This is a genomic window from Nocardia terrae, assembly GCF_009760405.1.
Classification (GTDB): domain Bacteria; phylum Actinomycetota; class Actinomycetes; order Mycobacteriales; family Mycobacteriaceae; genus Nocardia; species Nocardia terrae.
The window spans coordinates 689387-746481 of the sequence record NZ_WRPP01000004.1; the positions used below are offsets into that span (position 1 = coordinate 689387).

Annotated in this window: 54 protein-coding genes (2 of these 54 running past the window's edge); 32 read left to right on the plus strand and 22 right to left on the minus strand. The window is 68.3% G+C overall.

Going from position 1 to position 57095, the window contains the following annotated elements; translation table 11 throughout:
• Both GPX89_RS23230 and GPX89_RS23235 read left to right on the plus strand, forming a co-directional pair.
• A protein-coding gene (locus GPX89_RS23230) for a dynamin family protein (RefSeq protein WP_407939472.1) crosses the window boundary here: on the plus strand, positions 1 to 932 show its final stretch. The gene continues 961 nt to the left of window position 1, outside the view; 932 of the gene's 1893 nt are visible here — the last part of the coding sequence; its start codon lies beyond the left edge, outside the window; it ends in the stop codon at positions 930 to 932.
• A gap of 158 nt (positions 933 to 1090) precedes the next feature.
• Positions 1091 to 2689, plus strand: coding sequence for a dynamin family protein (locus GPX89_RS23235; RefSeq protein ID WP_157389664.1), 1599 nt, complete (start codon positions 1091 to 1093; stop codon positions 2687 to 2689).
• A gap of 17 nt (positions 2690 to 2706) precedes the next feature.
• Here the strand turns inward: GPX89_RS23235 and GPX89_RS23240 are convergent, their stop codons facing one another.
• Together GPX89_RS23240 and GPX89_RS23245 are read right to left on the minus strand one after the other, a co-directional pair.
• Positions 2707 to 3867 (minus strand): zinc-binding dehydrogenase, encoded by a 1161-nt coding sequence (locus GPX89_RS23240; protein WP_157389665.1) that lies wholly within the window; start codon positions 3865 to 3867, stop codon positions 2707 to 2709.
• A 108-nt stretch (positions 3868 to 3975) separates the two neighbouring features.
• Positions 3976 to 5664 (minus strand): MFS transporter, encoded by a 1689-nt coding sequence (locus tag GPX89_RS23245; protein WP_157389666.1) that lies wholly within the window; start codon positions 5662 to 5664, stop codon positions 3976 to 3978.
• Between the two features lie 113 nt (positions 5665 to 5777).
• Between GPX89_RS23245 and GPX89_RS23250 the strand changes: the two genes are divergently transcribed.
• From GPX89_RS23250 to GPX89_RS23260, 3 genes are all read left to right on the plus strand, one after another.
• The gene (locus tag GPX89_RS23250) at positions 5778 to 6278 is read left to right on the plus strand and encodes a MarR family winged helix-turn-helix transcriptional regulator (RefSeq protein WP_328602206.1); all 501 of its coding nucleotides are present in this window, start codon (positions 5778 to 5780) and stop codon (positions 6276 to 6278) included.
• 34 nt (positions 6279 to 6312) lie between these two features.
• Complete coding sequence (locus GPX89_RS23255; RefSeq protein ID WP_328602207.1) at positions 6313 to 7236, plus strand: haloalkane dehalogenase; 924 nt, start codon at positions 6313 to 6315, stop codon at positions 7234 to 7236.
• A 192-nt stretch (positions 7237 to 7428) separates the two neighbouring features.
• Positions 7429 to 8325, plus strand: a complete 897-nt coding sequence (locus GPX89_RS23260; RefSeq protein ID WP_157389668.1) for an RNA polymerase sigma factor — start codon at positions 7429 to 7431, stop codon at positions 8323 to 8325.
• Here GPX89_RS23260 and GPX89_RS23265 read toward each other — a convergent pair.
• Positions 8314 to 8790, minus strand: coding sequence for a winged helix-turn-helix transcriptional regulator (locus tag GPX89_RS23265; RefSeq protein ID WP_157389669.1), 477 nt, complete (start codon positions 8788 to 8790; stop codon positions 8314 to 8316). The two genes, GPX89_RS23260 and GPX89_RS23265, sit on opposite strands and share 12 nt — an antisense overlap.
• A gap of 134 nt (positions 8791 to 8924) precedes the next feature.
• On the opposite strand from GPX89_RS23265, the gene GPX89_RS23270 reads away from it, so the two are divergent.
• Positions 8925 to 9410, plus strand: a complete 486-nt coding sequence (locus GPX89_RS23270; RefSeq protein WP_157389670.1) for an SRPBCC family protein — start codon at positions 8925 to 8927, stop codon at positions 9408 to 9410.
• A gap of 12 nt (positions 9411 to 9422) precedes the next feature.
• On the opposite strand, the gene GPX89_RS23275 is transcribed toward GPX89_RS23270, so the two are convergent.
• Complete coding sequence (locus GPX89_RS23275) at positions 9423 to 10316, minus strand: LLM class flavin-dependent oxidoreductase (protein ID WP_157389671.1); 894 nt, start codon at positions 10314 to 10316, stop codon at positions 9423 to 9425.
• Positions 10317 to 10447: 131 nt separating this feature from the next.
• Between GPX89_RS23275 and GPX89_RS23280 the strand changes: the two genes are divergently transcribed.
• The 8 genes from GPX89_RS23280 (at position 10448) to GPX89_RS23315 (ending at position 19015) form a co-directional block, all read left to right on the plus strand.
• Complete coding sequence (locus tag GPX89_RS23280; RefSeq protein ID WP_157389672.1) at positions 10448 to 11101, plus strand: endonuclease; 654 nt, start codon at positions 10448 to 10450, stop codon at positions 11099 to 11101.
• 97 nt (positions 11102 to 11198) lie between these two features.
• Entirely contained in the window at positions 11199 to 12266 is a 1068-nt protein-coding gene (locus GPX89_RS23285; RefSeq protein WP_328602208.1) for a DUF1707 SHOCT-like domain-containing protein, read from the plus strand.
• Between the two features lie 8 nt (positions 12267 to 12274).
• Positions 12275 to 13045, plus strand: a complete 771-nt coding sequence (locus tag GPX89_RS23290; RefSeq protein ID WP_157389673.1) for a DUF1707 SHOCT-like domain-containing protein — start codon at positions 12275 to 12277, stop codon at positions 13043 to 13045.
• Between the two features lie 210 nt (positions 13046 to 13255).
• Positions 13256 to 15094, plus strand: coding sequence for a molecular chaperone DnaK (gene dnaK / locus GPX89_RS23295; RefSeq protein WP_157389674.1), 1839 nt, complete (start codon positions 13256 to 13258; stop codon positions 15092 to 15094).
• Complete coding sequence (gene grpE, locus GPX89_RS23300; protein ID WP_328602209.1) at positions 15091 to 15723, plus strand: nucleotide exchange factor GrpE; 633 nt, start codon at positions 15091 to 15093, stop codon at positions 15721 to 15723. Before dnaK ends, grpE begins: the two co-directional genes overlap by 4 nt.
• Before the next feature lie 51 nt (positions 15724 to 15774).
• Positions 15775 to 16950 (plus strand): molecular chaperone DnaJ, encoded by a 1176-nt coding sequence (dnaJ, locus tag GPX89_RS23305; RefSeq protein ID WP_328602210.1) that lies wholly within the window; start codon positions 15775 to 15777, stop codon positions 16948 to 16950.
• Positions 16950 to 17342: a heat shock protein transcriptional repressor HspR gene (locus tag GPX89_RS23310; protein ID WP_157389675.1), complete on the plus strand. Its 393-nt coding sequence runs from the start codon at positions 16950 to 16952 to the stop codon at positions 17340 to 17342. The genes dnaJ and GPX89_RS23310 overlap by 1 nt, the downstream gene beginning before the upstream one ends.
• Before the next feature lie 503 nt (positions 17343 to 17845).
• On the plus strand, positions 17846 to 19015 hold the full coding sequence (locus GPX89_RS23315) for a globin domain-containing protein (protein WP_157389676.1): 1170 nt from the start codon (positions 17846 to 17848) through the stop codon (positions 19013 to 19015).
• 93 nt (positions 19016 to 19108) lie between these two features.
• Here the strand turns inward: GPX89_RS23315 and GPX89_RS23320 are convergent, their stop codons facing one another.
• The 3 genes from GPX89_RS23320 to GPX89_RS23330 all read right to left on the minus strand — a co-directional run bounded on the left by GPX89_RS23320 (position 19109) and on the right by GPX89_RS23330 (position 22251).
• On the minus strand, positions 19109 to 19894 hold the full coding sequence (locus GPX89_RS23320) for an FAD-binding oxidoreductase (RefSeq protein WP_157389677.1): 786 nt from the start codon (positions 19892 to 19894) through the stop codon (positions 19109 to 19111).
• A gap of 65 nt (positions 19895 to 19959) precedes the next feature.
• Positions 19960 to 21120 (minus strand): FAD-binding oxidoreductase, encoded by a 1161-nt coding sequence (locus GPX89_RS23325; RefSeq protein ID WP_328602211.1) that lies wholly within the window; start codon positions 21118 to 21120, stop codon positions 19960 to 19962.
• Positions 21121 to 21273: 153 nt separating this feature from the next.
• The gene (locus GPX89_RS23330) at positions 21274 to 22251 is read right to left on the minus strand and encodes an NADP-dependent oxidoreductase (protein WP_157389678.1); all 978 of its coding nucleotides are present in this window, start codon (positions 22249 to 22251) and stop codon (positions 21274 to 21276) included.
• Positions 22252 to 22486: 235 nt separating this feature from the next.
• Between GPX89_RS23330 and clpB the strand changes: the two genes are divergently transcribed.
• From clpB to GPX89_RS23365, 7 genes are all read left to right on the plus strand, one after another.
• Positions 22487 to 25042: an ATP-dependent chaperone ClpB gene (gene clpB, locus GPX89_RS23335; RefSeq protein ID WP_328602212.1), complete on the plus strand. Its 2556-nt coding sequence runs from the start codon at positions 22487 to 22489 to the stop codon at positions 25040 to 25042.
• Between the two features lie 115 nt (positions 25043 to 25157).
• Positions 25158 to 25988, plus strand: coding sequence for a DUF5666 domain-containing protein (locus tag GPX89_RS23340; RefSeq protein ID WP_157389679.1), 831 nt, complete (start codon positions 25158 to 25160; stop codon positions 25986 to 25988).
• Between the two features lie 180 nt (positions 25989 to 26168).
• A complete protein-coding gene (locus GPX89_RS23345) occupies positions 26169 to 27254 on the plus strand; it encodes a hypothetical protein (RefSeq protein WP_456237935.1) in 1086 nt (361 codons plus the stop codon).
• Positions 27255 to 27414: 160 nt separating this feature from the next.
• A complete protein-coding gene (locus GPX89_RS23350; protein ID WP_157389681.1) occupies positions 27415 to 28227 on the plus strand; it encodes an SDR family NAD(P)-dependent oxidoreductase in 813 nt (270 codons plus the stop codon).
• Positions 28228 to 28235: 8 nt separating this feature from the next.
• Positions 28236 to 28781, plus strand: coding sequence for an orotate phosphoribosyltransferase (gene pyrE, locus GPX89_RS23355; protein WP_157389682.1), 546 nt, complete (start codon positions 28236 to 28238; stop codon positions 28779 to 28781).
• 122 nt (positions 28782 to 28903) lie between these two features.
• Complete coding sequence (locus GPX89_RS23360; protein ID WP_328602213.1) at positions 28904 to 29962, plus strand: beta-ketoacyl-ACP synthase 3; 1059 nt, start codon at positions 28904 to 28906, stop codon at positions 29960 to 29962.
• The gene (locus GPX89_RS23365; protein ID WP_157389684.1) at positions 29962 to 30648 is read left to right on the plus strand and encodes a lysoplasmalogenase; all 687 of its coding nucleotides are present in this window, start codon (positions 29962 to 29964) and stop codon (positions 30646 to 30648) included. Before GPX89_RS23360 ends, GPX89_RS23365 begins: the two co-directional genes overlap by 1 nt.
• A gap of 109 nt (positions 30649 to 30757) precedes the next feature.
• Here the strand turns inward: GPX89_RS23365 and GPX89_RS23370 are convergent, their stop codons facing one another.
• From GPX89_RS23370 to GPX89_RS23395, 6 genes are all read right to left on the minus strand, one after another.
• Complete coding sequence (locus tag GPX89_RS23370) at positions 30758 to 31858, minus strand: phosphotransferase enzyme family protein (RefSeq protein WP_157389685.1); 1101 nt, start codon at positions 31856 to 31858, stop codon at positions 30758 to 30760.
• Positions 31855 to 33177: a purine-cytosine permease family protein gene (locus GPX89_RS23375; protein ID WP_157389686.1), complete on the minus strand. Its 1323-nt coding sequence runs from the start codon at positions 33175 to 33177 to the stop codon at positions 31855 to 31857. The genes GPX89_RS23370 and GPX89_RS23375 overlap by 4 nt, the downstream gene beginning before the upstream one ends.
• Before the next feature lie 129 nt (positions 33178 to 33306).
• Positions 33307 to 33726 (minus strand): hypothetical protein, encoded by a 420-nt coding sequence (locus GPX89_RS23380; RefSeq protein ID WP_456237934.1) that lies wholly within the window; start codon positions 33724 to 33726, stop codon positions 33307 to 33309.
• A 118-nt stretch (positions 33727 to 33844) separates the two neighbouring features.
• Positions 33845 to 34456 (minus strand): Uma2 family endonuclease, encoded by a 612-nt coding sequence (locus tag GPX89_RS23385; protein ID WP_157389688.1) that lies wholly within the window; start codon positions 34454 to 34456, stop codon positions 33845 to 33847.
• A 40-nt stretch (positions 34457 to 34496) separates the two neighbouring features.
• Positions 34497 to 35159, minus strand: a complete 663-nt coding sequence (locus tag GPX89_RS23390) for a response regulator transcription factor (protein WP_157389689.1) — start codon at positions 35157 to 35159, stop codon at positions 34497 to 34499.
• 8 nt (positions 35160 to 35167) lie between these two features.
• Positions 35168 to 36556, minus strand: coding sequence for a sensor histidine kinase (locus GPX89_RS23395; RefSeq protein WP_235947776.1), 1389 nt, complete (start codon positions 36554 to 36556; stop codon positions 35168 to 35170).
• Between the two features lie 93 nt (positions 36557 to 36649).
• Between GPX89_RS23395 and GPX89_RS44760 the strand changes: the two genes are divergently transcribed.
• The 3 genes from GPX89_RS44760 to GPX89_RS23410 all read left to right on the plus strand — a co-directional run bounded on the left by GPX89_RS44760 (position 36650) and on the right by GPX89_RS23410 (position 39022).
• Complete coding sequence (locus tag GPX89_RS44760; protein WP_235947780.1) at positions 36650 to 37114, plus strand: DUF4190 domain-containing protein; 465 nt, start codon at positions 36650 to 36652, stop codon at positions 37112 to 37114.
• A gap of 19 nt (positions 37115 to 37133) precedes the next feature.
• Positions 37134 to 37817: a TrmH family RNA methyltransferase gene (locus GPX89_RS23405; RefSeq protein WP_328602214.1), complete on the plus strand. Its 684-nt coding sequence runs from the start codon at positions 37134 to 37136 to the stop codon at positions 37815 to 37817.
• Between the two features lie 62 nt (positions 37818 to 37879).
• Positions 37880 to 39022 (plus strand): glycoside hydrolase family 76 protein, encoded by a 1143-nt coding sequence (locus GPX89_RS23410; RefSeq protein WP_157389691.1) that lies wholly within the window; start codon positions 37880 to 37882, stop codon positions 39020 to 39022.
• 10 nt (positions 39023 to 39032) lie between these two features.
• Here GPX89_RS23410 and GPX89_RS23415 read toward each other — a convergent pair whose 3' ends face one another.
• Positions 39033 to 39752, minus strand: coding sequence for a DedA family protein (locus GPX89_RS23415; RefSeq protein ID WP_328602215.1), 720 nt, complete (start codon positions 39750 to 39752; stop codon positions 39033 to 39035).
• Between the two features lie 7 nt (positions 39753 to 39759).
• The gene (locus GPX89_RS23420) at positions 39760 to 40413 is read right to left on the minus strand and encodes a DedA family protein (RefSeq protein ID WP_157389944.1); all 654 of its coding nucleotides are present in this window, start codon (positions 40411 to 40413) and stop codon (positions 39760 to 39762) included.
• A gap of 226 nt (positions 40414 to 40639) precedes the next feature.
• Between GPX89_RS23420 and fbaA the strand changes: the two genes are divergently transcribed.
• The 3 genes from fbaA (at position 40640) to GPX89_RS23435 (ending at position 44469) form a co-directional block, all read left to right on the plus strand.
• Positions 40640 to 41677 (plus strand): class II fructose-bisphosphate aldolase, encoded by a 1038-nt coding sequence (gene fbaA, locus GPX89_RS23425; RefSeq protein WP_328602216.1) that lies wholly within the window; start codon positions 40640 to 40642, stop codon positions 41675 to 41677.
• A gap of 90 nt (positions 41678 to 41767) precedes the next feature.
• Entirely contained in the window at positions 41768 to 42886 is a 1119-nt protein-coding gene (locus tag GPX89_RS23430) for a BTAD domain-containing putative transcriptional regulator (protein WP_157389692.1), read from the plus strand.
• A gap of 113 nt (positions 42887 to 42999) precedes the next feature.
• The gene (locus GPX89_RS23435) at positions 43000 to 44469 is read left to right on the plus strand and encodes a DUF4185 domain-containing protein (RefSeq protein ID WP_157389693.1); all 1470 of its coding nucleotides are present in this window, start codon (positions 43000 to 43002) and stop codon (positions 44467 to 44469) included.
• Between the two features lie 100 nt (positions 44470 to 44569).
• On the opposite strand, the gene GPX89_RS23440 is transcribed toward GPX89_RS23435, so the two are convergent.
• Both GPX89_RS23440 and GPX89_RS23445 read right to left on the minus strand, forming a co-directional pair.
• Complete coding sequence (locus tag GPX89_RS23440; RefSeq protein ID WP_157389694.1) at positions 44570 to 45619, minus strand: fused (3R)-hydroxyacyl-ACP dehydratase subunits HadA/HadB; 1050 nt, start codon at positions 45617 to 45619, stop codon at positions 44570 to 44572.
• A gap of 237 nt (positions 45620 to 45856) precedes the next feature.
• The gene (locus GPX89_RS23445) at positions 45857 to 48334 is read right to left on the minus strand and encodes an Rv0361 family membrane protein (RefSeq protein ID WP_157389695.1); all 2478 of its coding nucleotides are present in this window, start codon (positions 48332 to 48334) and stop codon (positions 45857 to 45859) included.
• A 148-nt stretch (positions 48335 to 48482) separates the two neighbouring features.
• Between GPX89_RS23445 and GPX89_RS23450 the strand changes: the two genes are divergently transcribed.
• Positions 48483 to 48926 (plus strand): DUF3151 domain-containing protein, encoded by a 444-nt coding sequence (locus GPX89_RS23450; RefSeq protein WP_157389696.1) that lies wholly within the window; start codon positions 48483 to 48485, stop codon positions 48924 to 48926.
• A 58-nt stretch (positions 48927 to 48984) separates the two neighbouring features.
• On the plus strand, positions 48985 to 50079 hold the full coding sequence (locus GPX89_RS23455) for an FUSC family protein (protein WP_157389697.1): 1095 nt from the start codon (positions 48985 to 48987) through the stop codon (positions 50077 to 50079).
• Between the two features lie 262 nt (positions 50080 to 50341).
• Here GPX89_RS23455 and GPX89_RS23460 read toward each other — a convergent pair whose 3' ends face one another.
• Both GPX89_RS23460 and GPX89_RS23465 read right to left on the minus strand, forming a co-directional pair.
• Entirely contained in the window at positions 50342 to 51124 is a 783-nt protein-coding gene (locus tag GPX89_RS23460; RefSeq protein WP_328602217.1) for a site-2 protease family protein, read from the minus strand.
• Between the two features lie 58 nt (positions 51125 to 51182).
• Positions 51183 to 51842, minus strand: a complete 660-nt coding sequence (locus GPX89_RS23465) for a hypothetical protein (protein ID WP_157389698.1) — start codon at positions 51840 to 51842, stop codon at positions 51183 to 51185.
• A 274-nt stretch (positions 51843 to 52116) separates the two neighbouring features.
• Here GPX89_RS23465 and GPX89_RS23470 point away from each other — a divergent pair, with 274 nt between their 5' ends.
• A complete protein-coding gene (locus tag GPX89_RS23470) occupies positions 52117 to 53406 on the plus strand; it encodes an adenylosuccinate synthase (protein WP_157389699.1) in 1290 nt (429 codons plus the stop codon).
• Between the two features lie 254 nt (positions 53407 to 53660).
• On the opposite strand, the gene yczR is transcribed toward GPX89_RS23470, so the two are convergent.
• Positions 53661 to 55154 carry a MocR-like transcription factor YczR gene (gene yczR / locus GPX89_RS23475; RefSeq protein WP_157389700.1) on the minus strand — a complete coding sequence of 498 codons (1494 nt, stop codon included), beginning with the start codon at positions 55152 to 55154 and terminating at the stop codon, positions 53661 to 53663.
• Positions 55155 to 55216: 62 nt separating this feature from the next.
• Here yczR and GPX89_RS23480 point away from each other — a divergent pair, with 62 nt between their 5' ends.
• The gene (locus tag GPX89_RS23480; protein WP_157389701.1) at positions 55217 to 55519 is read left to right on the plus strand and encodes a hypothetical protein; all 303 of its coding nucleotides are present in this window, start codon (positions 55217 to 55219) and stop codon (positions 55517 to 55519) included.
• A gap of 52 nt (positions 55520 to 55571) precedes the next feature.
• Complete coding sequence (locus tag GPX89_RS23485) at positions 55572 to 56132, plus strand: methylated-DNA--[protein]-cysteine S-methyltransferase (protein WP_157389702.1); 561 nt, start codon at positions 55572 to 55574, stop codon at positions 56130 to 56132.
• On the opposite strand, the gene GPX89_RS23490 is transcribed toward GPX89_RS23485, so the two are convergent.
• Positions 56133 to 56561: a hypothetical protein gene (locus GPX89_RS23490; protein WP_157389703.1), complete on the minus strand. Its 429-nt coding sequence runs from the start codon at positions 56559 to 56561 to the stop codon at positions 56133 to 56135.
• Positions 56558 to 57095, minus strand: partial view of a hypothetical protein gene (locus GPX89_RS23495; RefSeq protein WP_207710599.1) — the 3' portion only. 8 nt of this gene lie beyond the right edge of the window; only the last 538 of its 546 coding nucleotides appear in the window; its start codon lies beyond the right edge, outside the window — the gene reads right to left on this strand; its stop codon occupies positions 56558 to 56560. Before GPX89_RS23495 ends, GPX89_RS23490 begins: the two co-directional genes overlap by 4 nt.

Sequence of the window (57095 nt, forward strand, 5' to 3'; positions counted from 1 at the left end):
CGGCGGCCATTCGCGAATTGCACTCCGCCAAGGCCGAGGCCGAGAAGCTGCACCGCCACACCGCCGCCTGGCAACAGACCCTCGGCGACGGCATCACCGATCTGGCCGGCGACATCGACCATGACCTGCGCGATCGCCTGCGCGATATCGCCCGCACCGCCGAGGACTGGATCGACGAGCACGATCCGGGCCGGCACTGGGACAGCATGGACGAATGGCTCACCGCCACCGTCGGTTCGGCGGTCGGTGACAATCTGGTGTGGACCGGCACCCGCGCGGTGCGGCTGGCGGAGAAGGTGGCCGGTCACTTCACCGACCTGGGCGCGGTGGACCTGCCCGAGGTTCGCGACACCCTCGACGGTGCGTCGCGCACGAAGGCCTGCACCCTGGCCGATCTGGAACCCGATCTGGGGTTGAGCCACAAACTGCTGGTCGGTGTGCGCGGCTCCTACGGCGGCGTGATCATGGCGGGGATGGTCGGCACCATGGCGGGGATGGCGCTGATCAATCCGCTCTCGCTGGGCGCGGGAGTCCTGCTGGGCGGCAAGGCCTTCAGTGACGACAAGAAGGCCCGGCTGGCCAAACGCCGCGCCGACGCCAAGCTGGCGGTGCGCCGCTATCTCGACGACATAGCCTTCCACACCGGCAAGGAGACCAAGGACCGCCTGCACCGCATCCACCGTCTGCTGCGCGACCACTTCACCGCCATCGCCGACCGCACGTTGCGCTCGATCGACGAATCCCTGCGCGCCGCCCAGGAGGCCGCCAACCTCGAAGCCGCCCGCCGCACCGAACGCGCCACCGAACTCGACCGCCGCCTCCGCGTGGTGGCCCAACTTCGCCACCACGCCAACACCCTCCTCGGCCCCGAGCCCCCTCCCACCCTGGCCCCGAACACTTTGCCTCAGCTCCCACCCGCCGCCGACCGCTGAGCGTGCCGCGCGACGGAGTGCGGCCATAGTGGCCGCGGTCGGCGTGTCCGAACTGGGAATCGGCTGTGAGAGGCGCCCGGATCTGATAACGATTCGGCGCGTCCGGGCGAATGCCAGGCGATGCGTGGAGGTGCGGTGTGCTTCGGAATCGGGAGCCTATGAAGGACGACGCGAGCGGTGTCGGCTACGGGGTGGTGCCGGAGACGCGCGGGCTGGTGGCCGCGGCGCGGCGGGCGCTGGGTGAGCGGCCGCGGGTGCGCGGGCAGCTGGAGGAATGCGCGCGCCGGCTGGACGAGCCGTTGCGGGTGGCGTTGGCCGGCCAGCTCAAGGCGGGCAAGTCGACGTTGTTGAACGCGTTGGTCGGGCAGGACATCGCGCCCACCGACGCGACCGAGTGCACCCGGCTGGTCACCTGGTATCGGAACGGGACCGCGCCGCGGGTGACCGCCTACAGCCCGGACGGGGCGCGCGCCGATGTGGTGGTGCGGCGCGGCCGTGACGCCGAGGGGCTGCCGGGCGCGCACGGGCTCACCTTCGACCTGTCCGCGCTGCGCTGGAATTCGGGGACGCCTCGCGAGGTCGACCATCTCGCGGTGGAGTGGCCGTCGGCCGAGCTGGCGCAGACCACCATCATCGATACGCCCGGCATCTCCTCGCTGTCGCGGGAGGTGTCGGCCCGCACGTCACGGCTGCTCACGCCGGGCGGTCAGGGGCCGGCGCTGCCGCCCGCGGATGCCGTCCTCTATCTGCTGCGCCGTCTCGATACCGCCGACGTCGATTTCCTGGAACGCATCGGGGGCGGTGCGAGCGGGAGTGCCATTGTGCCGCAGGGTTTCTCGGGACCTCTCGGCGTGATCGGTGTGGTGTCGCGGGCCGACGAGATCGGGGCCGGTCGCATCGACGCCCTGCACTCCGCCCGCGATGTGGCCGCCCGCTTCGCGACCGAGCTGGAGCGAACCGGCCTGTGCCAGTCCGTGATTCCGGTGGCGGGCCTGCTCGCCTTCGCGGCCGCGACCCTGCGTCAGCGCGAATACGACGCCTTCGAAGCCCTGGCCGCGATCCCCACCGACGAGTTGACCGCGGCCCTGCTGTCCGCCGACCGCTTCGCCCACCCCGACCTGCCGCTCCCGGTCCCCGCCGAATTGCGCGCCCACCTGGCCGCCCGCTTCGGCCTGTTCGGAATCCGGCTGGCCGTCACCCTGATCCGCCTGGGCGTGCGCGGCTCCCAAGCCCTGGCCGCCGAACTCTCCGACCGCAGCGGCCTGGACGAGCTCCGCACCGTCCTCGATGTCCAATTCGCCCAGCGCGCCGACGAATTGAAGGCCCATTCCGCCCTCACCGCCCTGGCCCGCATCCTCACCGCCAACCCCGGTTCGGCGGCCGACGCCCTGCTCCCACGCGTGCGCACCCTGCTCGCGGACGTCCACGGCTTCGCCGAGCTGCGCCTGCTCGCGCATCTACGATCCGACGAATTACCCCTCCCGCCAGAGGATCTCGCCGAACTCCACCGCCTCATCGGCGGCAGCGGAGTCGCCCCCACCCTCCGGCTGGGCCTGTCCGCCCACACCGATCTGGCGACCCAGCGCGAAACGGCCCTGGCCGCCGTCCAGAAATGGCGCGCCCGATCCCGCCACCCCCTGGCCGACCAGTTCTTCGCCAACGCCTGCCTCACCGCCGCCCGCAGCGCCGAGGGCCTCCTCGCGATCCTCCACGAACCCCCGACCACCCCGTTCGCCCGCGTCCAGCCGCGGGACTGAAGCGGGCGCGGGCCGGGTCACGGTGTGAGTCGGTTGCTGTGGGGGTCTATGAGGATCTTGGCGTGGTGGTCCGGGGAGGTGAGGGTGGTGAAGGCGGTTTCGATGCCGAAGAGGCCGACGGTGCCGGTGATCAAGGGGGAGGGATCGACCTTGCCGTCGGCGATCATGTGGAGGGTGTCGCGGAATTCGCCGGGGTCGTAGCCGAGGACGAAGCGGAGTTCGATCTCCTTGTTGATGGCGGTGGCGGGGTGGAAGGCGTCCTGTTGCATGCAGACGCCGACGACCATCACACGGGTCAACGGCGGTGCGGCGGTGAGGATCTGGTCGATGATGCCGGGGACGCCGACGCATTCGAAGACGATCGGGCCGGAGGGGCCGCGGTCGAGGCTGTGCATGACGCGGAACAGATACCACCACGGGAAGTTCGGGATGCGGCGCAGGCGTTCCATGGCGTCGAATCCGAGATTCAGAACGTCGGAGGCGCCGGTGATGCGCGGCTTCTTCGGCGTTGCCGCCCAGGGCGATTCGACGCTCGGATCGACGACCACGTCCGCTCCGCAGCGGCCCGCGAGTTCCCGGCGGCGCGGGGAGAAATCGCTGGCGATGACGGTGTGCACGCCCGCGGCCTTCAGCATGGCGATGACGGCCAGCCCGATCGGGCCGCAGCCGATCACGAAGGCGGTCTGCCCCTTGGTGATCCGGCTCTTGCGGACCGCGTGCCAGGCCACGGCCATGGGTTCGGTGAGGGCGGCGTGCTCGGGGGACAGGCCGTTGGGGACCGGGAACGTCATGGACTCCTGCACCACGACCTGTTCGGCGTAGCCGCCGGGCGCCTCGGCGGAGAGGCCGGTGAGTTCGGGTTGATGCCGGGAGCGCAGGATGGGCAGCGCCACCACCGGCGTGCCGGGCTTCCAGCGGCGGCGGGTGGCGGGGCCGTATTCGACGATCTCGCCGGTGAATTCGTGCCCCATGACGATCCGCTGGTCGGAGCGCATGAACCGGTCGTAGCCGGTGGCGGCGGCCAGATCCGCCATCTCGTCGCAGTGCAGGCGGGCGTGCAGGTCGGAGCCGCAGATGCCGCAGCGGGTGACATCGATCAGCACTTGGCCTGGCCCGGGGACGAGGTTCGGCAGGTCCTCGACAGTGAATTCGCCCTTGCTGACCACGGCTGCGCGCATGACCGACTCCTCGAAAGCTGGTGACGGTTCGGATTCTTCACCGACGTCGGCCGCGGGTTCAATGAATTCACCGAACCCGCGGCCGTTCTGTCCGATTACCGCCTGGGGTCAGACGGTGACGAGCTCGTCCTCGTCGGCTTCGATCTCGTGCTGCTCGAGCCGGGTTTCGCGCGGCAGCGCCAGGAACCCGACGCAGACCAGCGCCATCAGGCCGATGCCCCACATCATCGTGTAGTCGAAGGTGTGCGCGAAGTTGACGGCATTGGCCTGCGCGCCCGCGTGCCCGAGGACCTGTCCGACACCGGCGTTCATGGCCGGGGTCGACTGGCAGCTGGCCGGCACCACCGACGGATCGACTTCGGCGGACCGATCCCGCACACACGCCCGGAAGCCCGCGAGGATCTGATCCTGCGCCGGACCCGGCACCCCGGTCGTCGACAGCTCGGTACGTGTCTGCGCCGCAACGGAATCCACGCCCCGCGCCGAATCATGGTCCAGCTGTGCGAAGAACAGGATCCCGACCAGCGCCACGCCCAAGGCCATCCCCAGCTGCTGCCCGGTATTGAGCAGCCCCGACGCCGCCCCGGCCTCGCGGTCGGGAATCTGCCCGAGCAGCATGTCGATGGTCGGCGCGACCACGATCCCGAACCCGATGCCGGTCACGATGAGCGGCAGCACCATTTGCCAAGAGGCGAAATCGGATTCGTAGTGCGCGGCCATCGCGCCGTAGAGCCCGAACCCGGCCATGGTCACCAGCCCGCCGCCCAGCAGCACCCATTTGCCGAACCTGGGCGCCAGCACGCTCACCGAGACGCCCGCCCCGATGCCCGCGCCGACCGCGAAGAACACCGAGGTGAGTCCGGCCCGCATGGGCGACCAGCCCAGCCCGGCCTGCATGAACAACGTCCAGATCAGGAAGAAGCCACCGAAGCCGATCCAGAACAGCAGCCAGCTCGCCAGTCCCACGGTGAACGGCCGGGACCGGAACAGCGCCGGGTCGACGAGCGGCGACCCGGTGGTCCGCGACCGCCACCGCTCGTAGACGCCGAAGGCCACGAAGGCCAGCGCGGACGCGCCGATCATGACGAAAGTCCAGGCGGGCCAGTCCAACCGGCGTCCCTCGGTGAGCGGGTACACCAGCAGCAGCACGGCGGACACGGCCAGCACCATGCCGACGATGTCCAGCTTCGGCGCGTGCGCGGACCGCGAGTCCCGCATCACCACCGCGGCCGCGGCCAGCGCCGCGATGCCGATCGGCACGTTCACCAGGAAGATGGGCCGCCAGCCCAGATCGAACAGATTCCATTGCACGAGCAGCCCGCCCAGCGACAGCCCGACCGCGGACGCCGACCCGCCGACACCGCTGTAGACGGCGATCGCCTTGGCGCGCTCCTCCTTCGGGAAGGTGACGCGAATGATGGCCAGAATCTGCGGCACCATGAGCCCGGCCATCGCGCCCTGCACGAAGCGGGACCCGATCAGCAGTGCGGGCGAGGAGGCGACGCCGCAGGCCAGCGAGGCCGCGGTGAATCCGGCGATGCCGACCAGGAACAGGCGTTTGCGGCCGTAGATGTCGCCGAGCCGGCCGCCGGTGATCAGGACCGCGGCGAAGCTCAGCACGTAGGCGGCGATGATCCATTCGATCTCGGAGTAGGCCGCGCCCAGGTCCTTCTGAATGCTGGGCACGGCCACGTTGACGATGGTGACGTCGAGCAGATCCATGAATCCTGCGGCCAGCACGACGGCGAAGGCGATCCAGCGGCGTGGATCGAGGGTGGGGGTGATGTCGGTATCCATTGCGGGCTCTCTTCAGGAATCGGGAGTATCGGATCGACTCCCAAACTATGCACCTGAAGTGATTATCAAGCAATAGGGCAATCATATTTGGGGCATTGATGTAGGCTGGGCGGGTGACCGATGTCGATCCCAAGTACCCGGCGCTGTATCAGAGCCCCGCATTCCTGTTCGGTCAGTTGGGGTCTCGCGCCACCTATCGCTTCACCGAGCTGCTCGCTCCGCTGGGGGTCAAGCCCGCGCATCACGGCACGCTGCGGATCCTCGAGGTCAATGACGGTCAATCCCAGCAGCAGCTCTGCGAGGCGCTTGGCATCCACCGCAATGTGATGGTCGGGCTCGTCGACGAGCTGGAGAAGCGTGGCCTGGTGGAGCGCCGCCGGCATCCGGTCGACCGGCGCGCCCACGCCGTGCACCTGCTGCCCGCCGGACGTGAAATGCTCTCCCGCACGAGCGAGATCGCGCGCGGGCTGGACGCCGAGATGCTGGCGGCGCTCGATCCGGCGGAGCGAACCGTCATGCTCGCGCTGTTGCAGCGCACCGCGGACGGTAATGGCCTGACACCCGGAATACATCCGGGTCTGATGGGCGATCAGGGCCCGGAGTGTGTGACATAGCTCACCGACCGCTTCGGTCACAGCCGGTCGGGGCGTGTGTCCAACCAGGTGTAGGCAATTCACCCGGAAGGACACCACGATGGCCACCATCGACGTTCTGGACTCGTTCATCAACTACATCGACACCGACCCCGGCCGCGCCGGGATCCCCGTCGTCTTCCTGCACGGCAACCCCACCTCGTCCTACCTGTGGCGCAATGTGATTCCGCAGGTGAGCGGTGAAACCCGCGTCCTGGCACCGGATCTCATCGGCATGGGCGGCTCCGGCAAGCCCGAGAGCGACTACCGCTTCGTCGACCACGCCCGCTACCTGGACGCCTGGTTCGACGCCCTGGGCCTGGACCAGGTCGTGCTCGTCGGCCACGACTGGGGTGGCGCACTCGGCATGGGTTGGGCCGCACGGCATCCCGGGCGGGTGCGCGGCATCGCCGTCGTGGAGACCTTCCTGCGCCCGTTGCACTGGTCGGACCTGCCGCCGCAGGGCGAGCAGCTGTTCCGCCGGTTCTGGTCGCCGGAGGGGGAGAAGATGGTGCTCGAGGACAATCTGTTCATCGAATTCAACCTGCCCACCGCCATTCCCACCCTGACCGCCGAGGCGCACGACGCCTACCGGGCGCCGTACCCGACCCCGGAGTCGCGCAAGCCGATGCTGGCGTGGCCGCGGGAATTCCCGATCATCGGCGAGCCCGGGGAGACCGTCGCGATCGTCGAGAACTACGACCGCTGGATGGCGTCCACCCCCGGCGTGCCCAAGCTGATCATGCACGTCGACCAGGGCGTCGGCCTGGGCTCGCCGGAGGTGGTGCGCTGGGCCGCCGAGACCTTCGCGTCGGCGGAGACCGTGAACATCGGCCCGGCGGGTCACCACTGCCCGGAGGAGCAGCCGGACGCGATCGGACAGGCGGTGGCGGACTGGGCTCGCCGCCACGCGCTGCTCACCACCCCGGCCGTCGCCTGAACGGCCGGATCGCACGCCGGGGAGGTTCGACCGGTTAGCCTGGATTCGCCGTGGCAGGGCTGATCGCGGGGCGAGAGACACCTCGCCCCGCGATCCCTATCCGCCCCGATGTGCCCGGGGTTGCGCCGTTTCCCGATTTCGCGCCGGGCGTATCCGATTGCGCATGCGGCGGTTCCGGCCCAAGCTGGCTCAATGCACAGCGAATCGGGCAGCGCCGGAGACGAGTTCGACACCCTCGCGGGCTCGGACACGCCTCCTGACGACGGGGACCGTGAGCTGGTGGCCCGCGCTGTCGCCGGCGACCGCGACGCGGTCTCGGCAATCGTCCGGCTGCTGCAGGATCCGATCTACCGGCTGGCGTTGCGGATGGTCTGGCGGCCCGCCGACGCCGAGGACGCCACCCAGGAGATTCTGCTGCGGGCGGTCGGCCATCTCGACAGCTTCCGGGGTGAGGCCCGGCTGACCACGTGGGCCTACCGGATCGGCGTCAACTACCTGCTGAACCTCGAGCGCCGGACGCCGCAGGAGGCGCGGCAGCTCAGCCTCGACGAGTACGGCGAGGGCTTGAAAGACGGTCTGGCGGAGGAGGATTACCGCGGACCGGAGGCCGCGCTGCTCACCCGTGAAACGCGCTTGAACTGCACACAGGCCATGCTGCAGTGCCTGAGCCGCGACGAGCGGGTCGCCTATGTGCTCTCGGATGTGTTCGAGGTGAGTTCGGACGAGGCCGCCTGGATCGTCGGCGCGACGTCCGCCGCGTATCGAAAGCGCGTGGAGCGGGCCAAGAAGCGGCTCGGCAGTTTTCTGCAATCGACCTGCGGCCTGGCCAATCCCGAGGCGTTCTGCCGCTGCTCGCGGCGGGTCGGGAAGGCCATCGAACTCGGCCGGGTGGATCCGCGGCGTCCGGCCTTCGCGAAACACCCGGTCACCCCGGGCGGGCGCGGTGTCGAGGAGGCCGAGCGGCAGATGGTCCGGCTCCACGATGCCGCCGCCGTGCTCGGCGCGCACCCGGATTACGCTGCGCCGCAGGCGAAAATGGAGGCCATCGCGGGTCTGCTGCGGTCGGGCCGGTTCCCGCTACTGGAGTGACGCGGGCGCCCCGTACTTCTTCTCGTAGGCCCAGGGCGCGAGTTCGGCCGTCACCTCGGTCACGTCCGGAGTGTCCGTGCAGTTCGAACAGTCCAGTCGCACACCGACTTCCCCGCCGCAGCCGGTGTGCCGGTAGGTGACCGGCGGCCCGTCCGGCGCGGCCCAGCGGTCGCCCCACGCGGTGAGCGCGACGATGACCGGCTTCAGGTCGAGTCCCTTGGCGGTGAGCAGGTATTCGGTGTGGCCGGTGTCGGTGCGCTGCTCGAACAGGCCGGCCTCCACGAATTCGGCCAGCCGTTTGGTGAGGATGTTCGGCGCGATGCCGAGGCCGCGCTGGAACTCGGTGAACCGGGTCGTGCCCGCGAACATGGCATTGCGGATGATCAGCAGGCTCCAGCGTTCGCCCACGATCTCGAGCGTGCGCGCGGCCGAGCAGACCTCCCCCTCGTACATGCGTCCCAACATGACTCCAGATTGGCGGAATCGCTTGTGTGATGCAAGCAAGGCCGCTATCGTCATGCAAGTAGAAAAGGCAGGCAAATACCTGCCTGACAATCCGCATCGATCCTGAGAATCGATCCTGAGAAACGGGAACCGTCATGAACGATCAGAACTTCACCGTCAGCGTCACCATCGACCGCGGCCCCGCCGAGGTCTTCGCCGCCGTTCTCGACCCCCGTGGCTGGTGGGGAGCCGACATCGAGGGCGATACCGAGAAGGCGGGCGACATCTTCGACTACGAGGTCCCCGGCGTGCACCGCTGCCGGATCGAGTTGACCGAAGTGGCGCCCGACCGGAAGGTCGTCTGGCTGGTCCGGGAGAACCGCATGTCCTTCATCTCGGACCAGACCGAATGGGTGAACAACGAGATCCACTTCGACATCGCCGAAACCGACGGTGGCACCGAACTCCGCTTCACTCAGATCGGTCTGGTGCCCGCCAACGAGTGCTACGAGGCCTGCAGCCCGGCGTGGACCTACTACGTCACCCAGAGCTTGCGCGATCTGGCCACTACCGGTATCGGCCGGCCCAACCAGCTCCCCGGCCAGGACGCGGCCATCGCGGCCGTCCAGGGCACGTGGTGACCCGGGGTCGTTTCAGTCCTCGCCCAGCAGGTTTCGCGCGATGGGCACCACCTGTCGCGCGAAACGCTGCACCTGGTCCACGTCGAAGCCGGGCGGCCAATAGATGAAGGTGTCGAATCCGGCGTTGCGGGCCAGGCCGAAAATGATCTCCGCCCATTCCTCCGGTGAGCCGTGAATCGGGTCGGAGCCATGGGGATTCGGGTGCAACGGCCGATCGCTCACGACTCCCGGGAGCGCGGCCAGGCGGGTGATGGTGCGCGGGTCGCGGCCCACCGACCGGGCCACCGCGTCGATCCGCGCATTGGCGTCGGGCCATTGCTCCCAAGGCATCCAGTTCGGCAGTGGCGCCACCCATCCGTCGGCCGCCGAGCCGATCAGATCCAGCGCGTGCGGGCCCATGCCGCCCAGCCAGATGGCGATATCGTGCGCGGGGGCGGGCCCGCCCTCGATGCCCTGCACGGTGTACTCGGTCCCCACCACCGAAACCAGCTGTCCCGGACGCCATTCCGCCCGGATGATCGCGATCCCCTCCGCGAGCGCCATGAGCGCGGCCCGGCCCTTGCGCACCGGCCCGCCCATGGCGATCACGCCGCTCTCGAAAGCCCCTGAGCCCAAACCCAATTCGAATCGACCGCCGCTGAGCAGGTCGAAGGTGGCGGCCTGCTTGGCGATCATGGCGGGGGTGCGCAGCGGCAGGTTCGCGACGCCGGGATAGAGGCTGACCCGCTCGGTGGCCGCCAGGCACGCGCCGATCACCGCGAAGGTGTCGCCGAACTGGGCGTTGTAGGGGTGGTCCTGGATGGCGACCAGATCCAGCCCGTCGGCGTCGGCGGCCACGGCCATGTCGATGACGTCCGGCAGCGCGGCCGCGACGGGCGGGATCGAGATACCGAACCTTGCCTTCATCGAGCCTCCTCACCAGCGGGAATCGACGAGTCGATCATCAGGGGCGACCGGGCCGGTACCCGGCATTTCGGACTTCCGCCCCGCGCCCGGGCGTGTCTGTGGACCTCCCGGGTGGAGGACAATGAACACGTATGAACCAGCGCGAGAACCGGAACACCGTGCGCGCCCTCCTGGAGCGGGCCGGAACCAGCTACGCCACCCAGGCCGGAATCCACCTGTCCGACAAACCCGCACCCCTGTACCAGCTGCTCATGCTGGCCCAGCTGCTCAGTCACCGCATCTCCGCCGACATCGCGGTGAACGCGGCGCGGGAACTCCTCGCCGCCGGATACACCACGCCGCGGCACGTGGCCGACGCCGAATGGGCCGACCTGGTCGCGACCCTCGGCCGCGCCCACTTCGTCCGCTACGACGAGTCCACCGCGACCCGGCTGATCGCCAATGCGGCCGATCTCCTCGCCCACCGATCCGGCGACATGCGCGCACTGGCAACCGAATCCGGCCACGACCCGGCCCGGCTGGCCGCCCTGCTCCAGCAGTTCGAAGGCATCGGCCCGGTCGGGGCCGACATCTATCTCCGCGAGGTCCAGGACACCTGGACCTGGATCCGCCCCCACTTCGACGAGCGTGCCCGCCGCGGCGCGGCCGAACTGTCCCTGCCGACCGACCCCGCCGCCCTCGACCGCCTCAATCCCACCCGCCGCGACGCCGACCTCGCGGCCGCCCTGGTGCGCGTCACCCTCGATCACAGCCTGCTCGACGAGGTGCTCGCCGCGATCGGCTGATTCGGCCGCGTGCCACCGGCTTCGGGCCGATCGGGGCATCTTCACCGGTGTCGATCGAAGGCGCGCGAGGCCGCCCGATTCCGTTTACGATCCCCGCGTGAGCTCCAGATCGTCCGGATCGGCCGGGGATTCGGCCGCGTCCGGACGCATGCGGGCGCGCGACATCGACCGCGTCAACGCGCGGGCGCTGCTGGACGCCGCCTACGAGGAGGGCGAGCTCGGGGTCGACGAATACCACCAGCGCTCCGACCGGGCGCAGCGGGCACAGACTCTTGCCGAACTGCAGCGGCTCATCGGCGACCTGCAGCCGAGCACCAAGACCGTGGATCTCACCTCCTCCGCCAAGCGGCCGCGTCGGCAGTCCGGCGGCTACCCGCCGCGCACCCGGGCGCGCGACACCGACCGCCAGGCCACCTGCGCGCTGCTCGACGCCGCCCTCGCGGACGGGCAGTTGAATGCCGCCGACCACCGCACCCTCACCGAACTCGCCGGTGAGGCACGGACTTTGGGAGATCTCGCCCAGCTCACCGACGATCTGCAGCGTCCCGACCACGCCCCGCCGGATCCCCTGCCGCCCACCTCGCGGCGCGAGAACTGGTTCGCGGCAGGCGTGGCCGCCCTCAGCATCGCGGTGGCCGTCGGTACCTTCGTGGCGGTCGACCAGCCGCCGTCCCACAAAGCCGGGCCGCCCGCGGTGGATATCGGCGTGATCAAACCGCTGGTGCTGCCGCGGCCCAGACTCACCACGGCCGAGGGCCTCACCTACCTGCGGGACGCCTATCGCGCCAAGTTCGGCGACAGCACCGTCGACACCGCCGTCATCTACCCCGACTACGCCGTGATAACCCGTGGGACGCAGGCGAATCGGCAGGTCAACTACACCTATCGCGGCGGTTTCGACACCGGCACCGACCCGCAGACGCGGCCGCCGCAAACCCCCACCGCCGACCTGGCGGCTCTCGACGTGCAGGCCGTCACGGCCCTGGCGGCGCAGGCTCCCGCGCTGACCAAGGTGGACCAGGGCTCGATCGACTACTTCTATGTCGAAGGCGAGAGCGCCGGTCCGATCATCCGGATATACGTGAGCAACAAGGCCAAAGAGAACGGCTACATCGAGGCGACCCTCGACGGCCGTATCGTGCGGACCTCGGTATTCGGGGGATAGGCGAGACCATGGCTGATGCACGCAATCAGGAGCTGCGAGCGCGCGACACCGATCGTGTCGACGCCTGCTCCATGCTCGATGCCGCGCGGGAGTCCGGTGAACTGACCTCGGACGAGCATGCCGAGCGAACCGCGAAGGCCATGGCCGCCAAGACTTTCGGGGAAATCGACGCGATTCTGTCCGATCTGCAGATACCCCGCAATCTGGTGAATTCGCCTGTGGTGCGGGCGAATCGGCGCGGTCCGTCCACGCGGATGCGGGTCGCCGCCGCGATCGTGGTGGCCGCCGCCCTGCTGGGCGCGTTCGCGGGTTGCGTATCCCGCACCACCGCACCGGAACCGCCGCTGCCCGACCCGACCACGGGAGCCGGGCTCGCCAGTTTCGTCGAGGCGTACAAGGAGCACTTCGGCGATACGCGGGTCGACCAGGTGCTGCTCTATCCCTCGTATGTGGTGATCGAGCGCCGCGAAGACCCGACCTCGGGCAGCGATACGTCCATCCACTACGACGGCAGTTTCCGCGCCGGCGGCGATGCCGCGCGCCCGAAGGGCCCGGACACCTTCGACCTCTCGACCCTCGACATTCCGACCTTGGCCGGACTGTTCGCGGGTGCCCCGCGGACCTTGGGTATGCCCAACGGCCGGATCGCCCACGTCGAGATCTCGCACGGTGCCGACGGCAATCCGGAGGTCAGCATCCATGTCGAAGACGGCACCAAGAGCGGCTACCTGACGGTCACCGCGAAGGGTGAACCCAGGTCGATCAACCCGCCCGCCTGATCTCATACTTTTTTTGTGGTGCACGGAATAGATGACGTGCGCCTCCGGTTGTGACTGGTCAGCAAGGTTGAGCGAGTTGGACTCAAGTTCAGGTTGCGCATCGCGGAAAGCGGGTGCAGGATTGAGCCGACCACGCTCAGTGTTACTGGGATGAAGCGTCCGGGGCCTCGCGCCCCGAGTGCTCAAGTACGTCAAACAGGAGGAATCACCATGGCTCGTGCGGTCGGTATCGACCTCGGGACCACGAACTCTGTCATCGCCGTTCTCGAAGGCGGCGAGCCGGTCGTCGTGGCCAACTCGGAAGGATCGCGCACTACGCCGTCGATCGTCGCGTTCGCGAAGAACGGCGAGGTGCTCGTCGGTCAGCCCGCCAAGAACCAGGCGGTCACCAACGTCGACCGCACCATCCGGTCCGTCAAGCGCCACATGGGCGAGGACTGGTCCGTCGAGATCGACGGCAAGGCCTACACCCCGCAGGAGATCTCCGCGCGCACGCTGATGAAGCTGAAGCGCGACGCCGAGGCCTACCTCGGTGAGGAGATCACCGACGCGGTCATCACCGTCCCCGCCTACTTCGAGGACGCGCAGCGCCAGGCCACCAAGGAGGCCGGCCAGATCGCGGGCCTGAACGTCCTGCGCATCGTCAACGAGCCCACCGCGGCCGCGCTGGCGTACGGCCTGGACAAGGGCGACAAGGAACAGACCATCCTGGTGTTCGACCTCGGTGGTGGCACCTTCGACGTCTCCCTGCTGGAGATCGGCGAGGGCGTCGTCGAGGTCCGCGCCACCTCCGGTGACAACCACCTCGGTGGCGACGACTGGGACGAGCGCATCGTCGGCTGGCTGGTCGACAAGTTCAAGGGCACCTCGGGCATCGACCTGACCAAGGACAAGATGGCCATGCAGCGCCTGCGCGAGGCCGCCGAGAAGGCCAAGATCGAGCTGTCGTCCTCGCAGTCGACCTCGATCAACCTGCCCTACATCACGGTCGACGCGGACAAGAACCCGCTGTTCCTCGACGAGCAGCTGACCCGCGCCGAGTTCCAGAAGATCACCTCCGATCTGCTGGACCGCACCCGCAAGCCGTTCCAGTCGGTCATCAAGGACGCCGGCATCTCCGTCGGCGATATCGATCACGTGGTGCTCGTCGGTGGTTCGACCCGTATGCCCGCGGTCTCCGACCTGGTCAAGGAGCTGACCGGCGGCAAGGAGCCCAACAAGGGCGTGAACCCGGACGAGGTCGTCGCCGTCGGCGCCGCCCTGCAGGCCGGTGTGCTCAAGGGTGAGGTCAAGGACGTCCTGCTGCTCGATGTCACCCCGCTGTCGCTGGGCATCGAGACCAAGGGCGGCGTGATGACCAAGCTCATCGAGCGCAACACCACCATCCCGACCAAGCGCTCGGAGACCTTCACCACGGCCGACGACAACCAGCCGTCCGTGCAGATCCAGGTCTTCCAGGGTGAGCGTGAGATCGCCTCGCACAACAAGCTGCTCGGATCGTTCGAGCTGACCGGCATCCCGCCGGCCCCGCGCGGCGTGCCGCAGATCGAGGTCACCTTCGACATCGACGCCAACGGCATCGTCCACGTGACGGCCAAGGACAAGGGCACCGGCAAGGAGAACACGATCAAGATCCAGGACGGCTCCGGCCTGTCCAAGGAGGAGATCGACCGGATGGTGAAGGACGCCGAGGCGCACGCCGCCGAGGACAAGGCGCGTCGCGAGGAGGCGGAGACCCGCAACCAGGCCGAGTCGCTGGTGCACCAGACCGAGAAGTTCATCAAGGACAACGAGGACAAGGTCCCGGCCGACGTCAAGACCAAGGTCGAGGCGGCCATCGCCGAGGCGAACGAGGCTCTGAAGGGCACCGACATCTCGGTCATCAAGACCGCGGTGGAGAAGCTCGCCACCGAGTCGCAGGCGCTGGGTCAGGCCATCTACGAGGCCAGCGCCGCCGACCAGGCCGCGCAGGGCAACGGTGCTTCCGCGCCGCAGTCCGATGACACCGTGGTGGACGCCGAGGTCGTCGAGGAGCCGGAGAAGAAGTGACGAACCAGAACCCGGAACCAACCATCGATCCGGCTGAGTTCGAGGGGCGCTTCGCGGCGACGGGTGAGGTCTTCGAGGCCGCGGCGGATTCCGCCGCGGCCCTCGGGGCCGAGGGTTCTCCCGAAGCGGGCGAGGATGCCCTCGCCGACGCGATCTCGGCCGAATTGGCCGAGCGCACTTCCGATCTGCAGCGTCTGACCGCGGAGTACGCCAACTACCGCCGTCGCGTCGAGCGTGACCGAAAGGCCACCATCGACACCGCCAAGGCGACGGTCGTGAGCGAACTGCTCCCGGTGCTCGACGATCTGGATCGCGCTCGCGCCCACGGCGACCTCGACAACGGCCCGCTCAAGCTGGTCGCGGACAAGCTGGTCGCCGCCCTGCAGAAGCAGGGTCTCGAGGAATTCGGCACGGAGGGTGAGCCCTTCGATCCGACCCTGCACGAGGCCGTGCAGCACGAGGGCAGCGGCGCTGACCCGGTGCTCGGCATGGTCATGCGCAAGGGCTACCGCTTCGGCGACCGCGTGCTGCGACACGCGCTGGTCGGCGTCACCGACGGTGTGGCGGATCTGGCTGCAGGACAGCCGGATCAGACGAACGCTGGCACCGATGCCGCTGGCACTGATTAACCACCTACGGACGCCCCCGGCGTCATCGACACAGAAAGGAGGAGATGCCCGGTGAATCGAGAGTGGCTCGAGAAGGACTTCTACAAGGATCTGGGTGTTTCCTCCAGCGCCACCCAGGACGAGATCAAGAAGGCCTACCGCAAGCTGGCCCGAGACCTGCACCCGGACAAGAACCCCGGGGACAGCCAGGCCGAGGAGCGGTTCAAGGCCGTCAGCGAGGCGAACGCCGTGCTGTCGGATCCGGAGAAGCGCAAGGAGTACGACGAAGCCCGCAAGCTGTTCGCGGGCGGCGGTTTCGGCCGCGGCGGATTCACCCCCGGGGCGGGCTACGGCCAGCCCGGCGGCGGATTCTCCAGCGAGTTCAACCTGGGCGACATCTTCGGGGCCGGTAATGCCGGCGCCGCCGATGGCGGCCTCGGTGACCTGCTGGGCGGCCTGTTCAATCGCGGTGGCACGCGGACCTCGTCGCGTCCCCGGCGCGGTTCCGACGTGGAGACCGAGACGACCCTCGGCTTCCGCGAGGCCGCCCAGGGTGTGACGGTTCCGCTGCGCATGACCAGCCCGGCCGCCTGCACCACCTGCCACGGCAGCGGTGCCAAGCCGGGCACCAGCCCGCGAGTCTGCCCGCACTGCAACGGAACCGGCGTGGTCAGCCGGAACCAGGGCGCGTTCGGCTTCAGCGAGCCGTGCGAGGACTGCCGGGGCACCGGGTCGATCATCGACGACCCGTGCGTCGACTGCCGTGGCTCGGGCATCCAGAACCGGACCCGCACCATCACCGTGCGCATTCCCCCGGGCGTGCGTGACGGGCAGCGGATCCGGCTGGCGGGTCAGGGCGAGGCGGGCCTGCGCGGTGCGCCTCCCGGTGACCTGTACGTCACGGTGCACGTCAGCCAGGACAAGGTCTTCGGCCGCAATGGCGACGACCTGACGGTGGTGTTGCCGGTCTCGTATGCTGAACTGGCGTTGGGCACAACGGTTTCCGTGCCCACCCTGGACGGTCGCGTGGGCGTCAAAGTGCCTCCGGGCACCGCCGACGGCCGGACCCTGCGGGTGCGTGGGCGCGGTGTGCCCAAGCGTGATGGCGGCGCCGGTGACCTGCTGGTCACCGTGAAGGTCGCGGTGCCGCAGAAGTTGGACGACGAGGCCGCCGAGGCGCTGCGGCGCTACGCCGAGGCCGAGAAGACCAGCGGGTTCGATCCACGTGCGGGATGGGCAGGTGCGTAATGAGTTCCGATCCGAAGAAGACCGAGGCCCAGTACTTCCTGATCTCGGTGGCCGCGCAGCTGGCGGGCATGCACGCCCAGACGCTGCGCACCTATGACCGGCTGGGTCTCGTTTCGCCGCAGCGCACTTCGGGTGGCGGGCGGCGGTACTCGGACCGGGACGTGGAGCTGCTCCGCGAGGTGCAGCGCCTGTCCCAGGACGAGGGAGTGAACCTGGCCGGCATCAAACGGATCATCGAACTCACCAAGCAGGTGGAGGAGTTGCAGCACCGGGTGAGCGAGTTGACCGCCGAGCTGGAAAGGCAGCGAGCCTACCGGCCCACGCACCTGACTCCCCAGCCGAGCACGGCTCTCGTGGTGTGGCAGCCCCGAAACCGGCGTAAGCCGCAGTAGGGCAAGAGAACCGGAGAAGGCGGCACCCCGCGCGGCGGGGTGCCGCCTTTGCTGTTCCGAGGAATGTTGCGGGCAATGTGCTGAGTTGCCCATGGGGACTGTGGGATTAGCGAAGTTCTTTGCGTCGGTTAATTACAAACGGACCGGTAGGTTATTGAATACTTCCATTAACGAGTTTTGTCCGTATGCTGCAGGGGAATTCGGCGCAATCGTGGTTGCGGCAGGATCGCTGTTTTCCTGAGTCTTGCAAAACGGATCAGACAGAATCGGCGGCCGGAAGCCCGTGTCTCGCGGCGAGTTCCAGTTGAACAGTTGGTTTTCGACTCAGATACCCCGCAACGTTCATGTTTTCGAGGATAAAAGGGCGTGTTATTGAAACGTCCCGTTCCGTTGCTGGCTAACCTCGCCTACACTTGCTTGGCAACGGCTGCTGTCGAGTGTCCCGCAGCACTTCACTCGCCGGTCACGCCTGCGTTCGATTGCGAAATGGGGTTGTGACACAAATGGATTCGCGGACCGTCGCATTGATTAGAACAACGTTCAAGGCGGTTGCTGCGGAGGATGGTGGCCCCGAGAAGCTCGCCCGATCGTTCTACGCCATCCTCTTCACCGAGTACCCGCAAGTTCGCGACTTCTTCCCCGCCGCCCTCGACGCCCAGCGCGACCGACTGGTCAAGGCCATCGGGTACTGCGTGGACAGGCTGGAGGAACCCGAGCGGCTGCTGCCCTTCCTGGCTCAGCTCGGCCGCGATCACCGCAAGTACGGCGTGGTCGCCGAACACTATGTGGCCGTGGGTAAATCACTCAAGAGCGCACTCGAGGCATACGCGGGCACCGAGATCTGGACCGACGAGGTCGGCCGCGCCTGGGACGAGGGTATCGGTGTCATCGCCGACACCATGATCGCCGCGGCCGAGCAGGAGACCACGCCGCCGGTGTGGACCGGCACGGTGATCGAGCATCGGGAAGTGCTACGCAATCTGGCCGTCGTGCGGTTGAAGCTGGACCAGCCCATGCAGTACGCGGCCGGGCAGTACATGAGCGTGCAGATCCCCTCGCGCCCGCGCATGTGGCGCTACCTGTCGCCCGCCATACCCGCGAACGCCAACGGCGAGCTGGAGTTTCACATTCGCGGCGTCACCGGCGGCTGGGTCAGCCCGGCCATGGTCGGCCACACTCGCATCGGCGAGCAGTGGCTGATCGGTTCCCCGCTGGGTGGTCTCGGCGTGCCGCGCAATACCCGCCGCAAGATGCTCATGATCGGCTGCGGCACCGGCATCGCCCCGCTGCGCGCGCAGCTGATGGCCATGACCGCCCGCCGCTCCAACCCGAAGGTGGACCTGTTCGTCGGCGGCCACTACCCGTGCGACCTCTACGATCTCGAGGTGCTGAGCCAATTGGCCTGCGCCAACAAGTGGCTCAGCGTCTACCCGGTCACCGAATCCACCGAGAACCCGTGGTGGCACTTCGACGACTCCGAGGGCCCGCGCGAATTCCCGGGCCTGGAACCCCGCGTGGTCGGCCAGATCGGCAAGATCGTGGCGAGCCACGGCTCCTGGTCCGATCGCGACGTCCAGATCGTCGGCGCGCCATCCATGGTGCAGACCACCAAGTTCCGGCTCATGGCCGCGGGAACCCCAACTCAGAACATCCGGCACGATCCATTGTTCTGAAGCGGCTCACCCCGTCATTCGCGTGTGCATTCGCCGGAATCCACTCGGGCCCTGTGGATCCCGGCCAATAGCCCGCCGGGTCGATGGGGTGCGCTAAAAGCCTTCGTAGCGAATGGCTTCCGCGGGCGCGCCGATGGCGACCAGTTGGTCGATGGTGTTGCGGACCATGGCCGCGCCGCCGCACACCAGGATCTGGTGGTGGTCGAGCGGGCCGAAGCGTTCGGGGATGTCGGCGATGGTGCCCGGCATCATCTCCTCCGGGCGGAAGCCGAGATCGACGCGGCACTGTTCGTACCAGGGGTCGGTCAGGTCCGGGTCGTACTCGTCCTGCACCACGGGAATGACCGTGAGCCAGGGCAATTCGCCGGCCAGCAGGAAGAGCATGTCCGAGGCGTAGAGGTCGCGGGGGTAGCGCCCGCCCACGAACAGGTGGGTGCGGGGCGGGTCGTCGCGCCGCGCCGTATCGAGCAGCAGTGCGCGCAGCGGCGCGAGCCCCACACCGTCCGCGAGCATGACCACGTCGGTGGTCTCCGGCTCCACCGCCAGCCAGCCCGCGGGCGCGCTGATCCGCCATTCGTCGCCGGGATGCGAGTCGGCCACGATGGACCCGCTGCACCACCCGCCCGGCACCGTCCGCACATGGAACTCGAGCTTCCCGTCCAGCGACGGCGGCAGCGCACAGTACATGCGCCGCGCCATGTTCGGATGCTGCGGCGTCCGCACCTCCACCGACTGGCCCGGCGCGAACGGCACGAACTCGCCGATCAGCCGCACCACCGTGGTGTCCTCACGCAGCCGGTGCGCGCCGACCACCGTGGCGGTCCACTCGGTCTGCTCGCCCAGCGGCAGCGCGCCGGTCTCCTCGGGGCCGATACTCAACGCGAACTCCTGCTCATCGATGTCTCTCGGTGTGGCGAGACCCCGCTCGCGCGGGTCTCAGCTCCTCACACCGGGTCCGAGCTTATCGCCGACATGGGCGTGCCCACCGCCATCAGCGCGCGACGGGTATCCGCGATCATGGTTGCCGACCCGGCGATCTGGATCTGGCGGTCGGTCCACGCGCCGAAACTGGCGACCACCGCGCCCAGGTTGCCGATCAACCTGCGGTGCATGCCGAACGGGGTTTCGGCGGGCGGGTAGGGGTGCCACCACGGGTTGGTCTCGTTCTCGCAGACCGGGACCACGGTGAGCCACGGATTGGATTGGGAGAGCTGCCACATGTTCTCCACGTCGTAGAGATCGCACGGGTAGCGCCCGCCCATGAACAGGTGCACGCGCGGATTGATGCCGCGGCGGCCCATTTCGATCAGCTGCGCCCGCAGCGGCGCGATGCCGGTGCCGGAGCCGATCATGAGCACGTCCTTGCGGGTGCTCAGGTCCACGTGCAGTCCGCCCAGCGGGGCCGCGATCATCCAGCGGTCGCCGACCTGGGTCTCGTTCACGATGGCCGGGCTCACCCAGCCGGTGCGCACCTTGCGCACATGGAATTCGATCTCGCCGTACGGGTTCGTCGGAATCGCCGGCGACAGGTAGCGCCACATCTTGGGCCGCTGCGGAATGGCGATGGGCACGTACTGCCCGGCCTGGTACGGGATCGGGGTGTCGGTCTGCAGCCGGACGATGGCCAGATCGTCCACCACCCGCCGATGCCCGACCACCGTCGCCTCCCAATAGGGCTGCGATTTATCGGAATTGGCCCCGATGGCCATGGACGCCGAGATCAGGATGGTGATGTCGCGCCAGCCCGCCTCGAGTTGCCGCGACCAGTTGGCGGTCCCGTTGTAACTGCGGAAGGCGTGCAGCAGGGCGCGGCCGGCGATGTCGTAGTGCGCGGCCTCCACCCCGTACTTGCGGTGGTCGCGCGCGAGTTGCTCCAGGAAGCGTTGCGCGCGATCCCAGTCCTCCAGATTGTCGAGCACGAATTGGATGGCCGTGACCAACCGCTTGGGCTGCATGTCCATGGCGGAGGGGAACAGCTCCCGCAGGGCGGGAATCTCCGCGAAAAGATGACCGTAGAACGCGCTGATCAGCCGTTCGGGCCCGTGCGGGGCCTCGACGACTGTCCGAAAGTTTGCGCGGACCAGCGCTGCCGAACGCGCATCCACGACGTCGAGCTTTCCTTCCTGTGCTGCTACCCCGGTACGCCTGCTGCCAGGCGGCCCTCCGCGTCAAGTATCCCTGAAAACCTGGTGGTCGCACGGATATAGCGGAGGCTGATCGATTTGGGCCCGTTGGGAGGTATGGGCGCAACTCGAGGTTCAGATCACGAGGACTGTCTTGCCTCGCGCACCGGGCGCGCCGATCACGTCGGCGGCCTCCGCCAAGGGCGGCATATTGCTGATCGGAACCATCAGGTCGCTGTTGCCCACCAGTCGCAGGAGTTCCCGCAATTCGGCTGCGCCACCTGTGGATTCGAGATTACCACCGGTGACTCCGCGTGCCTTCAGGTCCTCCTCGTCGGCGGACCACACGGTCGAATAGGCCGCCCCGCCCGGCTTCACCAGGCTCGCGTTGTCGGCGAAGACCGGTGGCGGCGAGACCAGATCGAAGAGCACGTCGATGCCGCCCGGATCGGTGATCCGCACCGAATCGGCTACCGACGGCTCCGAGTCCAGGGCATGGGTGGGGGAGTCGGTGACGGTGATGCGGCCGTAGTTCACCACCTCGGTCGCGCCCAGCCGGATCATGCGATCGGTGTCGTCGGGGCGGGCGGTGGCGAGGACGTGGGCGCCGGCCAGCGCGCCGAGCTGCACGAGATAGGAGCCCACCCCGCCCGACGCGCCCACGATCAGGATCTTCTGACCGCCCTTGACCCCGGCGGCGTGCATGAGGTCCAGTGCGGTGATGCCCGCCGTCGGCAGTGCCGCGGCCCGGATCGCGGTGACCTCGTCCGGCAGCTTCGCGATCGTGCTCTCGCACGGCACCACGATGTACTCGGCGAAGGTGCCGTGCCCGACCGGCGGGACGAGGAACTTCCCGACCACCCGGTCCCCGATCTCGAAATCGTTGACCCCCGACCCGACCGCGGAGATCGTCCCCGCCCCGTCGGTACCGGGAATCAGCGGAAAGTCGTGGGGGAGTTTGCCGTCCAGGAAACCGTCCATGATCCGCTTGTCGAACGGGTTGACTCCGGCCGCTTCCAGCTGGATCTGTACCTGGCCCGGTCCGACCTCGGGAATCGGCATGTCGGCGGCCTCGGGCCGGCCTCCGAACTCACGGACGACGATCGCGCGCATTGCTGCTCCTCCATGTCGGGCCTTCTCGAAAGGGGTTTCAGGGGAAGCCCCTGAGAGTTCCGCGAGTTGGCTTGCGATGAGCTGGTGTGATGCGTCAACGAATGGGGTCATCGTACGCGTAGCGTAGAAAAGGCCCTTGGACTCTGGACCCGGCGTCGAAAACTGGTCAGACTTGAGCGGAACAGACTCAACTTCTACCGCGTTGTAGTCAGCAACGACTAGTAGGAAGGTGACAGTGGACTCGTTCAATCCCACCACCAAGACCCAGGCGGCCCTGACCGCCGCACTCCAGGCGGCCTCCGCCGCGGGAAATCCGGAGATCCGTCCGGCGCACTTGCTGGTGGCGTTGCTGGATCAGACCGACGGCATCGCCGCCCCCTTGCTCAAGGCCGTCGCAGTCGACCCGGCGACGGTGCGACGCGAGGCCCAGGACATCGTCGACCGGCTGCCCCGTGCGAGCGGCGCGACCACCACCCCCAACCTCGGGCGCGAGGCTCTCGCCGCGGTCACCGCCGCGCAGCGACTGGCCACCGAGATGGGCGACGAGTACGTCTCCACCGAACACATGATGGTCGGCCTGGCCCAGGGTGATTCGGATGTTCAGCAATTGCTGCTGAAGTACGGCGCGACCGCCGACGCGCTGCGCGAGGCCTTCACCGCCGTGCGCGGCAACACCCGTGTCACCAGTGCCGATCCGGAGGGTCAGTACCAGGCGCTGGAGAAGTACTCCACCGATCTGACCGCCGCCGCCCGCGAGGGCAAGCTGGACCCGGTCATCGGCCGTGATCACGAAATCCGCCGTGTCGTACAGGTTCTGAGCCGCCGCACCAAGAACAACCCGGTGCTCATCGGCGAGCCGGGCGTCGGCAAGACCGCCATCGTGGAGGGCCTGGCGCAGCGCATCATCGAGGGCGACGTCCCGGAATCGTTGCGCGGCAAGAAGCTCATCTCACTCGACCTGGGCGCGATGGTGGCCGGCGCGAAGTACCGCGGTGAATTCGAGGAGCGGTTGAAGGCCGTGCTCGAGGAGATCAAATCCTCCGCGGGGCAGATCATCACGTTCATCGACGAGCTGCACACCATCGTGGGCGCCGGCGCCACCGGCGAATCCGCCATGGACGCGGGCAACATGATCAAGCCCATGCTCGCCCGCGGCGAGCTGCGGCTGGTCGGCGCGACCACCCTCGACGAATACCGCCAGCACATCGAGAAGGACGCGGCCCTGGAACGCCGCTTCCAGCAGGTGCTGGTCGGCGAGCCGTCGGTGGAGGACACCGTCGGCATCCTGCGCGGGCTCAAGGAGCGCTACGAGAACCACCACCACGTGCGCATCACCGACTCCGCGCTGGTGGCCGCCGCGACCCTGTCCGACCGCTACATCACCTCCCGGTTCCTGCCGGACAAGGCCATCGACCTGGTCGACGAGGCGGCGTCGCGGCTGCGCATGGAAATCGATTCCCGCCCCGTGGAAATCGACGAGATCGAGCGCGTCGTGCGACGGCTCGAGATCGAAGAGGTGGCGCTGGCCAAGGAGACCGACGAGGCCTCCAAGGCGCGGCTGGAGAAGCTGCGGTCCGAGCTCGCCGACGACCGCGAGAAGCTCAACCAGCTGATGACCCGCTGGCAGAACGAGAAGTCGGCCATCGACGCGGTCTCCGGGCTCAAGGAACAGCTCGAGACGCTCAAGGGCGAGTCCGAGCGGGCCGAGCGCGACGGTGACTACAACAAGGCCGCCGAGCTCCGCTACGGGCGAATCCCCAAGCTGGAGAAGGAACTCGCCGAGGCCGAGGCCAAGGCGAAGACCGCCGCCGACGGTGACGTCATGCTCAAGGAGGAGGTCGGCACGGACGATATCGCCGAGGTGGTGTCGTCGTGGACCGGTGTCCCCGTGGGCAAGATGATGGAGGGCGAGACCCAGAAGCTGCTGCGCATGGAGGACGAGCTGGGCAACCGGGTCGTCGGGCAGCGCGAAGCCGTGCAGGCGGTGTCGGATGCCGTGCGCCGCGCGCGGGCCGGGGTCGCCGACCCCAACCGTCCGACCGGTTCCTTCATGTTCGTGGGCCCCACCGGTGTCGGTAAGACCGAGCTCGCGAAGGCGTTGGCGGACTTCCTGTTCGACGACGAGCGCGCCATGGTCCGCATCGACATGAGCGAGTACTCCGAGAAGCACTCGGTGGCCCGCCTCGTCGGTGCGCCTCCCGGCTACGTCGGATACGACCAGGGCGGCCAGCTGACCGAGGCGGTGCGGCGACGCCCGTACACGGTGGTGCTGTTCGACGAGATCGAGAAGGCCCACCCGGACGTCTTCGACATCCTGCTGCAGGTGCTCGACGAAGGTCGGCTCACCGACAGCCAGGGCCGCACGGTCGACTTCCGCAACACCATCCTCATCCTGACCTCGAATCTGGGTGCGGGCGGTGACAAGGAGACCGTCATGGCCTCGGTGCGCCGCGCCTTCAAGCCGGAGTTCCTGAACCGGCTCGACGACGTGGTCATGTTCCACGCCCTCGACGAGGAACAACTCGAGCACATCGTGGACATCCAGCTGAACCAGCTGCAGAAGCGGCTCTCGCAGCGCCGCCTGAAGCTGGACGTGTCCGACTCGGCCCGCTTCTGGCTGGCCGTGCGCGGATACGACCCGGCCTACGGTGCGCGCCCGCTGCGCCGCCTCATCCAGCAGGCCATCGGCGACTCGCTCGCCAAGGAACTGCTGGCCGGGGAGGTCCAGGACGGCGACATCGTGAAGGTCAACGTCACCCCCGACGGCGACAACCTCATCGTCGGGCGCTGACCAGCGCAAATATCGGCCCCCGTGCGAACTTCGGTTCGCGCGGGGGCCTTTCTGTTTGGGAACCGTCCGGTCGAGTTCGCGGCTCAGTAGCCGTTCCCCGCCTACCCTGGAGGCCATGACTAATCCGAGCGATCCGTGGTCGCGGCGGCCGGAACCGGGCCAGGAGAGTGGGCCGACCGAGCAGTCCGGACCGGGCGGCCAGCCCTCGGAGAACAGTCCGACCGACTATTTCGGGCAGCCGCCCGGGCCCGACGCCACCCGCGTCCTGCCGCCCGCCGACGCCCAGTGGGGCGGCTACGAGACCGGCGGGGGATACGAGCCGACGGCCGTCTACCCGACGGCGCCGGGAGAGCAGCCGACGAGTAGTTATGGCGCTCCGGCCTATCCGGGCGGGCCCGGCTATCCGGGCGGGCCGGGGATGCCGACCGGCGGATATCAGCCCGCGGGGTTCCCGCAGAACCCGCCGCCGCCCCCGCCCAAGCGCAACACCACCCTGTGGATCGCCCTGGCCATCGCCGCCGTGATCGTGGTCGCCATCGCCGGCGTCCTGATCGGAACGATGCTGGGGAACAAGGATTCGTCGACCTCGGCCGCCGCCTCCAGCAGCGTCGTGACCTCCGGATATCCGCAGCCCGGCAACACGTCCGCGCTACCACTACCCAGCGGCATCCCGACCATTCCGGGCCTCGGCGATCTGGATCAGCTCGGCGCGAACATGGGCACCATCGCCAGCAACGACGGCTCGACCCTGACCATCACCTCTTTGTCCGGCGACAAGGTCACCGTGAAGACCGACGCCAAGACACAGGTGATATCCCTCGGCAGCACCAAGGTGGCGGACCTCCCCGTCGGGGAAGTCGTTATGGTGCAAGGTGATAAGAACGCCGACGGCTCCATTCAAGCGAAGCTGATCTTCAGCACCTCCTTGCCGAGCGGAACCCGATGAATCCACTTACGGTTGCCCCGACCTGAAGGTTCGCGGCGCGTCTCGTTCTGGACTGAGCGGAGCGGGGGAGCGAAGCGGAGGAGCGGAGGGAGGGAAGAACGAGACCTCCAGCGCCGCGAACCCGCCCGGAGCGAAGCGGAGGGCAAATAAACACAGATAGGGTAGGCGGCGATGACGGCGATATGGTTCGGGCTGGCGGCGATCGCACTGGTGGGTGCGATCGTGCTGCTCTATTTCGATCGGCTGCAACGGCAGCGCACCGGGCACGTGCGGCAGGTCTGGGCGAAATCCCAGGGCTACACCTATGTTTCGGTGGAGCCCGCGCTCGCCTCGACCTGGCGGCGCGGCGCGCTGGCCAAACTCGGCTACCTGTCCGCGGTGGACGTGGTCTCCGGCAACCGCAAGGGCGAGAAGTTCGTGCTCTTCGATCTCGAGGACGCCGCCACCCTGGTCGCGGTGCGCCGGCAGATCGGCTCGGACATCGATATCGACCTGCGGCTGAAAACCGCGGCGCCGCCGAAGGATCACGATCTGGAACTGCTCGGCGCCATCGGTGACCGGGTGGTCTTCGCCACCAATCCGGACATCGCCCGGCACGCGGTGGACCAGCGCATGGTGGCGTTCATCGAGTCGCTGCCCGACTCGGTGCAGCAGCTGTGGTCCGAGGGCAACTGGACCCTGGGCATGCTGCCGGTCGGGGCCGTCGCCAAGGACTGGGAGATGGCCATCGACGCGGTGCTGCGGCTGTCGGGTCTGCTGCACGTGCTGCCGCCGGTCATCAATACCGAGCGCGGCCGGGACGAACTGCCCGAACCCGGCAGCTCCCGCCCGATCCCCATGGACGACGACTACGACGGCCACGACGAGTACGGCGACTACGGCGACGACGAACCCGCCCGTCCGCCGCGCCCCCGTCCCGACGCCGACGACTCCCCGCTGGTCAGCGATATCGCGGGCGCCGGTGAACCGGAGGACGGCGAGCCCGAGAACTGGCGTCCCGCACTGAAGGTCGTGCCGGACCCGCGCAATCGGCCGCGCCGCAACTGGCCGCCCGCCCCGGAGGGCGAGTCCGAGTGGGACGAGCAGGACGGTCCGCGCCGCCCCGATGACGAAGACCGTTGGGCCGAGGCCGAATCCGACGAGCCCGGCGACGACCCCGATCGTGAGCCCGAGGAGGGCTGGCGCAAGGATCAGGGCCGCAGCGCCCCGCCCGGCGGGCCCTTCCACCCGGGATTCCGTCCGTATCAGGGACCGACTCCGCGGTGACCTGCCGCGGTGCGACGCAGCGAGGTGACTCGCCGCGGCGCGCCGCAGCCACGTCGCATCTGCGGGAATTCGCAGCCTGTGGGAGGGGCAGGGACCAGAATGGGGGCGCAGTTCCGGTCATCGCCGACCGCTCCTCCGTTGTGCGAGTGATAGGCCGTCGATGACCGAGAGTTCCCCTGCAGCGCGCCTGCCCGGCGCGCATCGTCCGGTGGCCCTGGTCACCGGGCCCACCTCCGGCATCGGCAAGGCGTACGCCACCCGGCTCGCCTCGCTCGGTTACGACCTGGTGCTGGTGGCGCGTGATGAGGACCGGCTGGCCGCGCTGGCACACGACGTACAGGTGCGGTTCGGCGCGCGAGCCGAGGTATTACCGGCCGACCTGGGACATCCACACGATCGCGATCTGGTGGCGGCCCGGTTGGCCGATGGCGTCGAATTCCTGGTCAACAACGCGGGATTCGGCATGTCGGGCGAATTCTGGACGCAGGCGCCGGACGCCCTGCAGCACCAACTGGATGTGAACGTCACCGCCGTGGTGCAGCTGACCCGGGCGGCCCTGCCGCCCATGCTGCACGCGGCCAAGGGCACCGTGGTGAATGTGGCCAGCACCGCGGGCCTGATCCCCGGACGGGGATCGACCTACTCGGCCTCCAAGGCGTACGTCGTATCCTTCTCCCAAGGGCTGGCAGGCGGGCTGGCCGGGACCGGAGTTCGGGTGCAGGCACTGTGCCCGGGTTTCGTCCGCACCGAATTCCATGAGCGAGCCGGAATCGACATGACCTCGCTGCCGCGACCACTGTGGTTGACCGTGGACGAGGTGGTAGCCGGTTCGCTGCACGACTTGGAGAAGGACCGGGTGATCAGCGTGCCCGGAATGCAGTACAAAGCGATCGTCGCGATCGCAGGGCTTATCCCACGATCCCTGGCGACCCGCCTGAACCGGGGCCTGTTCAACGCACGCGGAAGGACATAGACACAGCAATGCAGGTAACGACGACCGACCGGGACAGACTCGCGGCTCTGGTACGTGACCTCGCCGTCGTACACGGCCGGGTCACCCTGTCCTCGGGCAAGGAAGCGGACTACTACGTGGACCTGCGCCGCGCCACCCTGCACCACGAGGCCGCCCCGCTGATCGGCAAGTTGCTACGTGAACTCGTGGCGGACTGGGACTTCGACGCGGTGGGCGGGCTCACCATGGGCGCGGACCCGGTGGCGGCCGCGGTCATGCACGCGCCGGGGCGTCCCATCGACGCGTTCGTGGTGCGCAAGGCGGCCAAGACCCACGGCATGCAGCGGCAGATCGAGGGTCCGGACATCGTGGGCAAGCGGGTGCTGGTGGTCGAGGACACCACCACGACCGGCAATTCGCCGCTGACCGCCGTGCGTGCGCTGCGGGACGCCGGCGCGATCGTGGTCGGTGTGGCCACGGTGGTCGACCGTGAGACCGGGGCCGACGGCATCATCGCCGCGGAGGGCCTCGAGTACCGGTCCATCCTGGGACTGAAGGACCTCGCGCTCGGCTGAGGACAAAAGTCCTTACTGATTGATTAACAGGACTTTGCTCTGGGCTGAACCCTTGCTCTGGGTTAGCCTGGTGCTGGTCTTACGTCCGACAAAGGTGTTGTGAAGGGTCGTGTGAGTCACCTGTGGTGAGCATTGCAATCAATAAGGGTCATCAAAATATTGCGATGCTCGGCATCGGCGCTTACCGGCCCCAGCGCCTGGTCAGCAACGCCGAGGTATGCGAGGTTCTGGACTCCACCCCGGAGTGGATCTTCGAGCGCACCGGCATTCACAATCGGCGCTGGATCTCCGGCGACGAGACGCTGCGCACCATGGCGGTGGCGGCGGGCAACCGGGCGCTGAACAACACCGGCATCGATCGCTCCAAGATCGGCGCGCTCATCTTCTGCACCTCCAGCTGGCTCAAGCTGACCCCGCACGGTGCGCCGACGGTGGCCGCCGACCTCGGCATGAACGGCATCCCGGCCTTCGACCTGACCTCCGGCTGCGGCGGTTTCGGCTACGGCCTGGGTGTCGCCACCGACATGATCCGCTCCGGCTCGGCCGAATACATCCTGGTCATCGGCGCGGAAACGATGACCGTGGGCCTGGATCCGAAGGACCGCGGCACCGCCATGATCTTCGGCGACGGTGCGGGCGCGGTCGTGGTCGGACCCAGCGAGGAGAACGGCATCTCGCCGACCGTGTGGGGCTCCGACGGCGAGAACGCCGAGGCCATCGCCCAGGACGTGGACTTCCTGGAGTTCATGAACAAGGCGCAGCGGCTGCAGGGCACCGACCCCGAGGTCGAGCCGGTGGGGCGGATGTCGCTGCACATGGAGGGCCCCAAGGTCTTCCGCTGGGCCGCGGTCACCCTGCCGCGCGCGCTGTCCAGCGCCATCGAGCTGTCCGGCGTGGCGAAGGAAGACATCGAGATCTTCATCCCGCACCAGGCCAATGCCCGGATCAACGAGCTCATGAAGAAGAATCTCGGCCTCGCCGACGACATTCCGATGGCCAATGACATCGAGAACACCGGCAACACCTCGGCCGCCTCGATTCCGCTGGCCATGGAGGAGATGCTGGTGAGCGGCAAGGCCAAGGGCGGTCAGCTGGCGCTGCTGCTCGGCTTCGGCGCGGGCCTGTCCTACGCGGGCCAGGTCGTGGTGCTGCCGCCGGCTCCGGCCGAACCCAGCTTCTGATGGCCCGCCCTTTCCGTGCCGCGTTCGTCGGCGCGGCGGCGGTGACCGTGTTCGGCGCGGTCACCGGACGTGAGAAATTGCAGTGGGCGGCAAAGCCTTTGCTGATGCCGCTGCTGGCCGCGGATGTGGTCGTGAACGGCACGTATCTCGATCGCGCCGATCGCACGGTGCTGCTCGGATCCTTGGCCGCCGCGACCGTCGGCGACGTCCTGCTCATCGACCCCGACGATGATCGCCGATTGATAGCGGGCGCTTCGTCTTTCGCGGCCATGCAGACCGGGTACTCGTGGCTGTGGTTCCGGCGCGGCGGTCGGCCGCGCGCGCAGATCGCGGTGCCGCGGGTGGCGGCGTGGCTGGGCGCGGCGACGCTGATGCGCTTCAGGGCGCCGACGGTCGCGATTCCGCTCACCGCCTACGGTGCGACCCTGGGCACGGCGGCGACGCTGGCCTCGGATCCGGACCTGGCGCGGGACGCGAAGAATATCGCGGGCGTGAATGTTCCGAATGCCGACCCGCGCAGCCGATTGGGTGTGGGCGCGCTGCTGTTCACCCTGTCCGACGGATTGATCGTGCTGCGGCGCATTTTCGCGCGCGGTGAGAAGTCGCGCCGAATCACCGAAGGCGTCATTCTCGGCACTTACGCCGCCGCGCAATACCTGCTCGCGGATCCCCGCGCACATCGTTAACCGAATCGGTGACTGTATCGGTCACCTGATCGGTCATAGAATTCGGCCGAGGCGGTGCCCGCGCTGGCGAAAGCCGCGGCGACCACGGCCATGGGCAACGAGGCAAGTTCTATCGGATCGTGGTCACAGAATCGAGTAGCTCGTGGCCCGCATCGTATTGCGTCCACCATGCGGTGTGTCCGAGAAAATAGTCGCTGTAGGCGATTTCGGCGTTCTTCGCATTGCCGCCGGGGATGACGCCGAGGAAGTAGTCGATTTCCGAGAGCTCGTATTCGCAATGGACGAGCGGCAACAGCGCCGGGAGGGCCCGGCGCTCGGCGGTCGTCAGCGGGCGCACCGATTCATAGCCCTCGAGCAGGGCTCGGACCTGATCGAACCGCACATTCGCCGGGCCGCCGTCGCGAATCGAAATCCAGTCCACGGCACTGCGTTCGATGGCCGTGGCGAGATCGTGGACGGCGGTGGTGCGGTCGCAGAGGCCGAAATCGATGACCGAGGCGACGTCGTGGTCGTGCCAGAGCAGGTTGGTGCCGTGCCAGTCATTGTGCGTCCACAGCGGTTCCAGGTCGGGCAGCAGCGGCCGCAGGCGCTCGTAGGCCGGGAGGTGGACGCGTTCCATGTCCGCGCGCCAGTCGTGTTCGGCCAGGAACGCGCCCAGTGCGGGGCGTTCGAGGGCTCGGCGCGCCACGGCGGCGAGGGGATCGGGGGAGGAGAAGAGGGTGAATCCCGCGAGCAGCGGCCGGGCCGGGCGACTCGGGGCCTCGTACCCGGCGGCGGCCAGGTGCAGCCTGGCCAGCATGTGCCCGGCGGCCGCCGACTCGTCGGGGGAACGGTAGGGCGACCAGGAGAAGACGCCCGCGTATGCATCGACGCCGATTCCGAGTTCCTGTACCTCGTAGGCGAATTCGCCGTGATCCAGGCTGCGCCGTACGCCAGGCACCGGAATCCCGCCCGCGCGCAGGTGAGCCATGAACCGGTGTTCCTCGCCGAGCGCGGCCGCGTCCCGCAGGGTCCGCGGCAGCCGCTTGACGATGACGTCACGCCCGTCCGGCAGTCGCACCCGCGCGGTGGCCGAGAGCGGCCGGGGGCTGCGCCAGGTGATGGCCGCGTCCGCGCCCAGCACCGCGTCCACCTCGGCGGAAGTCAGTGCGGGCCAATCGGGTTCGACGAGCTCGTCGAACCCCATGCCGTAGACGCGGCCGTCGGTCATCCGCGCCGGAACCGGACCAGGAGCGCGGTCACCGCCGCGGCCGCCAGGAAGGAGTACAGCGAGGCCGAGGACCACCAGCCGGGATGGATGTGGAGAGTGTCCTGCGCATTGGTCCAGAACTTCGTCCACCAGCCGATCGAGCCGGGATTGAACAGCTGATAGGTGACGAAGCCGATCGCCCAGGGCAGCAGCATGAGTGGCCGGGTGGGTGCGTTCTCGGTGAGGTTCCAGCCCGTCCGACCACGGCCGAAGAAATAGTCGACGATCAGCACCGCGCACAGCGGCACGAAGACCGAACCGATCAGCACCAGGAAGTTGGCGTAGTTGCTGAAGTCGCGCACCGGCAGCGCCAGGAGGGTGACGATCAGGCCGACCAGACCGGCCAGCAGGCGGCGGTCCACCCGGGGCAGCAGGTTCTGGATGGACATGGCGGTCGAATAGATATTGGCGAAGGACTGATCCGATTCGCGCAGCACCAGGACCGCGAAGAACACCCAGCCCGCGGCCACACCGAGAAAAGTGTCGAAGATGTTGTCGGCATTGCCCGCGTGCAGGATCGCGAGGATGCCGAGGCCGTAGCACCAGATCTGGGCGACGGAGTAGCCGGTCACGGTGGCCCCGGCGGCGGTTTTCGCCGAGCGGGAGTGCCGGGTGTAGTCGGCGGCCAGCGGCACGAAGGAGATCGATACCGCGAGGGTGCTGTCGACGGCGGGCCAGAAGCCGCTCCAGCTGGTGCCGGTGGGTAGCGGAATCGGTTGCCGCAGTAGCTGAACGGTGAAGTAGATCAGGGCGATGGCCACTGCCACCGAGACATACTTGCGCAGCGCCCGCACCGCGGACAGCGGCCAGATGGCCATGACGGTGGACAGCACACCGGCCGCGACGATGACGATCCAGTGCGGCACCTTGTCGTGGGTGAGCGCCGAGACGCCGAGGGTGATGACGGTGAGCTCGTACACGCCCCACCCGATGCACTGCACGATGTTGGCGACCGTCGGGACATACGACAGTCGTGTGCCGAACAGTCCTCGCAGCACCGCCATGGCGGGTGCGCCGGTGCGTGAACCGATGGCGGCGGGTCCGGCCACCATGGCCGAGCCGATCACCGTGCCGACCACGGTCGCCAGCAGCGCGCCGATGAGCGGCAGGCGCGAGCCCTCGGTGGGCGAGAGCACGACCGCCGCACCGCTGAACCCGATGAGACTGACCCCGATGTTCAGCCAGAACGCCGCCTGATCGGTGAACCCCAGCGTGCGCGGCGGCTCGGTGTCGAGCACCAGCGGCGCTTCTCTGTGGTCCTGCTTCTCGACGATCGTCATGTCGAGGATGCTACGGCCCGGATCAGGCAAAACCGGCAGCCAGGTGGCGCGCAGCGACCGCTCTGATATCTCAAACGTGCCCGCCGCACAGAGTGCGGCGGGCACGAGAGCTGAGAGAGTACATCCGAGTCACAGGCAGAGCATGATGCGGTCGCGGTTGGCCGGGTCGACGCGAATCGAAAGCGTGCCGCCCACAGCGATTCTCGGTTTCACCACCGGTTCCACGTCGAAGACGATGCTGCCGTAGTAGGTCTCCGACCCCGGCACCACCAGTTCGAGATCGAGTTCGGTGATCTCGGTGCAGTGGTCGGTGCGCTGGAGCGGATGGACGGCTTCGATGTTCGCCCAGCCCTCCAGCCCGTGGCGGCGCAGCCGCCGGTCCGAGCGGGACGGGCGTTGGGCCAACATCATGCCGAGACCCAGGAAGGTTCCGAAGAGACCGACCAGTGTGACGATTTGAACCGGCAATGTTCCGGGTGGGGTGAGCGGGACCAGCCAACCCAGCCAACACCCGAGAGCGACCAGATAGGCGGCCGTCACTCCGAGCACGGTTCGAACTATGCGCGCGTGGTCCATGACACCCTCCAACCACGGCTTACGGAACTCCAGGATAGTCCCGAATTTCGTATCAGGTGGCAGAACCCGCGAGGTCAGGGGCGGTATGGCGTCAGACCGACGCGCCGGAGGCGCGAAGCGCGGTGAGTGCGTCGAGGTCGAGTGGCAGGTTCAGTTCGTCGAGTTCGAGGGTGACCTGTCCGGCGTACTCACCGGTCGGCACGTAGCGACCGTCCCGCAGCCGGTGCGTCAGCAACCGCAGCGAATTCTCGGTCTCCAGCAGCCAGTAGTGCTCGATCCCCGCCGCCGCGTACTCGGCGAACTTCATGATCCGATCGACCCGCCGCGAACCCGGCGAGACGATCTCGATGGCGGCCAGGACATCCCCGGGCCATACCCGGGTGGCGTGTTCGGCGCCCGCCGCACCGCCCACGATCAGCACATCCGGCACCCGCACCGTCGGCGGCGAGCCCTCGTCGATGATCAATTCGATGCGCGCCATGGCCGCCACCCGCCGCGGCAGCGCCCGCTCCAATTGGGCGGCCAGCCGCCACACCGCGAGCTGATGCCGGGGCGGCTGCGGCGCGACCACGAGCACGCCGTCCACCAGTTCGCGGCAGTGCTTGTTGTTCTCGGGCAGCAGCGACCACTCGGCAATGGTCAGCAGGTGATTCGGCCAGTATTCAACCGATTTCAGCAATTCCGCGGAACTCGACCGAGTCATGCCCCCCAGTCTTCCACGCTCCGCAACCTCGCAGCGACGTTTAGCCTTTCAAGCGCAAAACCGCCAGCACGCGCCGATGATGCAGATCCGAGGGCGGCAATTCCAGTTTGGTGAAGATGTTGCCGATGTGCTTCTCGACCGCGCGCTCGGTCACCGTCAGTGCCTGCGCGATGGCCGAATTCGACAATCCCTGGGCCATGGATTCCAGCACCTCGCGCTCGCGCGGGGTCAGCCGGGCCAGCGAATCCTGTTGCCGGGCAGCGCCCATGAGCTGGCTCACTACCTCAGGATCCAGGGCGGTGCCGCCGGTGGCGACCCGGCGCAGCGCCTCGATGAAATCGGTTACATCGGCGACCCGGTCCTTGAGCAGGTAGCCGACGCCCCCGGCACCCGCGGCCAGCAGTTCGGTGGCATAACGGGTTTCGATCCATTGGGAGAACACCAGCACACCGGTGCCGGGATGGCCGCGGCGCAGGGCGAGCGCGGCCAGCAGGCCCTCATCGGTGAAGCTGGGCGGCATTCGGACGTCCACCACGGCCACGTCCGGCGCATGCTCTGCCACCGCGGAATACAGACCGGTCGCATCGCCGACCGTGGACACCACCTCGAAGCCACGCTCGGCGAGCAATGCGGTGAGACCGTCCCGCAAGATGGCGTTGTCCTCGGCGATCACCACGCGCAGCGGCGCGTTCGGGGCATCCATGTCCTCGATCATCGCGGTCCCGCGATCGGCAACACCAGCGTGACCAGGGTCGGGCCACCGACCGGACTGTCCACGAACAGCGAGCCGTCCACCGAGCGCGCCCGTTGCGCCAGGCCCGAAAGCCCGCCCACCGCAACGGCTTCACCCGGCAGCTCGGCCGGTTGCAGCACGCCGCCCTGCCCGTTGTCGCGCACGGCCACCGACAGGCCGTCCTCCCCGGCGGGGAGCACGGCCACCCAGATCCGGGTCGCGGCAGCATGTTTCACCACATTGGTCAGCAATTCCGCGACCGAGAAGTAGGCGATGGCCTCGATGGCCGGGCTGGGCCGCACCGGCAGCAGCACCCGCAATTCCACCGGTATGGCGCAGCGGGCGGCCAGGGTCTCGAGCGCCGGCTCCAGCCCGAGTTCCAGGGCGGGCGGATGAATGCCACGCACCAATTCCCGCAATTCGGCCAGCGCCTCCTTGGAGCCCGTGCGCGCCAGGGTGATGAGCTCGATGGCATCGCCGCCGGTCGCCATGCGCTCCTCGGCGCGGCCCAGCATCATGGCGATGCTCACCAGCCGCGCCTGGGTCCCGTCGTGCAGGTCACGTTCGAGACGGCGCAGCGTCGCGGCCGCGTCGTCGACCGCGACGCGGCGGCTCTCCCGCAATTCGGCCAACTGGTGATCGCGGGCGGTCGGGGTGAGCAGCCAGCGGGAGAGCAGACGATGCGGCAGGCACACGCCGCGAAAGAGCCACGGCAGCAGGAAAAAGCCGAGGACGCCGACGGCCCCGAAGCCGAGTACCCGCGGCCAGGTGTCGAGGTAGTAGTCGCCGAACTGGACCATCGAATGGTGCGGCACCCCTTGGGCATCCACATTGACCGTGTTCCGTGTCGCCCACAGGATCGGGGACACGGCCACGAGGGCGGTGATGGCCACGATCATCAGCACGCCGTAACCGATGATCAGACCGAACAGCACCTCGACGAGCAGGAACAGCAATGCCCGCCACGAAGTCCGATCGGTGAACGCGCTGCGCAGCCAGCCGATCAAACCGGGCCTGGGAGTGAAGGGCGGTGGCTCGGGCAGCGCCGCGTCCAGCAACACCGCGCCCAGCACCCGATAGACCTTCCCCCACACCCGGCCGCCCAGCAGCATTACCGCCAGCAGCGGTACGCCGATCACGAACAGCGACAGATACACGCTGACGCCGATGGCCAGGAACAGATACAGGGCGGCCAGGCCGCCGAGCACGAAAACAATGATCAGATAGGCGAATTCCTTCCAGGTGCGAGCCCGGAAAGGCGTCGCCAGGAAGGTGATCAGCGCGTCGCGCGCTCCGCTGCCCCGCGGATTCGGTTGCGGTCCGGGCGGATCGAACGACAGGGTGGGAACGGCGGCTGTTTCGCTCATGTCTTCCATCGTCTCGTTGGCAGGTGTTCCGGGACGAGGGAGCAGACCCGTAAATGTTCGGTGTAGCCAGCACTACCCCCTAGCATTCTGCCCATGACTTACGATCCGCCGCCGCCGGGTTGGGATCCGCAGAATCAGGCGTTCGACAAGCCGCCGCAGGACCACAACCCGCAACAGCCGCAGGGCTACGGCTACGGACAGCAGCCCGGTTACAACCAGGGCTATCCCCAGAACCCGGGTCATCCCCAGCCGGCGCCGGGTTACTACCCGCAGGGTTATCAGAGCTACTACGGCATGCCCGCGCAGGATCACCCGCAGGCCGTCACCATCCTCATCCTCGGCATCCTGAGTCTGGTGCTCTGTTCGCTCGTCGGACCGGTGGCGTGGGTGCTGGGCAGCCGGGCGCGCAAGGAGATCCGGGATTCGGGCGGGGCCATCGGCGGCGGTGGCATGGTCACGGCCGGCTGGGTCTGCGGCATCGTCTCGTCCTGCCTGATGATCGGCGCGATCGTGTTCTTCGTGCTGCTCGCCGTCATCGGCGCGTTCGCCTCGCACTAGCGGCTACTACCATCGCGGGGTGAGTTCCGCCCCGACCGACGACGAAGCGCTCGCCCCCGGCCCGACCGAATGGGGTGAGCATCCACACGGTGTCGGACCGTGGCGCGAGGAATTCGGCGCCGAGCCGCCCGACGATCCGCGCCTGGACCCCGAACTGCTCGCCCACGGCGACCGCCGCAATGTGGTGGACGCCTACCGGTATTGGCGGCGCGAGGCCATCGTCGCCGATATCGACAGCCGTCGGCACCCCTTCCACGTGGCGATCGAGAACTTCGGGCACGACGCCAATATCGGCACGGTCGTGCGCACGGCGAACGCCTTCGCGGCGGCGGCCGTGCACATTGTCGGCCGCAAGCGCTGGAATCGGCGCGGCGCCATGGTCACCGATCGCTACCAGCACGTCCGACACCACACCGACACCGGCGAGCTGCTGCGCTTCGCGGCGGCGGCAGGGTTGACCGTGGTGGCCGTGGACAATGTCCCGGGCTCGGTGCCGCTGGAAACCGCTACCCTGCCCCGCGATTGCCTGCTGCTGTTCGGCCAGGAAGGCCCCGGCGTCACCGAGGCCGCGAAAGCGGGCGCGCTGCTGACCGTTTCGATCGCCCAGTTCGGCTCGACCCGCAGCATCAACGCGGGCGTCGCGGCGGGCATCGCCATGCACGCCTGGATTCGTCAGCACGCCGACCTCGGCAACGCGTGGTGACATCCGACTCTCGGTAACAAATCAGCCACGAACGATGGTGTCCGACTGGCACCATTAGTCCCATGACTTCGCGGACCGGGCGCAATATCGAGCCGACCGCTGCGCTGTGGTCGGAGCGCGCCGACCTGGCGGAATCCGCGATTCTCTCCCGTCACTTACGCAAGTTGTGGGCCGTTCCCGGCACCCAGCTCGGGGTGGTCGGGTGGCCCGCCACCAAGGGCGAGCGCACCTTCGCCTTCTGGCACTACTGGTGGCAAGCCCACTTGATCGACTGCGCGGTCGACGCCGCGAATCGCGCTCCGACCCCCGCCCGGCAGCGCCGGCTCTGGTCCATCGCGCACGCCATGCGGCTGCGCAATATCACCGGCTGGACCAACAACTACTACGACGACATGGCGTGGCTGACCATCTCCCTGGAACGCGCCGAGCGCACCCAGGGCGTCGAGGAGGTCCGCGGCGCGCTGCTCATCCTGGAGAAGGCGCTGGCCAACGGGTTCGAGCCGGAGTTCGGCGCGGTGCCCTGGCGCAAGGGCTCCGACTTCTTCAACGCGCCCGCGAACGGCCCGGTGGGCATCGCCATGGCCCGGCTGGGCCGCTACTCGCTGGCGCAGGAGCTGGCCGACTTCCTCGATACGCATCTGCGCGACAAGGAAACCGGGCTCATCTTCGACGGCATCCACCTACCGTCGGGCGAGGTGGAGAAACCGGTCTACAGCTACTGCCAGGGTGTGGCGCTGGGGCTGGAGACCGAACTGGCCGTGCATGTCGGCGAGCCCCGGCACGCCGAACGCGCGGTCCGCCTGGTCGACGCGATCGAGGAGCACCTGACCGATCGCGGCGTGGTGACCGGCGACGGCGGCGGGGACGGCGGCCTGTTCAACGGCATCCTGATTCGCTACCTGGCGCTGGCCGCGCTCATGCTGCCCGGCGACGAGCCCACCCAGGTGACCGCGCGGCGCAAGGCCGCCGCCATCGTCCGCGCCTCCGCGACCGCGGCCTGGGAGCACCGCCTCGACGTGGAGGGCGAACCGCTGTTCGGGGCGGACTGGCGGCAACCCGCACGATTGCCCGGCATCGCGGGCGCGGGCGGGTTCGAGGGCGGTTCGGTGAAGGGCTCGCGCAATCCCGAACGTGATCTGTCGGTGCAGCTTTCGGGGTGGAAGCTGATGGAGGCCGCGCACACGGTGACGGCCGCCGGACTCTAGGCCCGGTCGATCAGGCGTTGTGCGGCCGGATCACCGGAATCGGGACGGTTTGCGCTTCGGCCGTGTCCAGGTCGAAATCCTCGGCGGGACGCGCCATTTCGTTGCGATACTGCCGCACCCCGACCGCGGTGCCCAGGATCAATCCGACCACCAGCGTGCCGATGACCGCCGGCATCAGCCAGGACATGTCCTCGAGGAAACTGCCCGCGTAATAGCTGGCCAGCAGGATCACCGGGGCCCAGATCACCGCGCCGACGGTCGAGGCGATCGTGTACTTGCGGTGATCCATGCCCGCCGCACCGGCGACCAGCGGGCACAGCGTGCGCACCCACGGAATCCAGCGGGCCACCAGCACCGCGAGAAAGCCGTGTTTGTGCAGCATTTCCGAGACCCGCGCCAGATTGCGGGTGTTGATGTACTTGCCGTTCTTGCGCGCGACGATGTGATGCCCGGTCCGGCTGCCGAACACGTAGCCGACCTGATTGCCCGCGATGGCCGCGATCATGGTGCCGACCGAGAGCGCCCAGATGTGGCCCTCGCCGCCCACCTGCGAGGCCATCACGACGCCCGCGGTGATGAGCATGGAGTCGCCGGGCAGGAACAACCCGATGATGAGCGCGCACTCCAGGAAGACGAAGGTCAGCACGATCGTCCAGACGAGCACGGGTCCGGCGGTCTCCAGGGGGCCGAAGCCGCCCGAAGCGAGAGTGGTTAGCGGGCTGATCGACACCGATGGCTCAGCGGGTCGGCTCGTTCGTCGAGGTGGCCAGCTCGGCCTTCTCCGGGTGCTGCCCGCGGTGCAGCAGGTTCTTCGCGACCGTGATGATGCCCGGGAGGATGGACACGAACACGATCAGCAGGAAGATCGCCTCGACGTTCTTGCGGATGAATTCGACATTGCCCAGGAAGTATCCGAGCACGGTGACGCCGCCGCCCCACAGCACCGCGCCGATGATGTCGACCAGCGCGAACTTGCGGTAGTCCATCTTCGAGACACCGGCCAGCACCGGCATGAAGGTGCGCACGATGGGCACGAAGCGGGCCAGCACGATGGTCTTGGGGCCGTGCTTCTCGAAGAAGGCGTGCGTCTCGGTGATGTAGTGCTGTTTGAAGAAGCGGGTGTCTTCCTTCTTGAACAGCGCCGGTCCGATGGTCCGGCCGATCCAATAGCCGCTCTGATCGCCGAGCCAGGCCACGAACGCCGTGGCGGGCACCAGCCACCAGATGTTCATACCGGCCGGCGGGTGCGCCTGGGCCGCCAGCAGACCGCCAGTGAACAGCAGCGAGTCACCCGGCAGGATCGGGAACAGCAGGCCGGTCTCGATGAAGACGATGACCAGGATCGCCGGGAGCACCGCGTGCGAGAGCCAAGTCTCCGTCAGGAGGTGCATTGGATCCAAGATCGCGGGCAACGCGGCATTCGTGGTCACGGCATCGGATACGGCCAGCAAGGTCACGGCCACCACAGTACCGGTACCTCGGACATCACACCGATTCTCGATGGAACCTCACAAACTTGTGGGGTATGCGAGGCCATTGGCCCGGAGAAAAAGGGCTGTCCTATCGTGTCAGCTGACAGAATTTGTCGTACGCACCACACACAACACGGAGGTCACTGTGCCCATCGCGACTCCGGAGATCTACGCCGAGATGATTGCTCGGGCCAAGCAGAACTCCTTCGCGTTCCCCGCCATCAACTGCACGTCCTCGGAGACGATCAACGCGGCGATCAAGGGCTTCGCGGACGCCGGTTCCGACGGCATCATCCAGTTCTCCACCGGTGGTGCGGAATTCGGTTCCGGCCTCGGTGTGAAGGACATGGTGACCGGTGCCGTCGCGCTCGCCGAGTTCGCGCACGTGGTCGCCGCCCGCTACGACGTGACCATCGCGCTGCACACCGACCACTGCCCCAAGGACAAGCTGGACACCTATGTCCGTCCGCTGCTGGCCATTTCGAGCGAGCGCGTGAAGAACGGCCAGCACCCGCTGTTCCAGTCGCACATGTGGGACGGCTCGGCCATTCCGATCGACGAGAACCTGGAGATCGCGAAGGAGCTGCTGAAGCAGGCCGCCGCCGCGAACATCATCCTCGAGGTCGAGATCGGTGTCGTCGGCGGTGAAGAGGACGGCGTCGAGGCCGAGATCAACGACAAGCTCTACACCTCGCCCGAGGACTTCGAGAAGACCATCGACGCGCTGGGCGCGGGCGAGAACGGCAAGTACCTGCTGGCCGCCACCTTCGGCAACGTGCACGGCGTCTACAAGCCGGGCAATGTCGTGCTCAAGCCCGAGGTGCTGGCCGAGGGCCAGCGCGTGGCCGCCGCCAAGCTGGGCCTGGGCGCGGACGCGCAGCCGTTCGACTTCGTCTTCCACGGCGGTTCGGGCTCGCTGAAGTCGGAGATCGAGGACTCGCTGCGCTTCGGTGTGGTGAAGATGAACGTCGACACCGACACCCAGTACGCCTTCACCCGTCCGGTCGCCGGCCACATGTTCGCCAACTACGACGGCGTGCTGAAAATCGACGGTGAGGTCGGCAACAAGAAGGTCTACGACCCGCGCAGCTACCTCAAGAAGGCGGAGACCTCGATGGCCGCGCGCGTCGTCGAGGCCTGCAACGATCTGAACTCGGCGGGACGTTCGATCAGCGCCAAGTAAGCTCAACGGTCGGGATTCCGCTGAAATGGGCGGAATCCCGGGCAATTTACGAGCGGCGGGCGCGCCGCGGTCTCTATCGAGGCAGGTGGCATGACTGTCGATGTACGGGTCCTGGGCCCCGTGCAGCTGTTGGTCGCCGGTCGGTCCGTGCCGGTCGGCGGCCCCAAGCCGCGTGCGCTACTGGCGGCGTTGACCGTGAACCGGCGGCGCGCGGTGTCCTCTCAAGCGCTGGCCGACATCGTCTGGAACGACGATCCGCCGGACTCCTATCAGGCCAGTCTGCAAGTGTTCGTCTCGAACATTCGCAAGACCCTGCGAACGGCCGGCGTCGACCCGGTGGCGCTGCTGCGCACCGAATCCTCCGGCTACCGGCTGGAAATCGAAGACGACGAATGCGATCTGGGTCGCTTCGAGACGCTGCGCCGGGAGGGTTCGGAGGCCGCGTCGATCGGTGATCCGACCGCCGCGGCGCGGCTCTACGGTGAGGCGCTGGCGGAGTGGAGCGGCCGCGCCCTGGACGATCTGTCCGGGCTGGGCTTCGCCGAGAGCTTCGCGACCGCCATGGACGAGGAGCGGCTGTTGGTCGCCTCCGCGCGCATCGACTCCGAGATCGCCTTGGGCCGTGCGTCTTCGGTGGTCGGTGAACTGGTGTCGATGACCAATGCGCATCCGTTGCGGGAACCGCTGTGGGCGCAGCTCATCACCGCCCTGTACCTGTCCGGCCGCCAGGCCGACGCGCTCGACGCCTGCCGGCGGGTGCGGACGGTGCTCGCCGACGAGCTCGGCATCGATCCGGGGCCCGCGCTGATCGCGCTGGAGCAGAAGGTGCTGCGCCAGGAACCGTTGAGCACCGGGCAGATTCACGAGGTCGAGCGGATGGCCAAGGCCATGACCGAGACCGTCACCGAGATGCCGCGGGCGGTGCGCGCCGGGCAGCTGCGCATGGCGGACGGCCGGGTGATCCCGATCGGGGCCAACGGCATGAAGATCGGCCGCATGACCGACAACGATCTGGTGCTCGACGATCCCAAGGCCAGCCGGTACCACGCGCAGATCACCCCCAGCCGGGCCGGTCTGCTCATCAAGGATCTGCACTCCGCCAACGGCATCTACATCAACGAGGAGTCCATCGAATCGGCCGCGGTGCTGGCCGACGGGGACGCCATCCGGATCGGGACCACCGTGCTCACCTTCCAGGCCCTGCGCTGACGGCCGTCTCGATTCGATCGAGATCGGCCGAGTACCGGCGGTTCGTCCGGTTCGGCGGGTAGGGTCTCTGCCCGGACGTGTCCGGCAAGCCCGATTGGTGAGAGGTTGAGTGCATGGCCAAGCGGCTCGTGGCGGCTGCGGGAGCGGTGATCTTCGGTGCGGGCGTGCTCGTCGGAGTGGATCGCTCGGTGGCGGTGGCGGATCCGGATCCCGCTGCGGCAGCGTCGGTTCCGGGTATCGGACCCTGCCGGACGGATGCCAAGCCGGAACACGAGGCGCTGGTCCCCAAGACCGTCGAGGTGCCCGTCGTCTATCCGGCGGTCACCGTCGACCCGGGACCGCCGCCGGAGAACACCAAGCGCGTGAAGATGGAGCTGCCCTCGGATCCGTGCGTGAATCCGTGCCCGGAACTCACCGATCAGCAGACCACCACGCCGCCGGATCTGGCCCAGCAGCTCGGCCTGCCCAAGCTGATCATCCGGCCGCAGCCGTTCAATTTCGCGCTCCCCAACCCGAATCCGCCGACCCTGCCGCCCGGACCCGACCCGGCGCACCCGCCGGTCGAGCAGGCCGCGCAGACCCCGCCCCGGCCCACCCCGCAGGTCTCCGACGTCACCGAGGTGGCCAAGCTGACCGGCGCGAACTCGGTCAACCGCACCGACAAGCGCTGGCAGGTGCAGGGCACCGACCTGGGCATCATGTGGCAGAGCGCGCCCGACGAGATCGCCATCGCCTTCGGCGACACCGTGGGCCGCGACTTCCATCCGCCGGGCGGCATGGGCGAGGACTGGCGGTCGAACCTGTTGGCGTTCAGCAAGAATCGGGATCTGAGCAACGGGGTCGTGTTCGACCACATGGTCACCGACGATCGCTGCCACGCCTCGGAACTGCTGAGCAGCAAGAAGCTCGACAATATCGAGATCACCACCATCCCGACCTCGGGCTTCGCCCTGGGCGACCGGCAGTACATGAGCTACATGTCGATCCGCACCTGGAACAGCATCCCGGGCACCTGGTACACCAACTACGGCGGCATCGCCTACTCCGACGACCACGGCGAGCACTGGACCAAGGACCCGTACGCCAAGTGGGAGAACATCTTCGGCGTCTCCAATTTCCAGGTGACGGCCATGGTGCCGCAGGGCGACTGGGTGTACATGTTCGGCATCCCCAACACCCGCCTGGGCGGCGTGGGGCTGGCCCGGGTGCCCAAGGACCAGGTGCTCAATCCGACGGCCTACCAGTACTGGCAGACCGACGCCTGGGTGCCCGCGGTCAATGGATTGGTCACCGCCACACCGGTTGTCGACGCACCGGCCGGTGAGCTGTCGGTCCGCTACGACGCCGACCGCAAGGTGTGGCAGATGAGCTACCTGGACACCGCCAAGGCGGCGCTGGTGGTGCGGGAATCGGATTCACCGCAGGGCGCCTGGTCCGACAGCGCCGTCACGGTGAGCGCGCTCCAATATCCCGAGCTCTACGGCGGTTTCATCCACCCGTGGTCGACGGGCAAGGACATGTACTTCACCATGTCCACCTGGAGCGACTACAACGTGTATTTGATGCACGCCACGCTGAACTGAGGGGTCGGGGGCTCAGCCCCCGAACCCTTTTGGAAAATGAAGCGACGAAAAAGAGCGGGCCGCACATCGAATGTGCGGCCCGCTCTTCGGGTTTCGGAGGTCAGCTGAGCTGGACTTCGGCGACCGCCCGGCCGAAGAGCTTCTTGCCCTCGGAGGTCGCGCCGAGAACGACTGTCGCGGTACCGGTTTCGGCGTCGATCGACTTCACCTTGCCGGTGAAATCGATCGGGGTCGCGGCGGTGGGCTCGACCGGCACGAAGCCGGAGAAGCGCACGCTGAACTTGCGCAGCGCCGACGGGTCGCCCAGCCACTCCACCAGGTAGGCGGCGGTCAGGCCCATGGTGAGCATGCCGTGCGCGACCACGGTCGGCAGCCCGGCCAGGGTGGCGGCGGTGTCGCTGAAGTGGATCGGGTTCGGGTCGCCCGAGACGCCCGCATAGTTCACCAGGTCGCCGCGGGTCACGGCGGACTGTCCGGCGGGCAGCTCGAACCCGGCCGCCAGCTCGGCGGCGGTGCGGCTGGTGCGCACCGGGAGCGGCGCGGCGGGGGCGGCCGGTTCGGCCACCTCGTCGGGCTCGAGCAGGATCAGCGCGTTGGGATCGGCATCGGACTCGCCCGGCGCGGCCACGTGGCCGTGCATGACGACGCCGGAGACCGTCTCGACCATGCCGGGATCGATCTCGACGCCCTTGCGGGCCACGATGGTGGTAGTGGCGACCAGCACCGGCAGCAGGTCGGCGTCGGTCATCGTCACCTTGACGGTGATGAAGTCGTTGTCGCCGTAGCTGCGGATGTTCTCCACCGTCACGTCCACGCCGAGCCGGTCCTCGGCCAGGATCGGGCGGTAGTACTCGAAGATCTGATCGGTCTGCAGGAACTGCGAGACGTCGTACTCGGTGAGCACGGTGCCGATCAGGGAGCGGGTGGTGGCCGCGCCGATCACCGACGCGAACGTCGGCGAGGCGAGCAGACCGCCGTAGCCGAGCGCGGCGGCGTCTTCCTCACGGTGGTGCGCGGGGTGGTCGTTGCGCACCGAACGTGCGAACTCGCGGATCTTCTCGCGGCCGACGTCGTAGTGATCACGGACACGGAAGTGCCGTCCGACAAGTTCTGCCGCGGTGGCCTTAGTAGCCTCTGCCGTTTCCGGCATGGTGTTCAGCTCCCTGCAAATCGAAACCCGGTGGGCCCGCACCACTTCTGACGGACATCGCTTCGGGCTGTGAAGACAATGTCCTGGACGGTGTACAACCGTTGAAGTGCCGGAATGCCGAAAAGGCTGGCCCAGACAATCCGGCACACTCTACCGGCGTGCCGGACCGGTGACCAGGTGTATGTGATGCTTATCGCGACAGGGACCGCGAATGCGTCACGCTACTTCCCTCCCGGGTCACTTGGCGTTCTGCGGGTCGCACACCTTCCACGAACCGCCCTCGTTCTTCAGGTCGTAGGTGTACGCGGAGGTCTTCGAAGGATTCGCCTCGGTGTAGACCGTCGCCTGCGCCACGGCGGTATCGCCGCTCACCTGAATGGCGTCGATGCTCTTCACCAGCGGAATGCTCTTCTGCTCCTTGGAGGTCTTGTACACGCCGGCCCACTGATCCGCCGAGATGTTCTGGTAGAAGTCATGTTTCGACCCGCAGGTCACCGCCCGCAGGGTATCCAGGTTCCCGCTGTTCAGGGCATCGGTGAACGAGGTCACCGACTTCTGCACCAGGGCTTCCGGCGAATTGTCGCTGTTGTGCTTGCTCACCCCGGCCACGATGGCGATGATCGCGATCACCGCGACCACGGCCGCCGCCGCGATGATCCACCACTTCTTCGACCCGGCCTTCGCCTGCCCGTCGGCGGCCTCGACCCGCTGCGGCTGTGCCAGCGGACGCGGTCCATCCCCCTGGACATCCTGTGCGCCGGGCTGACCCGGCCCGCCCTGCACAGGCGGCTGCGCGCCCGGACCCTGCGGAGCGGCGAGTCCCTGTGCGTTCGGTCCCTGCGGTCCGCGCGGACCCTGCGGACCACCCGGTCCCTGAGGCCCACCGGGCCCCTGCGGAGCGCCCGCCCCGACCCGCTGCGGCGAGGCGATCCGCGGCCCGCCGATCGGCTGACCCGGTGTGGTCGGCTGCATATCCGCCGGTGACGGCGCGCTCGCGGGCCGTCGCGGCCCCATCGGCGGCCGCGGCGGCGCGGGCCGAGGCTCCACCGGAGCGTCCTGCACCGGCGCATTCCCCTTCGGGCCCGCGTTCCGTGGGCCCACATTCCCGCGCGGTGTCTGCGGCGGCTTGCTGACCGCCCGTCCCTGCGGCCCTGACACCCGGATCTTCTCGGTCCCGGCCTCTCCAGAAACGATCGGCAACGCCGTGGTGGCATCATCCGCCGGGGCCGGAACCTTCTTGATCACAACGGTTTTGGCGTCCCCACCGGATTCGCCACCCGTGGCGTCCCCGGAGTCGTCGTCCGCGCCGGGCGCCTGCGGCATCCCCTCGGTCGGCACATCCTGAGGCGCGGGCTTCTCCGGCGCGGCATCCTCGCCACCCGGACCCGAAACGCCCTGCGCACCAGCCTTTCCGGCGACCGCAGCCGCGGCGGCTCCGGCCGCCGTCCCCGAACCCGCGGACTCGGAACCGGTTTGCTTCGCGCCACCCGGCTGCCCGCTCCCCGTTTCGCCGGCATCGGACTGCTTGGAACTGTCCTGTGCGCTCCCGGGTCCGCTGACCGCGGCACTTCCACCCGCGCGACCCGGCTGCCCGGAATTCGCAGGCGCGGAGCCGGACTGCTGCGCCCCGGCGGGACCGCTCGCGCCCTGGCCCGGCCGCTGAATCTTGATCATCTGCGTGGTCGCGTCCACTGCCTCGGCGCCGCCCGCGCCTCCACCGGACCCCGGCTTCCCGCCGGGCCGCTGAATCGGAATGAACTGCGTGGGTGCGTCATCGGCAGGCGACGAAGCCCCCGGCCCCGGCCCACCCCCGGCGTTCTTCGGTGCGCCGGACCCCTCCCCGGCACCCGACCCGGCAGCCGCCGACCCACCGGCCCGCTGTGCGCCACCGGCCGACGGCTGCCCACCGCGTTCGGATTCCGTTGCGCCCGAGCCTCGGCGCTCCGCCGAATCGGCTGGTCCCTGCGCTCCTCCGGGCGAAGACTGCCCGCCGGGCCCGGATTGCGCTGTGTCGGAGGGGCGTCCGCCGCCCGTGTTCTGAGCCGCTCCAGCGGCCGAGCCCGCAGCGGAAGGTCCACTGGGCCGCGGCGCGCCGCTCACGGACCCGGCCTGCCCGGGCTGTCCCGTGCCGGTGGGTTGGGCCGGCCTCTGCTGCGGCGAGGGTGCGTCACCGGGCTGTCCGTCGGGCGTGGATTGCGCTGTGCCGTTGGGGCGGTCGCCCGGGGTGTTCGGCGGGGTGGCGTTGGGCTGTCCGCCGGGGGCTTGAGGCTGTCCGGTCGGAGTGTTCTGGGGGGCGAATGCGCCCGAGCCCTGGCGGGCGGCAGGGGGCTGGACGCGGCTCGCGCCGGCGGGGGCCGCAGGGGACTCGTAGCGAATGGTCGCGAAACCTGCGGGTCCCGATTTGGCGGGTGCGCCGGAGGTGTTCGACGCGCCGGGCGCGGATTTGGGCGCGCCGGTGCGGATTTCCTCGGTGCGGGAATTGGAGGAGGGGATCACTTCCGTGGCGGCCGTCGGCGGGGCGGCGTCGGCCGGGATGCCGCCGGGCGCGGCGGCCTTGTCGTCCGCGGGCGGCTTCGGCTGCTTGCCTTCGGGTGCGGGCTTGTCGGCCGAATTCGTAGCGTCAGGGGCGGGAGCGGCGTCCGGTGATCCTGCGGCGGGACGGCCTGCCGGGGAGGCAGGGCCCTGCGACTGCTGGTCGTCTTTCTGGTCGGACACGCGCTACACCCCTGTCTTCGGCGGAACTGTGATTCGACGGTCAGCCTAATGGGCGCTGTCGACGTAGTCGCCCTTATGCGCGCACGGCCGGAGCGGAGGCGGAGGTACGCCTACTGAGCAAATCGGGCGGCGGTGCAGAATGATCGGCATGACCTCCTTCGGTGATCTGCTCGGACCGCAGCCGGTCCTCCTTCCGGAAAATATCGAGGCGGAGGACGCGCTGCTCCAGAACCAGGACCCGGTGCAGGTCGCCGCGGCGCATCCGACGGCCTCGATCGCCTGGGCCCACCTGGCCGAAGCCGCGCTCGAGCGGGGCGAAAAGGCCGACGGCGAGGTCAATCACGACATCATCTCCGCCTACGCGTTCGCCCGCACCGGCTACCACCGCGGCCTGGACCTGTTGCGCCGCAACGGCTGGAAGGGCTTCGGCCCGGTGCCGTGGAGCCACGAACCGAACCAGGGTTTCCTGCGCAGCGTCGGCGCACTGGCCAAGGCGGCCCGCGCCATCGGCGAGACCGACGAGTACGCGCGCTGCCTCGACCTGCTCGAGGACTGCGACCCGCGTGCCGCCGCCGAGCTCGGCCTCGACTGAATTGACCAGCGGCCTAGGCGAAACCCTCGACGCTGCTCGGGAGAGCAGCGTCACCCGCATGCGCCGGGCCGCCGGGCGCGTCCGGTCCTCGCTCCTGCCGATCGTGCAGTGCGCGATCGGCGCGGGCGTGGCCTGGTTCCTGGCGCACAATGTGATCGGCCACGAGCGACCGTTCTTCGCGCCCATGGCCGCCATGATCTCCATCGGCGTGTCGTTCGGCGCGCGGCTGCGCCGGTCGATCGAGTTGATCGTCGGTGTGGCCGTCGGCATCGGCATCGGCGACCTTTTCGTCTCGCGGGTGGGCACCGGCGGCTGGCAGATCGTGCTGCTGGTGGTGGTCGCCATGTGTACGGCGGTCTTCCTGGACGGCGGCCCGGTGATCACCATGCAGGCGGCCAGTTCCGCGGTGCTGGTGGCAACGCTCTACCCACCCGGCAATGCCGGTGGCGCCCTGCGCATGATCGACGCGCTCGTCGGCGGACTGGTCGGCATCGTGGTGGTGGCGGCCATTCCGCTGCATCCGGTGCGTCGCGCGCGCGAGCAGGCGGCGGGGATTCTCGAGGTCATGGGCACCGCCCTCACCGAATGCGCGGACGGGCTGCTGGAGCAAGATTCCGAGAAGATCAAGCAGGCCCTGGAGGCGGCCCGCGGCACCCAGGCGGCAATCGACTCCATGCGCAACACGCTCGAGGGCAGCCGCGAGATCATCCGAATCTCCCCGCTGTACTGGAACTCCCGGGCCCGCCTGCAGCGCCTACGCGATGCGGCCGACCCGCTCGACAACGCGATCCGCAATACCCGGGTGCTGCTGCGCCGCGCCCTCACCTCGGTGCGCGACGACGAGGTCCTCGATCCGCGGTTGATCGTGGAGGTCGAGAAGCTGGGCAAGGCGGTCGACGTGGTGCGCCGCATGATGCTCGCCGACCCGGACGAGAAGCCCGACCCCGCCGAGGCCACCCGGGTGCTGCGCTCGGTCGGCAAGGGCGCGACCAAGGACCTGGTGGACGGCGCGGGCCTGTCCGCCCACGTGGTGTTCGCGCAATTGCGGTCCATCGTCGTGGATCTCATGCAGGTGTGCGGCATGCGCCGCCTCTCTGCCATGGCGTTGCTCCCGCCGACCGTGGCGAATCCCTATGTGACGCCGATCGATTGAACCCGATCTGCGGGTGTTCCAGCCGATCTGCGGGTACCTGTTCTTGATCTTCGGGTAGTCCACTACTCGCGTCGAACCGCTTGCGCCCCTCTACCGTTCAAGACAAGCCGGATTTACGAGGGGTAATCCGGTACCGGACTCGCAGCGACGGGTGGCAACGGTTCTCAGGCGGGGGAGGCCTGGCATCCCGCGCCGAACCGCTGTCGTTGCGAAGGGGGCCGCCCGGCAACCGGGTCGTCCGGGCGGCCCATCCACGGAATCGTCAGCGCCAGAAGCGGGTCAGGTAATCGCCGTTCCCCCACCAGTAGCTGGGCACGCCGGAGAGCCCGAACAGGCTGTCGACGAAGTCGAAGAACAATCGGTTCAGCTCCGGGGTGAACAGCAGCGCGAACAGGATCAAGATGCCGTACGGCTTGATCTGATCCAGCGCGCGTCGCGTCTGGTAGCTCAGTGACGGCTCCAGAATCCCGTACCCGTCGGTGCCGGGGACCGGGATCAGGTTCAGTACGGTCGCCGTAATCTGCAGGAACGCAAGGTAGCTCAGCCCGAACCAGAATGCCGGGTGTGAGGTCGAGCTGCCGTACAGGCGCACGATCACCAGCAGCACGATCGCGCACATCGCGTTGACGGCGGGACCGGCTCCGCTCAGGATCCGCTGCGTCCGCGGGCTGAAGTTGTGTGAGTGCACGTAGACCGCTCCACCGGGCAAGGCGAACCCGCCGAGCGCGATGAACACGATCGGCAGCGCGATCGACAGCAGCGGGTGGCTGTACTTGAGCGGATTCAGCGTCAAGTACCCGCGCATCTCCACTTCCCGGTCACCGGCCCGCCACGCGACGTACGCGTGCGCGAACTCGTGCAGGCAGATCGACACGATCCAGCCCGCGACCACGAGGATGAAGACCCCGAATTTGGCCTGTGTCGAGTGCAGACCGGCGTCCCAGGCCAGCGCCCCGCCCGCCACCGTGATCACCAGAACGAGCAGGAACACCGGACTGGGCCGGACCGCTCCGGACGCCCGTCCCACCGCGCGCGGGTAATTCACCTGACTGCTCCCAACTGGTCGGCCTTCCGGATCTGCCGACACCCATTCTGGGGGTGAATCAGCGAACCAGCAGCCAAGGCTCGTGGTGTCGATAGAACGTGGACCGCTTCACCACCCGATCGGCGGTGATCCCGTCGCGGGTGACCAGCGCGCCGGGGGTGCCCAGCTGCATGGCCCGGCCCTCGACCCAGCGCTTCTTGCGCAGGCCGCGCTGCACGGTGGCGTGCAGTCCGGGCATCTCCAGCATGGGCGAAACGTGCAGGGCCGCGACCTTTCCCGTGAACAGCCGGGTGTCGTCGACGTAGGCCTCGCCCTCGAGCTTCGCGCCCGCCTCGCCGACGATGGTGGCGCGGCCGATGAGCACCTTGCCGGTGTCGTCGCGGATCAGCGGGGTCTCGACGGGCTTGCCCTCCAGCGCGCGCTTGGCGGCGGCCGAGCCGGTCCCGGTGTCGTAGGCGCGCGAGCCGTAGGTGCGGTCGATGGGCACGTAGCCGATCTCGACGCCGAGGCGTTCGGTGCGCATCAGATGGGTCAGCACCGCCGCCAGGCCCGCGTCCTCACCGAGCACGATGAGCCGGGGCAGGCTGTCGGCGGCCATGACCGGGAGCAACTCGTCCAGCGCGGCGGTGTCCGGTATGGCCGAGGTCTGGGTGAGGGGAAGGGATGCCAGCGCGATGGGTACCGGCGCGCCGTCGCAGCGGAGAACATGGGTACTCAACTGCCGAACACCCTCCTCTGGCTTGCCAACACCTGTCCGCCTCGCTGCGTTTCGATGGACCCCCTGCCGGTCCCTCTCCCCGTGCCACCATAACCCCGTCTCATTTGCCGCGCCGTCCTCGCTGCGCATCCGTTACGTCCGGTTTTTTGGTAGCCGGGGCTTGCACCTGGACGTATGTGCCCATCCAGTAAAGTGTGCCTACGGCCACCGCCTTCTGACGGCGGGTAGCTGCAGCACCGGGGTGCTGCGCGTCGAACCCGTAGGAGACACTCACATGCCGGCAATCGTGCTGATCGGCGCCCAGTGGGGCGACGAGGGCAAGGGCAAGGCAACCGATCTGCTCGGCGATCGGGTCCAGTGGGTAGTTCGATACCAGGGCGGCAACAACGCGGGACACACCGTGGTGCTGCCGAACGGTGAGAGCTTCGCACTGCATCTGATCCCGTCCGGCATCCTCACCCCCGGTGTGACCAACGTCATCGGCAATGGCGTGGTCGTCGATCCGGGCGTGCTGCTCGCCGAGCTCGCCGGTCTGGAAGAGCGCGGTGTGGACACCTCCCGCCTGCTGCTCTCGGCCGACGCGCACCTGATCATGCCGTACCACGTGGCCATCGATAAGGTCACCGAACGCTTCCTCGGCAACAAGAAGATCGGCACCACCGGCCGCGGCATCGGCCCCTGCTACCAGGACAAGGTCGCCCGCGTCGGCGTCCGCGTGGCCGACGTGCTGGACGAGAAGATCCTCACCCAGAAGGTCGAGGCCGCACTGGAATTCAAGAACCAGGTGCTGGTGAAGATCTACAACCGCCGCGCGCTGGACCCGCAGCAGGTGGTGGACGAGGTGCTGGAGAAGGCCGAGGGCTTCAAGCACCGCATCGCCGACTCGCGCCTGCTGCTCAACGAGGCGCTGGAGCGCGACGAGATCGTGCTGCTGGAGGGTTCGCAGGGCACCCTGCTGGACGTCGACCACGGCACCTACCCGTACGTGACCTCCTCCAACCCGACCGCCGGCGGCGCGGCCGTGGGCGCGGGCGTCGGCCCCAACAAGATCAACACGGTGCTCGGCATCCTGAAGGCCTACACCACCCGCGTCGGCTCCGGCCCGTTCCCGACCGAGCTCTTCGACGAGTCCGGCACCTACCTGGCCAAGACCGGCGGCGAGGTCGGCGTCACCACCGGCCGCGCCCGCCGCACCGGCTGGTTCGACGCCGTGATCGCCCGCTACGCCACCCGCGTCAACGGCATCACCGACTACTTCCTCACCAAGCTGGACGTCCTCTCCAGCCTGGACACCGTCCCGATCTGCGTGGCCTACGAGATCGACGGCGAGCGCGTCGAGCAGATGCCGACCACCCAAACCGAATTCCACCACGCCAAGCCGATCTACGAAGAAATGCCGGGCTGGTGGGAGGACATCTCCGGTGCCCGCACCTTCGAGGAGCTCCCGGCCAATGCCCAGGCCTACGTCAAGCGCCTGGAAGAGCTGTCCGGCGCGCGCGTCTCCTGCATCGGCGTCGGCCCGGGCCGCGACCAGACCATCGTCCGCCACGATATCCTGGCCTGAGCCATGACCCGGGAAAGCCTGGGGTAGGACAAGATTCGCGCCCGCCACGTCCAGACGTGGCGGGCGCGAATCGTTTCGGGACCAGTCCCTTGCCCGTTCGGGTCCAGGAACCTTCCCCCTTCTCGGGTCCAGGAACGTTCGCCCTTCTCGGGTCCAGGAATGTTCGTCGTCCCGGCATGTTTTCGCGGGATCCATACCGGCTGTGCACCAGTGGATTCCGGTCGAGAGCGCGCCGGAATGACGAGATGGGTGCCTCAATAGGTGATGAGTGGGGCCAGGGGATCGGCGGCGTGGGGCGTCAGGCCCTGATACGCCGCGGCGATGGACTTGACGGCGACGCGGATATCCGATTCCTCGTGGGTGAAGGGGAGGCGGATGAAACGTTCGAAAGCGCCCTGGACGCCGAAACGCGGTCCGGCCGCTAGCAATACGCCGTGGTTGGGGGCGGTGGCCGCCAGGGCCGTGGAGACCGGGGCGGGGAGTTGGGCCCACAGGGACATGCCGCCGACGCCGGGGGTGACGTACCAGTCCGGGAGCTCCTCGGCGAGGGATTCCAGCAGGACCGCGCGGCGGGAGCGGAGCTGGTTCCTTCGGGTGGTGAGGATTTCGTCGGCATTGCGGAGCAGGTGGACGGTGGCCAGCTGATCCATCACCGGGGTGCCGAGGTCGACGGTGGAGCGGGTGCCGAGGAGCTTGGTGATGAGCGACTGGTTGGCGCGCACCCAGCCGACCCGCAGGCCGCCCCAGAACGACTTGGAGGCCGAACCCAGGGTGACGATCTCCGAGTTGCGGGCGAAAGCGGCTGCGGGAGGCGGGGATTCCAGGTCGGAGAGGTCCAGGTCGACCATGGACTCGTCGACGATCACCGTCATGCGGGTCTCGCGGGCGATGGCGGCCAGTTCGGCGCGGCCCTCGGCGTCGAGCAGGTGGCCGGTGGGATTGTTGAAGTCGGGGATCAGATAGGCCACGCTGGCGGCGGTCTGCCGTGCGGCGCTGCGGATTCCGTCGAGATCCCAGCCGTCGGGGCGCATGGGCACCGGCACCGGGCGCGCGCCCACATCGCGGATGGCCTCGATGGCGTTCGGGTAGGTGGGGTGCTCGATGAGGACCCGTTCGGCGGGTGTGGTGAGCACATTGAGCAGCAGCCGCAGGCCGTGCTGGGCGCCCAGGGTGATCAGGATCTGATCGGGATCGGTGGGCAGGCCGCGTGCGGTGTAGCGGCGGGCCAGCGCCTCGCGCAGCATGAGCACGCCGACCGGGTCCATGCCGTGGGTGCCCAGGTAGGTGGGAAGACCCTGCAGGGCAAAGGAATACGCCTCCGTCATCTGCGGCGGGGCGGCCATGGCGGCGTAGGTCATGTCGATGGTCGGCAGCTCCGGCTGCGCCATCATGGCGAGAATGCTGCGGGCCGGTTTCGCGCCGTCGTGCACCACGGTCGGCGGGAGCGCCACGGTGCTGCGCGAGCCCTGCCGGCTGATCAGATATCCGTGCTCGCGCAGCAGTGCGTACGCGGAGGTGACGGTGGTGCGGCTGACCGCGAGGCTGGTGGCCAGATCCCGCTCGCTGGGCAGCGCCACGCCCAGGGGCGCGCGGCCGTCGTGGATGAGCAGCCGGATGCTCTCCGCCAGTGCCACATACGCGGGCCGGGCCGATCGCTTGCCGTTGTCGCCCGCGGCTCCCGGTTCCTCGTTCCGCCACCGGCCCAGGTCGCGCGTCAGGCTGGCCGCGCCGATCACTCGTGTCGCCATAAAGGCCAGTATCCGGGTACTGGATATTTTCTTCAAGTCCACGGCGGGGCCACTATTGCCTCATGGTCGCCCTGCTCGTCTCCATTTTGATCGTCGCCGCCTTCGCCGGTCTCGTGTACCGGTACGCCCCCGAACCCGGCGAGCGCTGGGGCGTGCTGCTCGAGCGCTACCGTCCCCACGCCCCTATGTCGGACTGGTCGGTCGCCGAATATGAAGCGTCCCGCCAATATTCGGACCTGACCGCCATCGCCTCCCTGCGCCCCGACGCCTGCCCGCCCGCCCCGGTCCGCCGCTTCCGCCGGACCGGCCCGGCCGTCGCGGCGCTCGCCCAGATCCCCTGCCGAGGAGAATCAGTCCAGTTCTAGCAAACTGGACTCGAATCGAACTTCTGTCGGTGCCACCGTGCACACTGGCCCTATGTCCGCCCCGGCTCGCCCCCTGGCGTCGGCGGCGCTCTTCGATACCGCGATAGGCGTCTGCGCCATCGCCTGGAGCGCCACCGGCGTCCTGCGCTTCGCCCTCCCCGACCGCGACGCCACCGCCACCCGCACCCACATCCTGCGCCGCCACCGCCTGGTCGACATCCACGAAGCGGATCCCAGCCCCGAAATCACCACGGCCATAACCCGAATCCAGGCCCACCTGACCGGCGACCTGGACGACCTCCGCTGGATCCCCGTAGACCTCAGCCCCCTCAACGATTTCGACCGAGCCGTCTACGAAATCACCCGGGCCATCGACCCCGGCCACACCCTCAACTACGGCGCGATCGCCAACCGCATCGGCCACCCCGGCGGAGCCCAGGCCGTCGGACAATCCCTGGGCCGCAATCCGATTCCCCTGATCATCCCCTGCCACCGCGTCCTGGCCGCCGACCACGCGCTGCACGGTTTCTCCGCTCCCGGTGGCCTCACCACCAAGCAACACCTGCTCGAAATCGAACGCACCCCGGGCTTCGGCGAGCCGACTCTCTTCTGACTACACCGTCTTGTCGGCCCGTATCGCTGTGCTCAGCGCATACACCGAAAGGGTCGTGAGGGTTATCAGTGCCAAGCCGATCGAGGCCGCGGACAGGATCGCGTTGGCGAGGTGGAACGGCTCCATGAAGATGTGTTCTCCCGCATGGAATCCGCCGTGCAGGAAGACGGCGATCTCCTGGCCCGTCTGCCCGAGGATGTGAGTGATGAGAACCGCCACCAGGGTGGTGGCCAGCGCACGGGGAACCCGCCCGGTCGAAGCCGACCGGAGCCGCACGGCCGCATACAGCGCTCCGAGACTGAGAATCACGTAGACCGGGTGGTAGATCGGGTGCGGGAGGAGACCGGAGATGCCGCCGATCGCCTCCGATCCGACGATCGGGCCGACCACCCCCACCCATGACCACAACAACCATCGCCGCATGGTCATCGAAACGCCAGTCGGACCGCGAGGCAGAGGAACCACACCATGCCCAGGTAGCGGCCGAGCGGAATGAAGATCGTCACCGGTTCGGCGAGCAGGGAGAACATCGAGACGACCGAGAAGGCGGCCACGACGAGCCCGAGCCAGTTCAGCCAGGCGGGCAGCCACTGTGTGCGCATGGCCGCTGCCGCAATTCCGCCGATCAGCAGTCCGCCCGTCGCCACCGTGGGCGCCGCACCGGTGATGAAGACGATATCCAGCACGGCCCGGTAGGTATGCAGGTCGGCTCCCGTACTCGGCCGATTCAGCACCCACTGGCAGGAAGCCGACACGAGCAGCAATGTGCTCGAAGCGATCCCACCCGCCCTGATCAGATCCGCGTACCCCGACTCCGGCAGTCGCCGACGCACCTGATTCGCGGCCAGGGCAGCGAACACCAGTAGTGCCAGCGCACTCGTGGCCTGCAGAAACGCGCCGATCGGGACGAGACCTCGACTCGTCTGGGAGAGATAACGAGCCACCACGTCGTCCGACGAATAC

What these genes read in the sequence shown, in the direction of transcription:
- GPX89_RS23350 (WP_157389681.1), top strand. Translation starts at nt 27,415, where the DNA reads ATGACCGAGAGTTCCCCTGCAGCGCGCCTGCCCGGCGCGCATCGTCCG.
- GPX89_RS23290 (WP_157389673.1), top strand. Translation starts at nt 12,275, where the DNA reads ATGGCTGATGCACGCAATCAGGAGCTGCGAGCGCGCGACACCGATCGT.
- GPX89_RS23440 (WP_157389694.1), bottom strand. Translation starts at nt 45,619, where the DNA reads ATGCCGGAAACGGCAGAGGCTACTAAGGCCACCGCGGCAGAACTTGTC.
- GPX89_RS23435 (WP_157389693.1), top strand. Translation starts at nt 43,000, where the DNA reads ATGGCCAAGCGGCTCGTGGCGGCTGCGGGAGCGGTGATCTTCGGTGCG.
- GPX89_RS23340 (WP_157389679.1), top strand. Translation starts at nt 25,158, where the DNA reads ATGACTAATCCGAGCGATCCGTGGTCGCGGCGGCCGGAACCGGGCCAG.
- GPX89_RS23240 (WP_157389665.1), bottom strand. Translation starts at nt 3,867, where the DNA reads ATGCGCGCAGCCGTGGTCAGCAAGGGCGAATTCACTGTCGAGGACCTG.
- GPX89_RS23450 (WP_157389696.1), top strand. Translation starts at nt 48,483, where the DNA reads ATGACCTCCTTCGGTGATCTGCTCGGACCGCAGCCGGTCCTCCTTCCG.
- GPX89_RS23245 (WP_157389666.1), bottom strand. Translation starts at nt 5,664, where the DNA reads ATGGATACCGACATCACCCCCACCCTCGATCCACGCCGCTGGATCGCC.
- GPX89_RS23375 (WP_157389686.1), bottom strand. Translation starts at nt 33,177, where the DNA reads ATGACGATCGTCGAGAAGCAGGACCACAGAGAAGCGCCGCTGGTGCTC.
- GPX89_RS44760 (WP_235947780.1), top strand. Translation starts at nt 36,650, where the DNA reads ATGACTTACGATCCGCCGCCGCCGGGTTGGGATCCGCAGAATCAGGCG.
- GPX89_RS23265 (WP_157389669.1), bottom strand. Translation starts at nt 8,790, where the DNA reads ATGTTGGGACGCATGTACGAGGGGGAGGTCTGCTCGGCCGCGCGCACG.
- GPX89_RS23280 (WP_157389672.1), top strand. Translation starts at nt 10,448, where the DNA reads ATGAACCAGCGCGAGAACCGGAACACCGTGCGCGCCCTCCTGGAGCGG.
- GPX89_RS23485 (WP_157389702.1), top strand. Translation starts at nt 55,572, where the DNA reads ATGTCCGCCCCGGCTCGCCCCCTGGCGTCGGCGGCGCTCTTCGATACC.
- GPX89_RS23430 (WP_157389692.1), top strand. Translation starts at nt 41,768, where the DNA reads ATGACTGTCGATGTACGGGTCCTGGGCCCCGTGCAGCTGTTGGTCGCC.
- GPX89_RS23330 (WP_157389678.1), bottom strand. Translation starts at nt 22,251, where the DNA reads ATGCGCGCGATCGTCGTCCGTGAGTTCGGAGGCCGGCCCGAGGCCGCC.
- dnaK (WP_157389674.1), top strand. Translation starts at nt 13,256, where the DNA reads ATGGCTCGTGCGGTCGGTATCGACCTCGGGACCACGAACTCTGTCATC.
- pyrE (WP_157389682.1), top strand. Translation starts at nt 28,236, where the DNA reads ATGCAGGTAACGACGACCGACCGGGACAGACTCGCGGCTCTGGTACGT.
- GPX89_RS23490 (WP_157389703.1), bottom strand. Translation starts at nt 56,561, where the DNA reads ATGACCATGCGGCGATGGTTGTTGTGGTCATGGGTGGGGGTGGTCGGC.
- GPX89_RS23455 (WP_157389697.1), top strand. Translation starts at nt 48,985, where the DNA reads ATGCGCCGGGCCGCCGGGCGCGTCCGGTCCTCGCTCCTGCCGATCGTG.
- GPX89_RS23410 (WP_157389691.1), top strand. Translation starts at nt 37,880, where the DNA reads ATGACTTCGCGGACCGGGCGCAATATCGAGCCGACCGCTGCGCTGTGG.
- GPX89_RS23365 (WP_157389684.1), top strand. Translation starts at nt 29,962, where the DNA reads ATGGCCCGCCCTTTCCGTGCCGCGTTCGTCGGCGCGGCGGCGGTGACC.
- GPX89_RS23275 (WP_157389671.1), bottom strand. Translation starts at nt 10,316, where the DNA reads ATGAAGGCAAGGTTCGGTATCTCGATCCCGCCCGTCGCGGCCGCGCTG.
- GPX89_RS23310 (WP_157389675.1), top strand. Translation starts at nt 16,950, where the DNA reads ATGAGTTCCGATCCGAAGAAGACCGAGGCCCAGTACTTCCTGATCTCG.
- yczR (WP_157389700.1), bottom strand. Translation starts at nt 55,154, where the DNA reads ATGGCGACACGAGTGATCGGCGCGGCCAGCCTGACGCGCGACCTGGGC.
- GPX89_RS23270 (WP_157389670.1), top strand. Translation starts at nt 8,925, where the DNA reads ATGAACGATCAGAACTTCACCGTCAGCGTCACCATCGACCGCGGCCCC.
- GPX89_RS23315 (WP_157389676.1), top strand. Translation starts at nt 17,846, where the DNA reads ATGGATTCGCGGACCGTCGCATTGATTAGAACAACGTTCAAGGCGGTT.
- GPX89_RS23370 (WP_157389685.1), bottom strand. Translation starts at nt 31,858, where the DNA reads ATGACCGACGGCCGCGTCTACGGCATGGGGTTCGACGAGCTCGTCGAA.
- GPX89_RS23235 (WP_157389664.1), top strand. Translation starts at nt 1,091, where the DNA reads ATGAAGGACGACGCGAGCGGTGTCGGCTACGGGGTGGTGCCGGAGACG.
- GPX89_RS23470 (WP_157389699.1), top strand. Translation starts at nt 52,117, where the DNA reads ATGCCGGCAATCGTGCTGATCGGCGCCCAGTGGGGCGACGAGGGCAAG.
- GPX89_RS23390 (WP_157389689.1), bottom strand. Translation starts at nt 35,159, where the DNA reads ATGGATGCCCCGAACGCGCCGCTGCGCGTGGTGATCGCCGAGGACAAC.
- GPX89_RS23260 (WP_157389668.1), top strand. Translation starts at nt 7,429, where the DNA reads ATGCACAGCGAATCGGGCAGCGCCGGAGACGAGTTCGACACCCTCGCG.
- GPX89_RS23395 (WP_235947776.1), bottom strand. Translation starts at nt 36,556, where the DNA reads ATGAGCGAAACAGCCGCCGTTCCCACCCTGTCGTTCGATCCGCCCGGA.
- GPX89_RS23420 (WP_157389944.1), bottom strand. Translation starts at nt 40,413, where the DNA reads ATGCACCTCCTGACGGAGACTTGGCTCTCGCACGCGGTGCTCCCGGCG.
- GPX89_RS23385 (WP_157389688.1), bottom strand. Translation starts at nt 34,456, where the DNA reads ATGACTCGGTCGAGTTCCGCGGAATTGCTGAAATCGGTTGAATACTGG.
- GPX89_RS23480 (WP_157389701.1), top strand. Translation starts at nt 55,217, where the DNA reads ATGGTCGCCCTGCTCGTCTCCATTTTGATCGTCGCCGCCTTCGCCGGT.